The organism is Glacieibacterium arshaanense (assembly GCF_004681125.1).
GTDB lineage: Bacteria > Pseudomonadota > Alphaproteobacteria > Sphingomonadales > Sphingomonadaceae > Polymorphobacter_A > Polymorphobacter_A arshaanense.
On record NZ_SIHO01000003.1, the window covers coordinates 165,941 to 220,358 of the forward strand.

At 65.9% G+C, this 54,418-nt stretch carries 59 protein-coding genes (2 of these 59 cut by a window edge); 22 read left to right on the forward strand and 37 right to left on the reverse strand.

Annotated elements, in window-relative coordinates:
* From EUV02_RS12755 to EUV02_RS12800, 10 genes are all read right to left on the reverse strand, one after another.
* Nucleotides 1–1,470 carry the 5' portion of a tetratricopeptide repeat-containing sulfotransferase family protein gene (locus tag EUV02_RS12755; protein ID WP_243445901.1) on the reverse strand. 555 nt of this gene lie to the left of the window's left edge, so 1,470 of the gene's 2,025 nt are visible here — the first part of the coding sequence; its start codon is at nt 1,468–1,470; its stop codon lies beyond the left edge, outside the window.
* 295 nt (nt 1,471–1,765) lie between these two features.
* On the reverse strand, nt 1,766–3,649 hold the full coding sequence (locus EUV02_RS12760) for an ABC-F family ATP-binding cassette domain-containing protein (protein ID WP_135246678.1): 1,884 nt from the start codon (nt 3,647–3,649) through the stop codon (nt 1,766–1,768).
* 41 nt (nt 3,650–3,690) lie between these two features.
* Nucleotides 3,691–4,152, reverse strand: a complete 462-nt coding sequence (locus EUV02_RS12765; protein WP_135246679.1) for a YaiI/YqxD family protein — start codon at nt 4,150–4,152, stop codon at nt 3,691–3,693.
* A gap of 94 nt (nt 4,153–4,246) precedes the next feature.
* Nucleotides 4,247–5,950 carry a DEAD/DEAH box helicase gene (locus tag EUV02_RS12770; RefSeq protein ID WP_135246680.1) on the reverse strand — a complete coding sequence of 568 codons (1,704 nt, stop codon included), beginning with the start codon at nt 5,948–5,950 and terminating at the stop codon, nt 4,247–4,249.
* A 97-nt stretch (nt 5,951–6,047) separates the two neighbouring features.
* The gene (locus EUV02_RS12775; RefSeq protein WP_166430623.1) at nt 6,048–6,674 is read right to left on the reverse strand and encodes an NrsF family protein; all 627 of its coding nucleotides are present in this window, start codon (nt 6,672–6,674) and stop codon (nt 6,048–6,050) included.
* A gap of 19 nt (nt 6,675–6,693) precedes the next feature.
* Entirely contained in the window at nt 6,694–7,251 is a 558-nt protein-coding gene (locus EUV02_RS12780) for a sigma-70 family RNA polymerase sigma factor (protein WP_243445902.1), read from the reverse strand.
* Nucleotides 7,251–8,027 carry a molybdopterin-dependent oxidoreductase gene (locus EUV02_RS12785; protein ID WP_135246682.1) on the reverse strand — a complete coding sequence of 259 codons (777 nt, stop codon included), beginning with the start codon at nt 8,025–8,027 and terminating at the stop codon, nt 7,251–7,253. Before EUV02_RS12785 ends, EUV02_RS12780 begins: the two co-directional genes overlap by 1 nt.
* The gene (locus tag EUV02_RS12790) at nt 8,024–8,881 is read right to left on the reverse strand and encodes a cytochrome b/b6 domain-containing protein (RefSeq protein WP_243445903.1); all 858 of its coding nucleotides are present in this window, start codon (nt 8,879–8,881) and stop codon (nt 8,024–8,026) included. The genes EUV02_RS12785 and EUV02_RS12790 overlap by 4 nt, the downstream gene beginning before the upstream one ends.
* A 72-nt stretch (nt 8,882–8,953) precedes the next feature.
* Nucleotides 8,954–9,211, reverse strand: a complete 258-nt coding sequence (locus EUV02_RS12795; protein ID WP_135246683.1) for a hypothetical protein — start codon at nt 9,209–9,211, stop codon at nt 8,954–8,956.
* Between the two features lie 92 nt (nt 9,212–9,303).
* The gene (locus EUV02_RS12800) at nt 9,304–9,987 is read right to left on the reverse strand and encodes a DUF1223 domain-containing protein (protein WP_135246684.1); all 684 of its coding nucleotides are present in this window, start codon (nt 9,985–9,987) and stop codon (nt 9,304–9,306) included.
* A gap of 176 nt (nt 9,988–10,163) precedes the next feature.
* On the opposite strand from EUV02_RS12800, the gene corA reads away from it, so the two are divergent.
* The 10 genes from corA (at nt 10,164) to EUV02_RS12850 (ending at nt 18,534) form a co-directional block, all read left to right on the forward strand.
* Nucleotides 10,164–11,147, forward strand: coding sequence for a magnesium/cobalt transporter CorA (corA, locus tag EUV02_RS12805; RefSeq protein WP_135246685.1), 984 nt, complete (start codon nt 10,164–10,166; stop codon nt 11,145–11,147).
* 59 nt (nt 11,148–11,206) lie between these two features.
* The gene (locus tag EUV02_RS12810; RefSeq protein ID WP_135246686.1) at nt 11,207–11,689 is read left to right on the forward strand and encodes a UPF0262 family protein; all 483 of its coding nucleotides are present in this window, start codon (nt 11,207–11,209) and stop codon (nt 11,687–11,689) included.
* 2 nt (nt 11,690–11,691) lie between these two features.
* A complete protein-coding gene (locus EUV02_RS12815) occupies nt 11,692–12,135 on the forward strand; it encodes a GNAT family N-acetyltransferase (RefSeq protein WP_135246687.1) in 444 nt (147 codons plus the stop codon).
* Between the two features lie 46 nt (nt 12,136–12,181).
* Nucleotides 12,182–12,736 carry a dCTP deaminase gene (gene dcd / locus EUV02_RS12820; protein ID WP_135246688.1) on the forward strand — a complete coding sequence of 185 codons (555 nt, stop codon included), beginning with the start codon at nt 12,182–12,184 and terminating at the stop codon, nt 12,734–12,736.
* 127 nt (nt 12,737–12,863) lie between these two features.
* The gene (locus EUV02_RS12825) at nt 12,864–13,544 is read left to right on the forward strand and encodes a PEPxxWA-CTERM sorting domain-containing protein (protein ID WP_135246689.1); all 681 of its coding nucleotides are present in this window, start codon (nt 12,864–12,866) and stop codon (nt 13,542–13,544) included.
* 127 nt (nt 13,545–13,671) lie between these two features.
* Nucleotides 13,672–14,493, forward strand: coding sequence for an enoyl-CoA hydratase (locus EUV02_RS12830; RefSeq protein ID WP_135246690.1), 822 nt, complete (start codon nt 13,672–13,674; stop codon nt 14,491–14,493).
* Nucleotides 14,494–14,605: 112 nt separating this feature from the next.
* On the forward strand, nt 14,606–15,889 hold the full coding sequence (murA, locus tag EUV02_RS12835; RefSeq protein WP_135246691.1) for a UDP-N-acetylglucosamine 1-carboxyvinyltransferase: 1,284 nt from the start codon (nt 14,606–14,608) through the stop codon (nt 15,887–15,889).
* A gap of 29 nt (nt 15,890–15,918) precedes the next feature.
* Complete coding sequence (locus EUV02_RS12840; protein WP_166430624.1) at nt 15,919–16,359, forward strand: DUF2948 family protein; 441 nt, start codon at nt 15,919–15,921, stop codon at nt 16,357–16,359.
* Entirely contained in the window at nt 16,356–17,198 is an 843-nt protein-coding gene (locus EUV02_RS12845) for a PhzF family phenazine biosynthesis protein (RefSeq protein ID WP_135246693.1), read from the forward strand. Before EUV02_RS12840 ends, EUV02_RS12845 begins: the two co-directional genes overlap by 4 nt.
* 151 nt (nt 17,199–17,349) lie before the next feature.
* Nucleotides 17,350–18,534, forward strand: a complete 1,185-nt coding sequence (locus EUV02_RS12850) for an acetyl-CoA C-acyltransferase (protein WP_207790187.1) — start codon at nt 17,350–17,352, stop codon at nt 18,532–18,534.
* Between the two features lie 156 nt (nt 18,535–18,690).
* On the opposite strand, the gene EUV02_RS12855 is transcribed toward EUV02_RS12850, so the two are convergent.
* The 10 genes from EUV02_RS12855 to EUV02_RS12900 form a co-directional block, all read right to left on the reverse strand.
* Nucleotides 18,691–19,182, reverse strand: coding sequence for a demethoxyubiquinone hydroxylase family protein (locus EUV02_RS12855; protein WP_135247009.1), 492 nt, complete (start codon nt 19,180–19,182; stop codon nt 18,691–18,693).
* Between the two features lie 38 nt (nt 19,183–19,220).
* A complete protein-coding gene (locus EUV02_RS12860; protein WP_135246694.1) occupies nt 19,221–19,685 on the reverse strand; it encodes a disulfide bond formation protein B in 465 nt (154 codons plus the stop codon).
* Nucleotides 19,675–20,256, reverse strand: a complete 582-nt coding sequence (locus tag EUV02_RS12865; protein ID WP_135246695.1) for a YqaA family protein — start codon at nt 20,254–20,256, stop codon at nt 19,675–19,677. The genes EUV02_RS12860 and EUV02_RS12865 overlap by 11 nt, the downstream gene beginning before the upstream one ends.
* 73 nt (nt 20,257–20,329) lie before the next feature.
* Nucleotides 20,330–21,667: a S41 family peptidase gene (locus EUV02_RS12870; RefSeq protein WP_135246696.1), complete on the reverse strand. Its 1,338-nt coding sequence runs from the start codon at nt 21,665–21,667 to the stop codon at nt 20,330–20,332.
* A 196-nt stretch (nt 21,668–21,863) separates the two neighbouring features.
* Nucleotides 21,864–22,286: a 23S rRNA (pseudouridine(1915)-N(3))-methyltransferase RlmH gene (locus EUV02_RS12875; RefSeq protein WP_135246697.1), complete on the reverse strand. Its 423-nt coding sequence runs from the start codon at nt 22,284–22,286 to the stop codon at nt 21,864–21,866.
* Nucleotides 22,283–22,723, reverse strand: a complete 441-nt coding sequence (gene rsfS / locus EUV02_RS12880; protein WP_424022195.1) for a ribosome silencing factor — start codon at nt 22,721–22,723, stop codon at nt 22,283–22,285. Before rsfS ends, EUV02_RS12875 begins: the two co-directional genes overlap by 4 nt.
* Nucleotides 22,724–22,751: 28 nt before the next feature.
* On the reverse strand, nt 22,752–23,363 hold the full coding sequence (locus EUV02_RS12885) for a nicotinate-nucleotide adenylyltransferase (protein WP_135246698.1): 612 nt from the start codon (nt 23,361–23,363) through the stop codon (nt 22,752–22,754).
* A gap of 10 nt (nt 23,364–23,373) precedes the next feature.
* A complete protein-coding gene (locus EUV02_RS12890) occupies nt 23,374–24,648 on the reverse strand; it encodes a glutamate-5-semialdehyde dehydrogenase (protein WP_135246699.1) in 1,275 nt (424 codons plus the stop codon).
* 43 nt (nt 24,649–24,691) lie between these two features.
* Nucleotides 24,692–25,813: a beta-ketoacyl-ACP synthase III gene (locus tag EUV02_RS12895; protein WP_135246700.1), complete on the reverse strand. Its 1,122-nt coding sequence runs from the start codon at nt 25,811–25,813 to the stop codon at nt 24,692–24,694.
* A gap of 347 nt (nt 25,814–26,160) precedes the next feature.
* Entirely contained in the window at nt 26,161–27,222 is a 1,062-nt protein-coding gene (locus tag EUV02_RS12900; RefSeq protein WP_135246701.1) for a hypothetical protein, read from the reverse strand.
* Nucleotides 27,223–27,880: 658 nt separating this feature from the next.
* Between EUV02_RS12900 and EUV02_RS12905 the strand changes: the two genes are divergently transcribed.
* Nucleotides 27,881–28,960 carry an alkene reductase gene (locus tag EUV02_RS12905; RefSeq protein ID WP_135246702.1) on the forward strand — a complete coding sequence of 360 codons (1,080 nt, stop codon included), beginning with the start codon at nt 27,881–27,883 and terminating at the stop codon, nt 28,958–28,960.
* Between the two features lie 217 nt (nt 28,961–29,177).
* On the opposite strand, the gene EUV02_RS12910 is transcribed toward EUV02_RS12905, so the two are convergent.
* The 3 genes from EUV02_RS12910 to obgE form a co-directional block, all read right to left on the reverse strand.
* Nucleotides 29,178–29,426 (reverse strand): hypothetical protein, encoded by a 249-nt coding sequence (locus EUV02_RS12910; protein ID WP_135246703.1) that lies wholly within the window; start codon nt 29,424–29,426, stop codon nt 29,178–29,180.
* A 265-nt stretch (nt 29,427–29,691) separates the two neighbouring features.
* A complete protein-coding gene (proB, locus tag EUV02_RS12915; RefSeq protein WP_135246704.1) occupies nt 29,692–30,822 on the reverse strand; it encodes a glutamate 5-kinase in 1,131 nt (376 codons plus the stop codon).
* Nucleotides 30,807–31,838, reverse strand: a complete 1,032-nt coding sequence (gene obgE, locus EUV02_RS12920; protein ID WP_135246705.1) for a GTPase ObgE — start codon at nt 31,836–31,838, stop codon at nt 30,807–30,809. Before obgE ends, proB begins: the two co-directional genes overlap by 16 nt.
* 99 nt (nt 31,839–31,937) lie before the next feature.
* Between obgE and EUV02_RS12925 the strand changes: the two genes are divergently transcribed.
* The gene (locus tag EUV02_RS12925) at nt 31,938–32,876 is read left to right on the forward strand and encodes a hypothetical protein (RefSeq protein ID WP_135246706.1); all 939 of its coding nucleotides are present in this window, start codon (nt 31,938–31,940) and stop codon (nt 32,874–32,876) included.
* A 202-nt stretch (nt 32,877–33,078) separates the two neighbouring features.
* Here the strand turns inward: EUV02_RS12925 and rpmA are convergent, their stop codons facing one another.
* Both rpmA and rplU read right to left on the reverse strand, forming a co-directional pair.
* Entirely contained in the window at nt 33,079–33,348 is a 270-nt protein-coding gene (rpmA, locus tag EUV02_RS12930) for a 50S ribosomal protein L27 (RefSeq protein ID WP_135246707.1), read from the reverse strand.
* 16 nt (nt 33,349–33,364) lie between these two features.
* On the reverse strand, nt 33,365–33,658 hold the full coding sequence (rplU, locus tag EUV02_RS12935) for a 50S ribosomal protein L21 (protein WP_135246708.1): 294 nt from the start codon (nt 33,656–33,658) through the stop codon (nt 33,365–33,367).
* Nucleotides 33,659–33,989: 331 nt separating this feature from the next.
* Here rplU and EUV02_RS12940 point away from each other — a divergent pair, with 331 nt between their 5' ends.
* Entirely contained in the window at nt 33,990–36,260 is a 2,271-nt protein-coding gene (locus EUV02_RS12940; RefSeq protein WP_166430625.1) for a patatin-like phospholipase family protein, read from the forward strand.
* Nucleotides 36,261–36,779: 519 nt separating this feature from the next.
* On the opposite strand, the gene EUV02_RS12945 is transcribed toward EUV02_RS12940, so the two are convergent.
* Genes EUV02_RS12945 through rsmI form a run of 5 tightly spaced genes read right to left on the reverse strand, consistent with a single transcriptional unit; the run spans nt 36,780 to nt 40,168 of the window.
* Entirely contained in the window at nt 36,780–37,106 is a 327-nt protein-coding gene (locus tag EUV02_RS12945; protein ID WP_135246710.1) for a hypothetical protein, read from the reverse strand.
* 33 nt (nt 37,107–37,139) lie between these two features.
* Nucleotides 37,140–38,090 (reverse strand): glutathione synthase, encoded by a 951-nt coding sequence (gshB, locus tag EUV02_RS12950; RefSeq protein ID WP_135246711.1) that lies wholly within the window; start codon nt 38,088–38,090, stop codon nt 37,140–37,142.
* Between the two features lie 59 nt (nt 38,091–38,149).
* Nucleotides 38,150–38,938 (reverse strand): transglutaminase family protein, encoded by a 789-nt coding sequence (locus tag EUV02_RS12955; RefSeq protein WP_135246712.1) that lies wholly within the window; start codon nt 38,936–38,938, stop codon nt 38,150–38,152.
* Entirely contained in the window at nt 38,935–39,306 is a 372-nt protein-coding gene (locus EUV02_RS12960; protein WP_135246713.1) for a YraN family protein, read from the reverse strand. Before EUV02_RS12960 ends, EUV02_RS12955 begins: the two co-directional genes overlap by 4 nt.
* Nucleotides 39,293–40,168: a 16S rRNA (cytidine(1402)-2'-O)-methyltransferase gene (gene rsmI / locus EUV02_RS12965; RefSeq protein ID WP_135246714.1), complete on the reverse strand. Its 876-nt coding sequence runs from the start codon at nt 40,166–40,168 to the stop codon at nt 39,293–39,295. The genes EUV02_RS12960 and rsmI overlap by 14 nt, the downstream gene beginning before the upstream one ends.
* On the opposite strand from rsmI, the gene EUV02_RS12970 reads away from it, so the two are divergent.
* On the forward strand, nt 40,169–41,482 hold the full coding sequence (locus tag EUV02_RS12970) for a penicillin-binding protein activator (RefSeq protein ID WP_243445904.1): 1,314 nt from the start codon (nt 40,169–40,171) through the stop codon (nt 41,480–41,482).
* A gap of 4 nt (nt 41,483–41,486) precedes the next feature.
* Here EUV02_RS12970 and hemW read toward each other — a convergent pair whose 3' ends face one another.
* Genes hemW through rph form a run of 3 tightly spaced genes read right to left on the reverse strand, consistent with a single transcriptional unit; the run spans nt 41,487 to nt 43,926 of the window.
* Entirely contained in the window at nt 41,487–42,632 is a 1,146-nt protein-coding gene (hemW, locus tag EUV02_RS12975; protein ID WP_135246715.1) for a radical SAM family heme chaperone HemW, read from the reverse strand.
* Nucleotides 42,620–43,210 (reverse strand): RdgB/HAM1 family non-canonical purine NTP pyrophosphatase, encoded by a 591-nt coding sequence (rdgB, locus tag EUV02_RS12980; protein WP_135246716.1) that lies wholly within the window; start codon nt 43,208–43,210, stop codon nt 42,620–42,622. Before rdgB ends, hemW begins: the two co-directional genes overlap by 13 nt.
* On the reverse strand, nt 43,210–43,926 hold the full coding sequence (gene rph / locus EUV02_RS12985) for a ribonuclease PH (protein WP_135246717.1): 717 nt from the start codon (nt 43,924–43,926) through the stop codon (nt 43,210–43,212). The genes rdgB and rph overlap by 1 nt, the downstream gene beginning before the upstream one ends.
* A 124-nt stretch (nt 43,927–44,050) precedes the next feature.
* Between rph and hrcA the strand changes: the two genes are divergently transcribed.
* From hrcA to EUV02_RS13000, 3 genes are read left to right on the forward strand one after another with little or no spacing between them, the layout of a single operon-like run.
* Complete coding sequence (hrcA, locus tag EUV02_RS12990; RefSeq protein WP_243445905.1) at nt 44,051–45,100, forward strand: heat-inducible transcriptional repressor HrcA; 1,050 nt, start codon at nt 44,051–44,053, stop codon at nt 45,098–45,100.
* Entirely contained in the window at nt 45,097–45,627 is a 531-nt protein-coding gene (gene grpE, locus EUV02_RS12995) for a nucleotide exchange factor GrpE (protein ID WP_135246719.1), read from the forward strand. Before hrcA ends, grpE begins: the two co-directional genes overlap by 4 nt.
* A 5-nt stretch (nt 45,628–45,632) precedes the next feature.
* On the forward strand, nt 45,633–45,935 hold the full coding sequence (locus EUV02_RS13000) for a putative quinol monooxygenase (RefSeq protein ID WP_135246720.1): 303 nt from the start codon (nt 45,633–45,635) through the stop codon (nt 45,933–45,935).
* Nucleotides 45,936–46,089: 154 nt separating this feature from the next.
* Here EUV02_RS13000 and EUV02_RS13005 read toward each other — a convergent pair whose 3' ends face one another.
* Complete coding sequence (locus EUV02_RS13005) at nt 46,090–46,539, reverse strand: vgr related protein (RefSeq protein WP_243445906.1); 450 nt, start codon at nt 46,537–46,539, stop codon at nt 46,090–46,092.
* A gap of 8 nt (nt 46,540–46,547) precedes the next feature.
* A complete protein-coding gene (locus tag EUV02_RS13010; protein WP_135246722.1) occupies nt 46,548–47,012 on the reverse strand; it encodes a copper chaperone PCu(A)C in 465 nt (154 codons plus the stop codon).
* Nucleotides 47,013–47,216: 204 nt separating this feature from the next.
* Here EUV02_RS13010 and dnaK point away from each other — a divergent pair, with 204 nt between their 5' ends.
* The 4 genes from dnaK (at nt 47,217) to EUV02_RS13030 (ending at nt 51,986) form a co-directional block, all read left to right on the forward strand.
* On the forward strand, nt 47,217–49,112 hold the full coding sequence (gene dnaK, locus EUV02_RS13015; RefSeq protein ID WP_135246723.1) for a molecular chaperone DnaK: 1,896 nt from the start codon (nt 47,217–47,219) through the stop codon (nt 49,110–49,112).
* Nucleotides 49,113–49,216: 104 nt separating this feature from the next.
* Complete coding sequence (dnaJ, locus tag EUV02_RS13020) at nt 49,217–50,341, forward strand: molecular chaperone DnaJ (RefSeq protein WP_135246724.1); 1,125 nt, start codon at nt 49,217–49,219, stop codon at nt 50,339–50,341.
* 54 nt (nt 50,342–50,395) lie between these two features.
* On the forward strand, nt 50,396–50,767 hold the full coding sequence (locus EUV02_RS13025) for a hypothetical protein (protein ID WP_135246725.1): 372 nt from the start codon (nt 50,396–50,398) through the stop codon (nt 50,765–50,767).
* 4 nt (nt 50,768–50,771) lie between these two features.
* Nucleotides 50,772–51,986: a CaiB/BaiF CoA transferase family protein gene (locus EUV02_RS13030; protein ID WP_135246726.1), complete on the forward strand. Its 1,215-nt coding sequence runs from the start codon at nt 50,772–50,774 to the stop codon at nt 51,984–51,986.
* Between the two features lie 52 nt (nt 51,987–52,038).
* Here the strand turns inward: EUV02_RS13030 and EUV02_RS13035 are convergent, their stop codons facing one another.
* On the reverse strand, nt 52,039–52,497 hold the full coding sequence (locus EUV02_RS13035; RefSeq protein ID WP_135246727.1) for an META domain-containing protein: 459 nt from the start codon (nt 52,495–52,497) through the stop codon (nt 52,039–52,041).
* A gap of 38 nt (nt 52,498–52,535) precedes the next feature.
* Nucleotides 52,536–53,831 carry an RsmB/NOP family class I SAM-dependent RNA methyltransferase gene (locus EUV02_RS13040; RefSeq protein WP_135246728.1) on the reverse strand — a complete coding sequence of 432 codons (1,296 nt, stop codon included), beginning with the start codon at nt 53,829–53,831 and terminating at the stop codon, nt 52,536–52,538.
* Between the two features lie 171 nt (nt 53,832–54,002).
* Here EUV02_RS13040 and EUV02_RS13045 point away from each other — a divergent pair, with 171 nt between their 5' ends.
* A protein-coding gene (locus EUV02_RS13045) for a serine hydrolase domain-containing protein (RefSeq protein ID WP_135246729.1) crosses the window boundary here: on the forward strand, nt 54,003–54,418 show its 5' portion. 1,081 nt of this gene lie beyond the right edge of the window; 416 of the gene's 1,497 nt are visible here — the first part of the coding sequence; its start codon is at nt 54,003–54,005; the stop codon falls past the right edge of the window.

The following is a 54,418-nucleotide window of genomic DNA, read 5'->3' on the forward strand; positions in this document are numbered from 1 at the left end:
GCCCAGCGCGGCAATCTCGTCGGCGCTCAGCTCGGCCATCGCCTCGGGATACTGCGAACGCTCGCTGCGCAGCTTGCGCTCGCCGATGCGGTTCGCGGTCCAGATGATGTCGGGCAGCTCGGTGGTGCCTTCGACCTGGCTATGGCTCGACAATATCTGCTCGATCAGCGTCGAGCCGGCGCGCGGCAGCCCGACCACGAAGATCGGATCGCGCGCCGCGCAGCCCTGGCCGACACGGTCCGCGAAAAACGCCGGCGTGAAGAACGCCTTCGAGCGCGCGACATGCTCGGTCAGGTCGGCGGCGTCATAGCGCACGCTCTGGCGGCGCAGCGCATTGGCCTTGGCATAGTGCGCGAACGATTGCTCATAGGCCTTGGCATCCTCGAACGCCTTGCCGAGCGCGAAATCGAGGTGGAAACGGTCTTCGTCGCTGATGTCGTCGCGCGCCAGCTGGCCCTGCATCGCCGCGACATCGGCATCGGTGAAGCGAAATGTCTTGAGGTTGGCGAGGCTCCACCAGACTTCGCCGAGTTGCGGCGCCTGTTCGATCGCGGTGCGATACGCGGTGATGCTGTCAGCCAGCCGCCCGACGGTCTTGAGCGTATGGCCATAGCTCATCCACGCCTTGGGCTGGTTGGGATAGTCCGCCAGCACCGAGCTATAGAGTTCGATCGCACCCTCGAACTGGCCGATGCGCGCCAGCACGGCGGCCTTGAGGTTGCGCATCCCCGGGTTGCGCGGGTCGCGCGCCAGCAGCTGGTCGATCTGCACCAGCGCGGCTTCGGACTTGTTGGCGCGGTGCAGCACCGAGGCGTAGTTGTTGCGCGCCGCGACAAACCCCGGCGCAATTTCGAGGCAGCGTGCCAGCAGGTTTTCGGCGTCGCCGTAGCGCCCGAGCCGTGCCGCGACTTCAGCAAACATGCGGATCGCCGCCGCGTCGGCGGGCTTTTCCTTGAGATAGGCGCGCAGCAGGCCTTCGGCGACCGCCAGCTTGTTTTCACCCAGCGCCGTCGCGGCCTGCAACAGTGCCGGCTCGGTCACCGAGGCGCGGATCTGCAATGCATAGGCGGCGTCGGCGGCTTCACTATCGCCCGCCAGTGCATGTTGGTCACCCAGCGCCCGCCACGCCTCGGCATGGCCCGGCCGCAACCGCGTCGCCTCGCTCAGCGCCGCGCGGGCCTGGTCGCCGCGCCCGGCCTCGGCGAGCGTGATGCCATATTCGAAAACCACATCGACGTTACCCGGCGCCACGCGCGCCAGCGCCGCCAACGTCGCCAGCGCTGCCGCCACATCACCGCTGCGGCGTTGCGCAATGCCCAGGAACAGCCGCGCCTGCGCATGCCCCGGCGCCGCTTCCAGAATCGCTCGCGCCTGCTCGGCGGCCATCTGCGGCTGCGGCCCGAGCAGCCGCGCGGTATGCGCGAGCGCGGTCGCGATGCTGCCGGTCGGTTCAGGGGCAGGTGTGGCCAATACGTCCTCGGGTGAAATTAATTGTTCACAATGGGACAGAGGCCATGCGTCGAGTCAATCGCGCTATGCTGCAACTGCGAAATGAGCCGGCGGGCGTTGCACGGGGGTCACAGGTGGCAGGGCCTCCGGCGGGCAGGGCTGGGCCCTGCACCCATTTGTAAAAAGACGGCGTCATTCCCGCGAAGGCGGGAATCCATGTAGAACGGCGTCTGATGGATTCCCGCCTTCGCGGGAATGACAACCACTCTAAACAATCGGGTGCAGGCGTCACGCCTGCCCGCCGGAGGCCCTTTCGTCAGGCCGCCGCACTCTCCAACGCCGCACCCGCTTCGATCCAACGCTCTTCGGCCTTAGCCAGCGACCGTTCGATGTCAGCGCGGGCCTTCATCAGTTCGGTCGCGGTCAGGCGCGCATCGGCGGGCACCGCGTCGGCGGGATTGAACAGCGCCGCGTCGATTTGCGAGCGCCGCGTGGTCAGCCGCTTGATTTCTGCCTCGGCTTCGTTGACCGCCTTGCGCAGCCCGGCACTGGCTTCGCGTGCGGCGGCGGCGGCCTTGCGGGCTTCCTTCTTGTCGACCTTTGACACGCGCGCGCCGCCTTCGGGGCGAGCGTCGTTCCGGCCGAGCACCTGTTCGGTATAGTCGTCGAGGCTGCCGTCATAGTCGACGGCGCGGCCGCCATCGACGAGCACCAGCCGGTCGGCCGACGCCTCGAGCATGTGGCGGTCATGGCTGACGACGACGACGGCGCCGCCGAATTCGTTGAGCGCCTGGACGAGCGCCTCGCGCGCATCGACATCAAGGTGGTTGGTCGGTTCGTCGAGGATGAGCAGGTGCGGCGCGTCGCGGGTGATCAGTGCGAGTGCCAGTCGCGCGCGCTCGCCGCCCGACATCTTGCCGACCTTTTGCTCCGCCATCGCGCCCGAAAAGCCGAAACGCCCGAGCTGGCCGCGCACCGCGGCGGGCTTTTCGCCCTGCATCAGCCGGCTCATATGCTCGAGCGGTGTATCGTCGGCGTCGAGTTCCTCGACCTGGTACTGGGTGAAATAGCCGACGCGCAGCTTGCCCGGGGCCGCGATGTTGCCGGCCAGCGGCGCGAGTTGCCCGGCGAGCAGCCGCGCCAGCGTCGTCTTGCCGTTGCCGTTGCGGCCGAGCAGCGCCAGTCGCTCCTCGGGGTCGAGCCGCAGGTCGAGATTCTCGAGAATCGGCTTGCCGTTATAGCCGACCGCGGCATGGTCGAGCTGGATCAGCGGCGGCCGCAGCTGCGGCGGCGACGGGAAGTCGAAGCGCAGTGTCGGATCGTTGACGGCTTCGGCGATCGGCTGCATCCGCGCCAATGCCTTCTGGCGCGACTGTGCCTGTTTGGCGGTCGAGGCGCGGGCGCTGTTGCGCGCGATATAGTCCTGCAGCTTGGCGCGCTGCGCCTGCTGCGCTTCGCGCGCTGCTGCCAGTTGCGCGGCGCGTTCGTTGCGCAGCCGCTCGAAATCGTCGTAGCCGCCGGTGTACAGCGTGATCTGCCCGCCTTCGAGATGCAGGATGTAATCGACGACATTGTTGAGCAGGTCGCGTTCGTGGCTGATGATCAGGATCGTGCCGCGATAAGATTTCAGGAACGATTCGAGCCACATCGTCGCTTCGAGATCGAGATGGTTCGACGGTTCATCGAGCAGCAGCAGGTCGGGCGCCGAAAACAGCAGCGCCGCCAATGCCACGCGCATCCGCCAGCCGCCCGAATAGCTGTCGAGCGGCCGGTGCTGCGCTTCTTCGTCGAACCCGAGGCCGACGAGGATGCGCGAGGCGCGCGCCGGTGCGGTGTGCGCGTCGATGGCGTTCAAACGCTCATGGATTTCGGCGATATGGTGCGCGTCGGTGCCGTGCAGCGCTTCTTCCTCGGCGAGCAGCGCCGCGCGCTCGGTATCGGCGGCCAGCACGGTTTCGAACGGCGTCGCCGCGCCGGCGGGCGCTTCCTGCGCGACATAGCCGATGCGCGCGCCCTTGGGCATCTCGATACCGCCGTCATCGGCCTCGATGTCGCCGGTGACGACCTTCATCAACGTCGACTTGCCGGCGCCGTTGCGGCCAATCAAGCCGACACGCGCGCGCAGCGGCAGCGCCGCGGTTGCACGGTCGAGGATGGTGCGCCCGCCGAGGCGCACGGTAACAGCGTTGAAAGTCAGCATCCCGCGCCACTAGCACGCAGTTGCAGCATTGTCACCGTGCGCTATCGTCCCTGGCGCTTGAGCGCCACGATTGCACTATCGAGTGCCGACAGGAATGCCGAGCGGTCGCGTGGGCTAAACGGCGGCGGGCCGCCGGTGCTGCCGAGTTCGATTGCAAATGCCCGGCGCTCTTCGGCAAACGCGCGTCCCGCGACCGCTGCGCCGATGCTCGCGGCGGTGAACGGCTTGCCGGTCGGGCCGATGACCACCGCGCCGGCCTTGACGCAGCGTTCGGCGAGCAGGATGTCGGCGGTGATGACGATGCTGTCGGCGCCGGCGCGTTCGGCGATCCAGTCGTCGGCCGCATCGAAGCTGTCGCTGACCACCACCTGCTCGATCAACGGCTCGCGCGGCACGCGGAACCAGTTGTTCGCGACCACCGTGACGGGCACCTGCGTGCGGCGCGCGACGCGGTAGATTTCTTCCTTCACCGGGCAGGCGTCGGCATCGACAAGGATTTTCATAGACGTTTCAGAGCCTCCGGCGGGCAGGGACTCGTCCCTGCACCTAACAATCGGGTGCAGGGCTCAGCCCTGCCCGCCGGAGGCTCTTAATTCCTCAGCGCCGCGGCGGATAGCGGCGCGCGCCACCGGGCGGCGGGCCACGGCGGGCCGGCGGTGCGCGGCTGGGTTCGGGGGCATTGGCCGGCACGGTTTCGATCTGGACATCGGGGTCGCCGTCGTCGGTCTTGCGCAGCATCTGCGCGAAGCGGCCGGCGGTGGCGCGCGGGATTTCGAAGCGGGTTTCGCGGTCGAATATGCGGATGGCGCCGATGTCATTCTTGGTGACATGGCCGCGGCGGCACAGGTACGGCAGCAGCCAGCGCGGGTCGGCGTTGTTGACGCGACCGGTGTTGATGCGGAACCATACGGTGTCTTCGAAGCCGGCGCGGGGTGCAGTGTTCGGGGCGCCGTAGCCGCGCTCGCCCGCGCCCTGGCCGCCGATGCTGCCCTGTGCGGGGCCGGCGTCGGTGAGGTCTTCGGGCGACGGCAGGCGCGAACGATAGGCGCGCAGCAGTGCGGCGGCGATGTCTTCGGCGCTGCGTTCGGCCAGCAGCGCGGCGACGGCGGCGGTTTCTTCCTCGGTCGCCGGCGCGATCGATTCGAGCAGGCGTTCGGCGTCCTTGGCTTCGATCGCTTCGGCGGTCGGCGGGTTCATCCATTGCGCAGTGACATTGGCGGCGCGCAGCAGGATTTCGGCGCGGCGGCGCTTGGGGTAGGGGACCAGCAACACGCAGATGCCCTTGCGCCCGGCGCGGCCGGTGCGGCCCGACCGGTGCTGGAGCACTTCGGGGTCGTTGGGCAGCTCGGCGTGGATGACGAGGCCGAGGTCGGGCAAATCGATGCCGCGCGCCGCGACGTCGGTGGCGACGCAGACACTGGCACGACGGTCGCGCAAGGCCTGCAGCGCGTGGGTGCGCTCGGACTGGCTCAGCTCACCCGACAGCGCGACCGCGGAGAAACCGCGTTCGACGAGGTTGGCGTGGAGGCGGCGGACGCTTTCGCGCGTCGCGCAGAACACGATCGCCGCGCCGCTTTCGAAATAGCGCAGCACGTTGACGACGCCCGATTCGAGGTCGTTGGGCGCGAGCCGGATGGCGCGGTAGTCGATATCGACATGCTGGGCGTTGCCGGCACCGGCGGCAATGCGGTGTGCGTCCTTCTGATAGCGCTTCGCCATCGTCTGGATCGGCTTGGGCAGCGTTGCCGAAAACAGCAGCGTGCGGCGCGTCGGCGGCGTCGAATCGAGGATTTCCTCGAGATCTTCGCGGAAGCCCAGGTCGAGCATTTCATCGGCTTCGTCGAGCACGACGGCGGCGAGATTCTGCATGTTGAGGTTGCCGCGTTCGATATGGTCGCGCAGACGCCCCGGCGTGCCGACGACGATGTGCGCGCCGTTCTGCAGAGCGCGCGCCTCGCGGCGGATTTCCATGCCGCCGACGCAGGTGGCGACGCGCGCACCGGCCTCGGCGAACAGCCATTCGAGCTCGCGGCTAACCTGTAGCGCCAGTTCGCGTGTCGGCGCGACGACCAGTGCCAGCGGCTCCTCCGCACGACCAAAGCGTTCGGCGTCACCGAGCAGCGTGGGGGCAAGCGCGAGGCCGTAGGCGACGGTCTTGCCCGAGCCGGTCTGCGCCGACACCATCAGGTCGCGGCCCTGTGCTTCGGGCTCAAGCACGGCGGCCTGGACGGGGGTGAAAACGCTATAGCCGCGGGCGCTCAGCGCCTTGGCAAGCGCCGGATGGGTCGTCGAAAAAGGCATGAACAAAAGGCTTTCAGTACTTCGGGGCGCAGCTGCGCCACATGTGTAAGCGTCGCCCTATAGCACGGATGTGGCCCCAATGGGGCAAATTGCGCCTTTACCAGCGCAGCACTGGCGTCAACAGCACCCGCGCGGCAATTGCACCGAGCAGAATCGCGCCGCCGAACCACACCAGCACATACAGCGGATCGGCGTGCGGGCAGCTCCAAGCGAACACGAACGCGCCCCAGCCGCTCGCCGCGACACCGGCAGCCGTGGCGGTGGCGCGCGGCCGCGTCGGCGCGGCGCGGCGCGCGAGGAACAGGATGGCGGCAAGCACCGGCAGCGACATCAGCAGCGACCACATCAGGCACAACATGCCTTCGTGCATGTCGAGGCGCAGCATCACCGGCGCCGGCACCGCCGCGACGCCCGCCAGCACTGCGCCGACGAGCAGCGCCACTGCAGTGGCTGCCGCCAACCCGCGCCATAGCGGCCGTGCGCGTGTTTCGGGGTCGAGCGCCGCCAGCACCGCGATACCGCCCGCCAGCGCCAGCCCGAGGCAGGTCAGCATCTTCCACCAGAACATCGGCCCGCGCATCGCTTCGTGCAGGTCGGCGCGCTGATGACCCAGCCACAGCGCCAGCCCGAGTTCGGTCAGCGCCACACCGCCGAGGATCGCGGCATCGCGCCAGACCCGGCGCGGCACCACCGGCTGCAGATCATCGACCAGCCGGCCGATCATGACCTCGCTCGAATTCCCCCTAGGCGACATCATCATATCCTTCGACCAGCGCGGCGAGCTTGCTCAAACCACGGTGGATGTTGACCTTGACCAGCGCCGGACTTTGCCCGGTCAGCAGCGCTGCCTCGTCGATACTGTGACCGCCGAGCTTGACCAGCCGGATGACATCGGCCTGCCCGGGCTTGAGCGTACCGAGCAGTTCGCTGAGCACGGCGGCGCTGATGACGGTGTCACCGTGGTCGCCGATTTGCAGATAGTCGGGGATGTCATCATCGAGCGGCTCGGTCCGGTGGACGGTCATCGTGCGCAGGCGGTCGATCCATTTGTAGCGCGCGATCGCCGCCAGCCACGGCGCAAAGGCGCGCACCGGATCATAGGTGTGGCGCTTGTTGTGGATCGCCAGCAGCGCGTCCTGCACTGCGTCGTCGACGTGTGCCTCGGGCAGCCGGCGCCGGTAATAGCGCGCCAGCCAGCTGCGCAGTTCGTCGAGCAACAACCGGTATGCCGCTTTGTCGCCGCGCTGCGCCGCCGCCATCAGGCGGCCATGGACGTCATCGCTGCGCGGCGCAGTGGCCATCAGATACCCGCGAACCATTCATAGCCGCGGTCGGGCCAATAGCCGCCCTTGCCGGCGCCAAAGCCCTTGAAGCTGTCGACCAGCCGGATGCCCATCACATATTTGGCGTGCTTGTAGCCCAACTGGCGTTCGACGCGCAGCCGCAGCGGCGCGCCGTGCGGCACGCTCAGCGTCTCGCCGTTCATCGTGTGCGCCAGAATGGTCTGCGGGTGGAAGGCGTCGACCATATCGATGCTCTCGTAATACAGCCCCGCCGACTGGTCGCCGCCCTTCGACGCTTCGCCGCCGTAATTGTCGGCGCACAGGAACATCGCGTAGCGCGCCGTCGGCAAGACCCCCGCCGCCTTGAGGATGTGCCCCAACTGCGGCCCGGTCCATTTGCCGATCGCGCTCCAGCCCTCGACACAGTCGTGGCGGGTAATCTGCGTGCGCTGAGGTGCGGCGCGGAGCTGCGCCAGCGACAGCGACAGCGGCCGCGCCACCAGCCCGTCGACCTTCAGGCGCCAATCGACGAAATCGCTTTCGCTGTGTGCCAGATAGTCATCGGTATCGACGCTGCGCGAGCCATTGGCCTTGAACACCGGCGACATATCGGCCTCGCTGAACTCGCGCGCCAGCGCGTTGCGGCCGATCAGCCGCTGCCAGCGCTCGGTGGCACCTTCGGCGCTTTCGAGCACCGACACCATCTTGGGGTTGTAGCTCAGCTTGTCGCAGCCGCTGAGCAGCAGCCCGCCGGCACCGACGGTGACAAGGCTGCGGCGTGTCAAAATCGTCATGCCGCATCTCCCAGGTCGAACCGGCCGGTAATCATCGAGCGGATCTGGTTGATCGGCCCGGCCAGCAGCACCATCAGCACATGGACGACGACGAACGCGACGATGCTCCATGCCGCGATGAAGTGGATCGAGCGCGCCGACTGGCGGCCGCCGAACATCTCGCTCAGCCAGTGCCACGCCGCGTCGTTCGACGGCGACATTGTCAGCCCGGTGAGCACCATCAGGATCAGCAGCACGATGACGCCCGAATAGGCGAGCTTTTGCAGGATGTGATAGCGTTTGGCGTCCTCGCCCTTGGGGAATTGCAGCTTGGCGTGGCTGACAATGTCATGCGCGATGTTCGACGGGCGCAGCTCGGCGAGGTCAGGGACGATGTCCTTGCGCAAATGGCCGCTGACGATGCCGCCGACCAGATAGGTCAGGCCGTTGAGGATCAGCACCCAGGCGAAAAAGAAGTGCCAGCGCCGGCCGGTCGCAAGGTCGCGCGCCGACGGCAGGGTAATCCAGTGCGGAAAGCCGATCGCGGTACTGACGCCGTCGCCATTGTTCGACACGCCGAGCACGCCGGTGGTGTCGAACATCAGCGGGCCGATGCGGGTCTTGCCCGCCATCGCGCCGTCTGGGCCGGGGATGGCGCCGATTTCGAGCCAGCGTTTACCGACATCGGCATCGGCACCATATTGCCCCCAATACAGCCCCGGATGCGCGTTGAAGATCTGCAGCCCGCTCATCAGCAGCACCGCCACCGCGAGAACATTGGTCCAGTGCGTCAGCCGCGTCAGCAGCGCATGGCGATAAAACAGTGGCCGCTGCGGCGGCGCCATCGTCTCGCTCATCGGTATCGCGGTGGTCATGCGGCTTCCCCCCTCGGGCTGGTCACTCTAGCAGCATTTGGCCGGCAGCCAAGCTGGCTGCCGGCAGTGTGCTTACGGCTTGGGCGCGGCCATGGCGTCGGACGCCATCGCGTCGGGCTTTGCGGCAGGCTTTGCGGCAGGCTTGGCTTTGGGCTTCGCCATCGCGTCGGCTTTCATCGGTGCGGCCATGGCATCGGTCTTTTTCGGTGCCGTCATCGCGTCGGCTTTCATCGGCGCGGCCATCGCGTCGGTCGTGGCGGGCGCGGCCGATACGGCGCCGGCAAAGGCCAGCATCAGCGCGGCAGTGGTGAGCGTCATCATGGTCTTCATCTTGGGTCTTCCTTGGGGTTCGCCGGCAGCGGGCCGGGGGGATCGGGCGGGGATGCGCACGATGGGGTGGGGCGCGCCATGCGCGCGAAACGTCAGCTACGGGTAGCCGCCAGGATCGGGCCGCCATTGGCAGACTGGAGCAATATCGCGGTGGCAAGTCCGGGCGTTGCTGCCGGCACGCCGAAATTGACCGGCGTGCCGGTCCAGCCACCCAGTCGCGTCAGGCTGCGGACGATATTGCGGTGGGGCAGCGTCTTGCCGCCGTTCTCGCCAGCCTTGACCGCGACGTTCAGCGTGCGCGGGTCATAGCGCACCAGCCAGACATCGGCACCGCCGCGCGGCGCGGTGCCGCGGCCGATGGCGAGCGTGCCGTCGTTCAGTGCCAGCGCCGGCGCACCTGTCGGCAGCGGCTTCAGCGCGTCCGCGAGCGCACTGGCGTTGGCGCCGACGAGGTCGCTGCGGCCGTTGACGACGACCTGCGGTGTCCAGACATTGTCGTGATGCAGGCCCTTGGCATAGTCCCACTGGCGCTGCGTATTCGCGCGCGTGGCAAAGCCGTCCTTCCAGCCGAGCTGGTCCCAATAGGTCACCGCAAAACTCAGCGCGAGCACATCGGGACGCGCCGCGATCAGCGCGTTGACGTTGGCATTGGCCGGCGGGCACGAAGAACAGCCCTGGCTCTGGAACAGCTCGACCACGGTCACCGGTGGCGGTGCAGCGAGCACGGGTGCGGCAAGTGCGGCAAGCAAGGTGGCAATGACGAAACGGGCGGGCATATCCGGTCTCCGTGGTCGCGGCGCGCAACCTGGTACCGGCTTGTTCGCCGCTGCCGCGGCTGCGGTTACAGCGCGATCGAAAAAATTGCGCGCATTCGGGCTTGTCAGCGTGGCGCTTAAGCGCGAAGCCAAGCGCGGATGACACGACCGCGCTGGCGGACGAAGGGGAATAAGCGATGTTGCGGGCATATGCACCGGGGCCGGATGGTGCGAGCTGCGTGCTGGTCGACGGTGATGCGCAGGCGCTGGCCAATGCCGTGTGGATCGACATGGTGTCGCCGACCGCCGAGGAGGAGAAGCTCGTCGAATCGGTGATCGGCGTCGAAGTGCCGACGCGCGACGAGATGGTCGAAATCGAACCTTCGAGTCGCCTTTATCAGGAGCCCGGCGGGCTGTTCCTGACCGCCAACCTCGTCGCCGGTGTCGATTCGGGCAATCCGGTGTCGACGGCGGTCAGTTTCGTGCTGACGCCCGGACGGCTGGTCACAGTGCGCTATGCCCAGCCCAAGGTGTTCGAACTGTTCGCGGCGCACGTCGACCGCAACCCGGCGCTGTGCGGCGACGCGACGGCGACGCTGATCAACCTGCTCGATGCGGTGGTCGACCGGCTCGCCGACGTGCTCGAAGGCGTCGGCGACGATCTCGACAATATCTCGCGCTCGACCTTCAGGCGCAGCAAGGGCGACAAGCAGCAGCGCATGACGACGGTGGCGCTGCAGGTGCTGCTGGCGCGCATCGGCGCGGCGCAGGACATTGTGTCGAAATCGCGCGACTCCGCGGTCAGCCTGACGCGCGCCATCGGCTTCCTGACCTATGCGCTCAAGAAAAAGGACAGCGGCGACACCAAGGAACGGCTGCGCACGCTGGCGCGCGACCTTGCCTCGCTGACCGACCAGACGAGCTACCTCGGCAACAACGTCACCTTCCTGCTCGATGCGGCGCTCGGGCTGATCAACATCGAACAGAACGCCATCATCAAGATTTTCTCGGTCGCCGCAGTGATCTTCATGCCACCGACGCTGGTCGCGAGCGTCTACGGCATGAACTTTGAAGCCATGCCCGAACTGGTCTGGCACTATGGCTATCCGATGGCGCTCGGGCTGATGGTGATATCGGCGATCCTGCCCTACACCTTCTTCAAGTCGCGCGGCTGGCTGTAAGGCTTGCCGATGCTTACGGGTTGGCCGACGCCGGATTTAGCTGCTAACGCCTCCAGACCGTGACCGACCACCGCATCATCGACGTCAAGCTCGACGAACATTCGATCATCTGGCGCAATGCCGATGTCGAGCAGGAACGCCGCGTGGCGATTTTCGACCTGCTCGAAGGCAACAGCTTCAAGCCGCTCACCGATTATGAAGGCGGTTACGCCGGGCCGTACAAGCTGGTGCTGCGCGTCGAGGAAGGCCGGCTGGCGATGGAGCTGGCTGCGAAGGACGACACGCTGCTCGAAACCGTCGTGCTGCCGCTGTCGCCGTTCCGCCGCATCGTCCGCGACTATTTCGCCATCTGCGACAGCTACTACAAAGCCATCCGCGCTGCGACGCCGAGCCAGATCGAAACCATCGACATGGCGCGCCGCGGCATCCACAACGACGCCGCCGACCTGCTGATCGAACGGCTCGCCGCCAAGGTCGAAGTCGATTTCGACACCGCGCGCCGGCTGTTCACGCTGATCTGCGTGCTGCACATTCGCGGCTGAATATGACGCAGGAATTCACCGTCCGCCTGCTCGGGCCCACCGACGCGGCGCTGCTGCGCGCTGCGGGGGACGCTGTATTCGATGCGGCGCCGGTGCCGGCGCTGGTTGACGAGTTTCTCGGCGACCCGCGTCATCATCTGGTGGCGGCGATTGCCGATGGCACCATCATCGGCTTTGCCTCGGGCGTCCACTATGTCCACCCCGACAAGCCGGCGCAGATGTTCATCAACGAGGCCGGCACCGATGAAGCGTGGCAAAGGCGTGGCGTTGGTCGTGCCGTCATGGCTGCATTGGTCGACCACGCCCGCAACATTGGCTGCACCGAAGCCTGGGTGCTGACCGCTGCCGACAATGATGCGGCGCGCGGGTTGTATGCCGCCGCCGGCGGTGACGAGTTCGACGCCGGCCGCATCTTTGTCATCGACTTGAATCGCGGGCAGGCGTGATGCACCTGCACGCCGAACCCATCCAATTTGCAACGGGAAGCACCGCATGTCCGTAATGTCCGACCGCTGGATCCGCCAACAGGCGCACGAAAACGGCATGATCGAGCCGTTCGTCGACCGCCAGGCGCGCGACGGCGTCATCAGCTACGGGCTGTCGAGCTATGGCTATGACGCGCGCGTGTCCGACGAGTTCAAGATCTTCACCAACATCGACAGCGTGACGGTCGACCCCAAGGACTTCCACCCTGCCAGCTTCGTCGACCGCAAGACCGATTGCTGCATTATCCCGCCCAACAGCTTCGCTTTGGCGCGCACCGTCGAATATTTCCGCATCCCGCGCGACGTACTGGTCATCTGCCTGGGCAAATCGACCTATGCGCGCTGCGGCATCATCGTCAACGTCACGCCCTTGGAGCCCGGCTGGGAGGGCCATGTGACGCTGGAGTTTTCCAACACCACGCCGCTGCCCGCCAAGGTTTACGCCAACGAAGGCGCCTGCCAGTTCCTGTTCCTGCAGGGCAATGAACCGTGCGAAGTCAGCTACGCCGACCGCGCCGGCAAATACATGGGCCAGCGCGGGGTGACGCTGCCCAAGCTCTAAGTCTTTCAATGGATCCGGTGATTTTGGCCACGCGACGGCTACGGCGATATTGCTTGCCTCATGCCAATTGCTGCTTACCATAAGCTTAATCGACTCGGCGTTGTCGCCGATCGCGGGGGAGGGCATCATGATGCGCATGGTTACCAGAATGGTGGCTGCGGGCCTGCTTGCAGCGGTAGCGGTTCCGGCTTCGGCCAATCTTCTCGTCAACGGTGATTTCGAGGCCGATGACGCCTCGGCAAGCCCCTATTATCTGCGCCAGATTCCGACGGGCTGGAGCGCCATTCCCGGCCTCGATATCGTCGACATCATCGACACCAACTATTCCCAGCCCAATCCGATCCCCATCCTGCTCGATCCGCAAAGCGGGTCGCAGTTCATCGATCTCAACGGTGCCGCGGCCATCGGCGGCATCCGCCAGACCGTCAGCGGGCTGACACCGGGCGCGCTGCTGACGCTCAGCCTCTATGCCGGGCAATGGGCGACCAACAGCACGATTTCCGGCAGCCCGGCATCGCTGACCTACAGCCTGCGCGATGTCACCACCAATGCCGCGCTGGCATCGGGCAGCTTCACCACCGATCGGCCGGTGTGGACGTTGCTGACGCTGACCGCCGCCGCGCCGACATCGGGCAGCGTGCGCGTCCAGATCGAAACCGCGTTCACGCTGCAGGCCGGCCCCGGCCTCGATAATGTCAGCCTGACCGCCGCCGGCGGCGTCCCCGAACCGGCGAGCTGGGCGCTGATGGTCGGCGGCTTCGGCCTGCTCGGCGGTGCATTGCGCCAGCGCCGCCGCGCCTGCGCCTAATCCGAAAGCTCCGACACACCGCGCCCGACGCCAATTTGTCGCTGCGTCGCCGCAGTTCGCCGTGGACATGGCGGCGAACCGCCTTATGCAATCATCCGCAACCATAAAACCGGGTGAGGATGAAGCCATGACCTACGAAGACATTCTGTACCGCGTCGAAGACGGCGTCGCAGTCATCACTTTGAACCGCCCCGACCGGCTCAACGCCTGGCGCGGCGAGATGGGCCGCGACGTCAAGTCCGCGATGCGCGCTGCCAGCGACGACGCCGCCGTGCGCGTCATCGTGTTCACCGGCGCCGGCCGCGGCTTCTGCGCCGGTGCCGACATGAACACGCTGCAGGTCATCCAGGGCGGCAACGCTGCCGCCCGCTCCGGCGCCGGCGGGGCCAGCGATTTCGACCCCAACGCGCGTGCCGACTTCCGCATGGCGAACAGCTGGTTCCCGGCAGTGCCCAAGCCGATCATCGGTGCCATCAACGGGGCGTGTGCCGGGCTCGGCATGGTCTATGCCCTGTACACCGACATCCGTTTCGCGTCGGACGCCGCGGTGTTCACCACGGCGTTCTCCAAGCGCGGGCTGATCGCCGAACACGGCATTTCGTGGCTGCTGCCGCGCCTGATCGGCTTTGCCGCCGCCGCCGACCTGCTGTTTTCGTCGCGCAAGGTCGATGCGCAAGAAGCTCTGGCGCTCGGGCTGGTGACGCGGGTTTTCCCCGCTGCCGAATTCGAAGCCGGCGTCATGGCCTACGCCAAGATGCTCGCCAATGACGTGTCGCCGCGGTCGTTGCGTGAAATGAAACGCGAGCTGTGGAACGCGCAGCTCGAATCACTCGGCGAATCGATTGCCGCCGCCGACGCCGACATGGCCGGCAGCTTCGCGTCGGAAGACTTCAAGGAAGGCGTCGCGCACTTCCTCGAAAAGCGCCCGGCGAAGTTCACAGGCAAGTAAAAGAGCCTCCGGCGGGCAGGGGCTAGCCCCTGCACCTAACAGTCACCCCTGCCCGCCGGAGGCCCTTCAATCCCGCTATCGCGCGGCGAAATGACGCGCTAAACCAGCCGTCATGGACCAGATCATCATTCGCGGCGGCCGGCCGCTTTCAGGCAGCATCCACATCTCGGGGGCCAAAAACGCCGCGCTGACGCTGATGCCGTGCGCGTTGCTCAGCGAAGAGCCGCTGACGCTGCGCAACCTGCCGCGTTTGGCCGACATCGATACCTTCGGGCATCTGCTCAACAACCACGGCGTTTCGACGACGATCGAAGGCTCGCACCCCGGCGAATACGGCCGCGTGATGACGCTGCGCGCCAACCGCATCACCAGCACCGTCGCGCCGTATGACATCGTCCGCAAGATGCGCGCCTCGATCCTCGTGCTCGGGCCGTTGCTGGCGCGTTGCGGCGAGGCGACCGTGTCGCTGCCCGGCGGCTGCGCCATCGGCAACCGGCCGATCGACCTGCATTTGAAGGCGCTCGAACACCTCGGCGCCGAAATCGAAGTCACTGCCGGCTATGTCAAAGCGGTCGCCCCCAAGGGCGGGCTGCGCGGCGGGCGTTATGTGTTCCCCACCGTGTCGGTCGGTGCCACCGAGAACGTCGTGATGGCCGCCGTGCTCGCGGTCGGCGAATCGATCATCGAAAACGCCGCACGCGAGCCCGAAATCGTCGATCTATGCCGCTGCCTGATTGCCATGGGCGCGAAGATCGACGGCGTCGGCACCGAACGGCTGGTCATCACCGGCGTCCCCAAACTCCACGGCGCGACCTATGCGGTGATGCCCGACCGCATCGAAACCGGCAGCTACGCCTGTGCCGTCGCCATCACCGGCGGCGAGATCGAGCTCATTGGTGCCGAGGACGAAACGCTCGGCGCGACGTTCGATGCGCTGCGCGAAGCCGGCATCGAAACCAAGGCGACGCCGCGTGGCCTGATGGTGCGCCGCGCCAACGGCCTGCACGGCATCACCGTGTCGACCGCGCCCTATCCGGGCTTCCCGACCGACATGCAGGCGCAGTTCATGGCGATGCTGGCGCTCGCCGATGGTGCATCGCTGCTGACCGAAACCATCTTCGAAAATCGCTACATGCACGTCCCCGAACTGGCGCGCATGGGTGCCGACATCACCGTGCGCGGCCGCTCCGCCGTAGTGCGCGGTGTCGACAAACTCGTCGGCGCGCAGGTCATGGCGACCGATTTGCGCGCCTCGATGAGCCTCGTGCTGGCGGGACTCGCGGCGCAGGGCGAAACCATCGTCAGCCGCGTCTATCACCTCGACCGCGGCTATGAACGGCTCGAAGAAAAGCTCTCGGCCGTCGGCGCCGACATCGAACGGATTTCCGACGGGTGAGCACGCCTACCGTTGCGCCCACCACTACATTGGCCGACACCCGCCTGCTGCTGCTCGCACAGGAGGCGTCTGAACTGCCGCTGCTGTCTTCGCTGCTGCAGGACGCCACCGTGCGCCCGATCGACGTCGCCTGGGATGCGCGCGGTCACCGGCTGGTGCTGCTCGTCGGGCGCTACCGCTGGGAACAGCACGACCAATCGCGCATCCGCACGGCGTTGCGCATCGACCATGTGCTGCGCGTCGAGCGCCGCGGCTGGCCGGTGCCGCCGCCCGCCAGTTCGGCCGGCGCGCATGACCCGACGCACACGGTGCTGGCGCTGCTGGCGATGACGCTGGACGGCGACTTTCTGACGCTCGATTTTTCGGGCGGCGCGTCGCTGCGACTGACGCTCGAAGTCGTCGATGTGACGCTCGAGGACCTGTCGTCGCCCTGGGTCGCGCGCAGCCGGCCGAGCCACGACGCCGCATGACGCGTCGCTTCGATTTCCAGCAAGTCGATGTCTTCGCCAGCGCGCCGCTCAAGGGCAACGCGCTCGCCGTCGTCATCGGCGCCGACGCGCTGAGCGATTCCGAAATGGCGGCATTCGCCAACTGGACCAACCTCGCCGAAACGACGTTCCTGCTGGCGCCCACCGACGGGCAAGCCGACTACCGTGTCCGCATCTTCACCACCGAACGCGAATTGCCGTTCGCCGGCCACCCGACCATCGGCAGCGCCTATGTATGGCTTGCGGCCGGCGGCGTGCCCAAGGGTGCCGAAATCGTCCAGCAATGCGGAATCGGGCTGGTGCGCCTGCGCCGCGACGGTGACCGCCTCGCCTTCGCCGCGCCGCCGCTGATCCGCTCGGACGCGGTCGAACCGCAACTGCTGGCGCGCGTCGCCAAGGGCCTTGGCGTTGCGCAAAGCGCCATCGTCGCCTCAAGCTGGCTGGTAAACGGCCCCGAATGGCTCGGCGTCGAGCTGGCAAGCCGCGCCGAAGTGCTGGCGCTGCGCCCCGACAAAAGCCTGCTCGCCGGGCTCGATATCGGCGTCGTCGCGCGCTGCGCGCCCACCGACGGCATCGACGCGCAGTTCGAAGTCCGCGCCTTCCCCGCCGACATCGCCTCGCCCGAAGATCCCGTCACCGGCAGCCTCAATGCCGGCCTGGCGCAGTGGCTGCTCGGCTCCGGCCGCGCCACCTCGCCCTATGTCGCGTCGCAAGGCACCGCCATCGGCCGCGCCGGCCTCGTCCATGTCGAACAGATTGGCACCGATATCTGGATCGGTGGGGACAGCATTACCGTCATTTCGGGCAGTGTGACGATCTAAGAGCCTCCGGCGGGCAGGGGTGACCCGTGCACCCCAATAATCGGGTGCAGGGGTCACCCCTGCCCGCCGGAGGCCCTTGCTTCCGAACTGTTGTGCCGCGCCGCACAACTGCGCTAGGGCAAACCCCGAAAATTCAGCGAAGGAACCCATCATGGCCACCGATTCCGTTGTCATCCTGTCGTATGCACGCACGCCGATGGGCGGCTTCCAGGGCGCGCTTGGCGGCGTCAGCGCGACGGCGCTCGGCGCGACGGCGGTGCGTGCGGCGGTCGAACGCGCCGGCGTGGCGCCCGACAGCATCGAGCGCATTGTGATGGGCTGCGTGCTGCCGGCCGGGCTCGGCCAGGCGCCGGCGCGTCAGGCCGCATTGGGCGCAGGGCTGCCGCAATCGGTCGAGGCCGCGACGGTCAACAAGATGTGCGGCTCGGGCATGGAAGCCGCGATCGTCGCGCATGACGCGCTGGCAGCGGGTACTGCCGACCTCATCGTCGCGGGCGGCATGGAGAGCATGTCGAACGCGCCGTACCTTCTGATGAAGCATCGCGGCGGCGCGCGCATCGGCCATGACGCGGTCAAGGATTCGATGTACCTCGACGGCCTCGAAGACGCCTATGACCCCGGCAAGCTGATGGGCGCCTTCGCCGAAGAAGCCGCGCAAAGCTACCAGTTCACCCGCGGCGCGCAGGACGCCTATGCGCTCGAAAGTCTGGCCCGCGCCAAGGCGGCCATCGCCTCGGGCGCCTTCGAACGCGAAATCACCCCGGTCACCGTGACCACGCGCAAGGGCAGCGAAGACATCGCCGAGGACGAACAGCCCGGCAAGGCGCTGCCCGACAAGATCCCGACATTGAAGCCGGCGTTCGCCAAGGACGGCACCATCACCGCCGCCAACGCCTCGTCGATTTCGGACGGCGCCGCCGCGATGGTCATGTCGCGCGCCAGTGTCGCCGACCGCCTCGGCCTGACGCCGGTCGCCCGCATCGTCGCGCACGCCGGCCACGCGCATGCCCCCGGCCTGTTCACCACCGCGCCGGTGCCCGCCATCCGCAAAGTGCTCGCCAAGGCCGGCTGGACCGTCGATGATGTCGACCTGTTCGAAGTCAACGAAGCCTTCGCCGTCGTCGCCATGATCGCCATGCGCGACCTCGGCATCGATCACGCCAAGATCAACGTCAACGGCGGCGCTACCGCACTCGGCCACCCGATCGGCGCCAGCGGCGCGCGCATCATGGCCACGCTGATTTCCGCTCTGCAAACGCGCGGCCTGAAACGCGGCGTGGCGAGCCTGTGTATCGGTGGCGGCGAAGCGACGGCAGTCGCGGTCGAGTTGGTTTAAGGCCGACGAAAGAGCCTCCGGCGGGCAGGCCGCAGGCCTGCACCAGTAGTTTGTGACCGCGCAACATCGACCGACGTACGTCCCCGATGCACCGACCCAAACCTATGGTGCAGGCCTGAGGCCTGCCCGCCGGAGGCTCTTCTCTAGCCTTGGCTCTTAAACCCGTCGCGCCGCGGCAATCGCCGTCCGGCACCCCGCACGAATAATCGCGCTCAGCAGCGGGTAGCCCGGCGTCGATTCGGCGCCGTGGGCGAGTGCGGTATCGCGGTGCTCGACTTCTTCGGCCTGGAACTCGGCGATGGTGGCCTCGAGTTCGGGCTCGCTGCCGGCGAGTGCGTCGCGTTGTTCCTGGTAGTGGCGGTCGATTTCGGTTTCGACGGCGACGGTGCAGGCCATGGCGGCGCGCGGGCCAAGCAACGCCGTCGCGGCACCGAGCGCAAAGCCGGCGACATTCCAGAACGGCTGGAGCGCGGTCGGGCGGACGCGGCGCTTGACGAGCTCGGCATCGAACCAGTCGAGGTGGCGCTGTTCCTGCTGCTGCATCCGGGCGATTTCGGCGGCGGCAGGGTGGCGGTTGCCGAGCACGGCGAGCTGGCCTGCGTAGATGCGCGACGCGCCGAATTCGCCGGCAAGGTCGACGCGCAGCATTGATGCCACGCTATCGCGCCGGTCGCCCGGCAGGTGGTTCAACGCGGTTTCCGTAGCAGCCACAATGCGCCTCCGCCGATAAGTCCCGAGAGGATTGCGTTGTACCCGGCGAGCGAGATGCCGAACAGCGTCCATTGTGCCGCATCGCAGCGGATCAGCGGCGTCGCCATGATGCTGCCGAGCACTTCCGAAGTGGTGCCGGTGACGGGTGCGGCGGTGCAGGTCGTCAGGCCTTCCCACCAATGATATTCGACGCCGGCGTGGAAGACGCCGATGGCGCCGCTGACCAGCACCGCAATCGCGGCGAGCGCGGTCAGCGCGCGGTTCGAGCCGAGCGCCCAGGCGAGCAGGCCGAGCGCGATGGCGGCGAGGTGAGGCCAGCGCTGCCAATAGCACATTTCACACGGGAACAGCCCGCCGACGAATTGCGACAGCAGCGCGCCGCCGATCAGCCCCGCCGCGCCGACCAGCACCAGCGCATTGGCCGCTTGTTCACGACGCATAGTGCACGACCACAAAGCCGCCGACGAACAGCCCGCTGAAGATCAGCGCCAGCTTGTTGAAATGATTGTCGATGAGGTGGCGCGCGGTGTCGCCGTAGCGCCGCATCAGGAAAGCGACGAGGAAGAAGCGCCCGCCGCGCCCGGCAATCGACGCCAGAATCAGCACCGGAATCGACATGCCGGTGGTGCCCGCGGCGATCGTCGCGACCTTGTACGGAATCGGCAGGAACGCGAACGCCAGCATCAGCCAGCCGCCATATTCGTTCACCTGCGCCGTGAAGCGCGCGAACGTCGCTTCATAGCCATAGAAGTGCAGCAGCGGGATGCCGATGGTGTGATACAGCGCCGCGCCGATGGCATAGCCGAGCAGCGCGCCAAGCACCGAGGTGATGGTGGCAATTGTCGCGTAGCGGATCGATTTCTCCGGCCGCGCCAGATACATCGGGATCAGCATCACATCGGGCGGGATCGGGAAGAAGCTCGAGTCGGCGAACGAAATGAACGCCAGCCAACGCTCGGCGGTCGGCCGGCCGGCGCGTTCGAGGGTCCAGTCATAGAGTTTGCGCAGCACTGGCTTCACCCGGTTCGAGGATCGATTGCGCCACTAACACAGGTGGGCAGCACGTCAAACAGCCGCGCCGCGCCTACTTCGCCGCCGAAGCGATCACCGGTGCCGGTGGCACATAGTTCGGGTTGAGCCGTTCGAGCAGGTTGATGGCATAGTAAAGTTGGAAATCCGTGACACCGCGCTTTTTCAACGTCTCGGCGGTTTCGGCAAAGCGCGGATCGGCCTTCATGTCGGCCTCGATATACTTGTCGTCGGTCTTGATCTCGTTGATCAGGTGACGCTGCAAATCGGCCTCGCGCAGGCGCGGGCGCTCCTTGTAATTGGCATCGGTCAGCTGCGGCACGACGATGTCGGGCTCGATCCCGGCTTCCTGGACCGAACGCCCCGACGGCGTGAAATAGCGCGCCGTGGTCAGCCGCAACGCGGTTTCATCCGACAGCGGGATCAGCGTCTGCACCGAGCCCTTGCCGAAGCTGCGCATGCCGATGACCAGCGCACGACGATGGTCCTGCAGCGCGCCGGCAACGATTTCGGCCGCCGATGCCGAGCCTTCATCGACCAGGATGATGACCGGCTTGCCTTCGGTCAGGTCGCCGTTTTTGGCATAATAGCGCTGGATGTCGGCCTTGGTGCGGCCGCGCTGCGAGACGATCTCGCCGCGGTCGAGGAACGCGTCGGAGACTTCGATAGCCTGGTCGAGCAAACCGCCGGGGTTCGAGCGCAGATCGACAATGAAGCCGACGAGCTTGGGGCCCAGTGTCTTTTCAATCGATTCGATCGCGTCGCGCGTCGCCGGACCGGTCTGCTTGTTGAACGCCGAGATGCGGATGACGCCGACGTCGCCCTTGATCTCGTACTTCACCGGTTTGATCTGGATGACTTCGCGCGTCAGCGTATAGTCGATCGGCTTGGGCGCACCCTCGCGCACCACGGTAATCTTGATTTTCGTGCCCGGCGTGCCGCGCATCTTGTCGACCGCTTCGTTGAGCGTCAGCCCGTACAGCAGCTCGCCGTCGATGTGGGTGATATAGTCGCCCGACTTGATGCCGGCACGCGCCGCCGGCGTATCGTCGGTCGGCGCAATGACCTTGACCGCACCTTCTTCGGTGCTGACCGTCAGCCCCAACCCGCCGTACTCACCGTCGGTGGTCTGCTTCATGTTGGCGAAGTCGCGCGAGTCGAGATAGCTCGAATGCGGATCGAGACTGGCAAGCATGCCGTTGATCGCACCCTCGATGAGCTTCTTGTCGTCGGTCTTGTCGACATAATCGACGCGCACGCGCTCGAACACGTCCATCAGCGCATCAAGCTGCTTGTAGGTGTCGCTCTCAGCCGCCGCACGCACCGCCGCCGACGCCGGAATCAGCGCCAGAACAGCGAGGGGAAGGGCAAAGCTCCACGGATTGCGCGACATTGTAACCGAACCTTACGACGGACTAGCTGAACGTCAGTATAACATGCTTGCACGGCTGACTATGCATTAAGAGCCTCCGGCGGGCAGGCGTGACGCCTGCACCCGACACTTGCGCCGGTGCATCAAACGCGACGCTGCGTATTTGGCACCGTCGCAACAATTGGGTGCAGGCGTCACGCCTGCCCGCCGTAGGCCCTTAATCCCTGTGATACGGATGCCCGGCAATAATCGCCGTCGCCCGGTACAATTGCTCGGCGAGCATGGCGCGCACCAGCATGTGCGGCCAGGTTGCCAGCCCGAAGCCGAGCAGCAGGTCGGCCTGCGCGCGCATGTCGTCGTCATGGCCGTCGGCGGCGCCGATCAGGAAGCGGGCCTCGCGCATGCCGGCGTCGCGCCAGCGCGACAGCTGGTCGGCGAGCGCGCGTGACGCCAACGGCTTGCCGCGCTCGTCGAGCACGATGGTGACGCACGGCGTGACCGGCCCCGGCAGCTTGACCGGGCCGCGGTCATCGAGCTCGGTGATCGCCATCGGCCAGGTCATGCGCTTGCGGTAGCGTTCGACGAGGTCGGCCTCCGGGCAGCGCCCGATGCGGCCGCGCGCGATGACGTGGAGCTTCAATCGTCGGTTGTTTCGGCGGCTGCGACCTTGGGCGGCGCGCGGCGTTCGCTGGTCGAACCCGACGGGCCGTCGAACGCCCACATCTTTTCAAGGTTGTAGAACGTCCGCACTTCGGGCCGGAACAAATGGACGATGACGTCTTGCGCGTCGATCAGCACCCAGTCGGCGGTCGGCAGGCCTTCGACGCGCGATTCGCGCTTCAATTCGGTCTTGATCAGCTGCTGGATCTTCGTCGCCATCGAAGCGACCTGACGCGTCGACTTGCCGCTGGCGATGACCATATGGTCGGCGATGCTGGTCTTGCCGCGCAGCGGAATGGACACGACATCGACCGCCTGGTCGTCATCGAGCACCTTCATGATCAGCGCATGCAGGGCGGCGACCGCAGGGTCGTCAGCGGCCACGGCGCGCGGCGCGGTGGCGGGGTTCAAAGCCAATTCAACGTCCTTATTGTCGGGGCGGGGGTCATAGTTTCGGGGCACTTGCCCAGTCGGGATTGCGCGCACGCAGGCGGCTCGCGGATTGCGGGCTGAGCCTGATGTTGAGCATCACAATCGCCGGTAACTCCCAGTCATTCCAGTGACCCGGTGCCGCGGTGATGCGGCGCCGGCGCCTGAGCCAAGCCATTGCCGGCGCGGTCAGAGCGCTGCGACCATAGCCCGAACGCGGAAAAACAGCAATCGCGACGGAACGCGCCAGCTTGCGCCAGTCGCGCCAGCGGTGGAATTGCCCCAGATTGTCGGCGCCCATCAGCCAGATGAAGTCGGTTTTGGGGTGACGGTGCTGCAGCGCCCGCACCGTATCGACGGTGTAGCGGGTGCCAAGTTCGGCCTCGATCGCCAGCGGCCGGATCCGCGGATGCCGCCGCGCGCGCTGCGCCGATGCCAGCCGCGTGGCGAGCGGCGCCATGCCGGCCTCGGGCTTCAACGGGTTCTGCGGGCTGACCAGCCACCACACTTCATCGAGGTCGAGCAGCCGCAGCGCCTCGATGCTGATGTGCCGGTGGCCGTCATGCGCGGGGTTGAATGAGCCGCCGAGCAGCCCGATCCGCCGCGCGCCGTGCGAGCGCCCCGTCACAAAGTGGCCATCAAACCGGCCGCACCTGGCCACGCCCGCGTACCAGCGTCTTGTAGCTCGTCAGGCCTTCGAGCGCGACGGGTCCGCGCGCGTGCAGCCGACCGGTCGAGATACCGATTTCGCCGCCGAAGCCGAACTCGCCGCCATCGGCATATTGCGTCGAGGCGTTGTGCAGCACGATGGCGCTGTCGACGCGCGACAGGAAGGTCGCGGCGGCGGCGGCGTCATCGGTGACAATCGCGTCGGTGTGGTGCGAGCCGTGCGCGGCGATGTGCGTGATGGCACCTTCGACACCGTCGACCAGTGTCGCGGCGGCAATCGCGTCGAGATATTCGGTATCCCAGTCGGCGGCGTCGGCAGCGGTCAGTCGTGCGTCCAGCCCCGCCAGTTCGGGTGTCACCCGCACCTCGCAACCGGCATCGAGCAGCGCCTTGAGCACCGACGCCGCCAGTTCGGGGGCGGCGCGGTCGATCAGCAATGTCTCCATCGCGCCGCAGACGCCGGTGCGCCGCAGCTTCGAATTGACCGTGATCTCGACCGCCATCGCCGCATCGGCGGCCTTGTCGACATAGACATGGTTGATGCCGTCCAGATGCGCGAGCACCGGCACCCGCGCCTCGGCCTGGACGCGCGCCACCAGCCCCTTGCCGCCGCGCGGGATGATGATGTCGATCAGCCCGTGCGCCGCCAGCATCGCGCCCACCGCGGCACGGTCGGTGGTCGGCACCAGCTGGATCGCGGTTTCGGGCAGCCCCGCCGCCTTCAGTCCGGCGACCAATGCGGCATGGATGGCGCGGTTCGACCGCGCGGCTTCCGAACCGCCGCGCAGGATGCAGGCATTGCCCGACATCAGGCACAGCGCGCCGGCGTCGGCGGTGACATTGGGGCGGCTTTCGAAAATGATGCCGATGACGCCGAGCGGCACGCGCACGCGCTCGAACGCCAGCCCGTTGGGCCGCTGCCAGCGCGTGATGACCTCCCCCACCGGATCGGGCAGCGCCGCAATCGCTGCCACACCCTCGGCCATCGCGGCAATCCGCGCCGGCGTCAGCAGCAAGCGGTCGAGCATCGCGTTCGACAGCCCGGCCGCGCCTGCCGCTTCCATGTCCTGTGCGTTGGCGGCTTCGATTTCGGCGCTGCCGGCCTGCAACGCCGCCGCTGCCGCAAGCAGCGCTGCCGCCTTGGTCGCCGTCGGCGTGGTGGCGAGCACCGCCGCCGCGTCGCGCGCAGCCGCGCCCATCGTCGCAATCAGCGTGGCAGCATCAGTAGAGGCCGAAGTCGTCATCGGCGCCTTTTGTCACAACGCCGGCCAAACGCAAAACCGCGTGTCAGGCCGCCTTGCGCACGAACACCGTGCCGGCGGAATAGCCGGCGCCGAATGAACAGATCACGCCGGTGTCGCCGTGCTGCAGATCGTCGCTGTTGAGATGGAACGCGATGATCGACCCGGCGGACGAGGTGTTGGCATAGGTATCGAGCACCGTCGGGCTTTCATCCTCGGTCGCTTCATGGCCGAGCACGCGGCCGGCGATCAGCCGGTTCATCCCGGCATTGGCCTGGTGCAGCCACAGCCGCCGGATATCCGCCGGCGCCAGCGCAAAGCGCTCCATCTGCTCGGCGATCATCGTTGCCACCATCGGCACGACTTCCTTGAAGACCTTGCGGCCTTCCTGCACGAACAGCTTGTCGCGGGCGCCCGCAGTTTCGGGCGTGGCGCGGTTGAGAAAGCCGAAATTGTTGCGGATATTGTTCGAAAACACGGTCTTGAGCTTGGTGCCGAGCAGTTCCCAATGCTGCGCCGGCGCGATGTCCTGCGCCTCGACCAGGATGGCGGTCGCGACATCGCCGAAGATGAAATGGCTGTCGCGGTCGCGCCAGTTGAGATGCCCCGAACAGATTTCGGGGTTGACCACCAGCACCGACTTGGCGTTGCCGGCGCGGATGAAATCGGCCGCGGTCTGGATGCCGAACGTCGCCGACGAGCAGGCGACATTCATGTCGAAGCCAAAGCCGTCGATGCCCAGTGCGTCCTGAATCTCGATGGCAATCGCCGGATAGGCGCGCTGCAGGTTCGAACACGCGCAGATGACGGCATCGACATCTTTGGCGTCGCGGCCGGCACGCGCCAGCGCATCCCGCGCCGCTGCCACGCCGATTTCGGCGAGCACCGAAATTTGCTCGTTGGGCCGTTCATCCCAGCGCGGCGCCATGACCGCGGGGTCCAGGATCGGCGCCTTGGCCAGCACATAGCGCGCGCGGATGCCGCTCGCCTTCTCGATAAACTCCACCGAACTCGGCTCGAGCGCTAAAACCTCGCCCGCCGCAATCGCCGCCGCATGTTCGGCATTGTGCTGCGCCACATAGGTATTGAAGCTGTCGACCAGTTCGGTGTTCGAAATGCTGTCGGCAGGGGTGAAAAGGCCGGTGGCCGAAATAACAGGAATAGGCATGGGCGGGTTCTAAACCGAAGCCGGGGAGGCGGCAATGCGATATCATGCGGTGTGGCCGGTGCGGGGCTGCGCGGCGGTCATTGGGTCGCAGTGCTGCGTCGCGCCAGCTTTCGCGGGGGACGCGCGGAACGTCCGGAATGGGGTGGGTTGCAGTACGTCCGCTATCAGGTAGGATCAACTGACATGCGGACATTCGAATTGATGCACACGAGAGATTCTGCGGTGTGAATATGGCATGTTCGCCATCGGCCGAGAAAGGTTCTCCGTGCCCCAATTTGCCATCGGCGATCGTATGGACGGGAAGGCTTCAACCGAATTTCCATTGCGCTTTGGCGGCCCAATGAGTCTTAACTACTCTCAGTACATTTCTGCAAAATGTGTTGATCGGGTGTGCCGCTAAATCTAACAGTGTATGCGGAGGCGAGGACTGCGTTGTTCTGTAAGGCGGCTAGGCGTGCGATGTACGCACCTCCATCTGGAGAATTCTTGTCACGCAGACTGTCAAGCCAACCATCATGAATTGTCGTCCCGAAGTAGATTGCGATTGAATCTATACGAAGCTCGCTTGACTCAGAAGAATTAGAGCTAAATGCTCGATCCTGCAGGCCAAAAAGTGGGTGCAATGGTTCATTCTCTGGGCGAGTGCCAAAGTCTAAGCCATCGAGATGTCGGCCTTCACGCACATTATCTATAACGGTGCTACGATCTATTTCAGACATGTTTTCACTATTTTCTGTAGGCATTCCATATACATATCCTAAATTGCCGTACGAGAAAGTTATTTCACCTTTTCCTAATCGCTCAAATAGCACTCTGTTGTCGGGGATATGAGGCCCGAGATTTCCCCATTCATCGAGCCAGATTGCCGTACCATTTGGCAGTTTGTGGAGGAACCTGTCGTAATCCGTGCCAGCGACTAAGCGACAGAGTCTGGTCCTGATCTCATCACGAGTCATGCCATCGAAAGGGTTGGCGTCGATTTTGATCAGTTCAAGGTTCAGGAGTGCGCCGAAGGCTTTTGAGACATCGCCATCAAAGACATAAGTTGGATCGAGTGGCTCCTCAAATTTCCAAAGTACGTTTGACCCGTTACGCAAGACGAACTCAGCGCTGCTCCCTGCATGGCCCTTGGGGCTTGGAGTTACCCCTATATCCAGACGGCAATCGTTCCCTTGGTCAGCTCCGGCGAGCGTGAATAGAATGGTTTCAACCAAAAAGGTGATGTGACGCGTAGGGCCAATCGGCGCCCCGTGCGCCGCATCTGGCCGGATCTCAACTGTCTGGCATAGTGGCGATTTCTGTTGGTTGGAGTGACAAGACGAAAGCAGTCCAACAATAGAAAACAAAAAGACATTATGCAATTTATTAGAACCAAATAGGCATGTTTTATGAGGTGCGGGTCGCACCATATTCCGTAATTTGCAATGCCAAGAACCTCCTTTTCGACTCAAGATCTTCGGGATCCAACTTTGCCGTCGCGACAATCGCCGATGGTTGGCCGCCTGAAGATGCGAAGAGTCCATTGTCACGCGCCCTGTTGAGGGATGCCGCGCACCACTTGCTGGGCGCCAATCTCGGCACTAGCAATTGTTGGGTACGGTTCGACCAGGATAGTCCCCGCCATAGGCCCCACCTCAGCATCACGACCACAGCGATAGAGCCAAGGTCGGTAGGCAGTGGGCGACAAGGCCACCCGTTTCACTTGGCGAGACCTAACATGGTTAAGTCATACCGGACGAAATGCTCTCTAACCATGGCAAGTTTTACGGCCAATGGATTTTGATTGGAATGGCAACAATGGGGTCGTTTGCTGACCGGCAGCTAAACCCCACCCCCGACCCCTCCCTTGCAGGGGGGGGGAGCAGGAAGCATGGGGCGCAAAACAATCGGGTGCAGGCCTCAGGCCTGCCCGCCGGAGGCTCTTTACTGCCGCACGCCCTGCAGCGTCCGATAAACGTGACCTTGCACACAACCTAAATATGGAAGGTGGCGCGCGGCTTCATTCTGCGGCAACTGCTGTCATCGGCGAGTCGCTCGCGCTGTCGCAACAAACGCAAAGAGAATTTTATGCCCAGTCTTTTCGACCCGATCACGATTGGCGCCATTCAGGCACCGAACCGCATCTTCATGGCGCCGCTGACGCGCATGCGGGCGAGCGATGACCATGTGCCTACCGCGTTGATGGGCGACTATTACAGCCAGCGCGCCAGTGCCGGGCTGATCATTGCCGAAGCCATCGGCATCAGCCGGATCGGGCTCGGCTGGCCACGGACGCCGGGGATCTGGACGGCGGAGCAGACCGAGGCGTGGAAGCCGGTCACTGCGGCCGTCCACGCCGCCGGCGGGCGCATCATGGCGCAGCTGTGGCACATGGGCCGGCTGGCGCGCCCCGACACCATCGGATCGGACTCGATCTCCTCGTCGCCGGTGCGGGCGCCGTATGCGGTGCCGGACAAGAACCCCTATGGCACCCCGCGCGCCGCGACGCTCGATGACATCAAGCGGACGCTCGACGAGTATGCCAGTGCGGCGCGCAATGCGATCGCCGCCGGGTTCGACGGCGTCCAGGTTCACAGCGCCAACGGCTATCTGATCGACCAGTTCCTGCGCAACGGCGTCAACGCGCGCGACGATGACTATGGCGGGTCGCCGGAAAACCGCATCCGCCTGATGCGTGAGGTCATGGAGCGCGTTGTCGCCGAAGTCGGCGGCGACCGCGCGGCCATTCGCCTGTCGCCCAACGGCGAATCGCAGGGCACCGATGACAGCGACCCCGAAAGCGTTTTCCTGCCGGCCGCGCGCGCGCTCGACAAGCTCGGCCTCGCGTTCCTCGAACTGCGTGAGCTGACGCCGAACGGCACCTACGGCGCCACCAACGTGCCGAAGTTGAGCCCCAAGATCCGGCAGGTGTTCAGCGGCCCGCTGGTGCTCAACCAGGACTATACGGCGGAGAGCGCGCAGGCCGACCTCGACTCCGGCCTCGCCGATGCGATTTCTTGGGGGCGGAAGTATATCGGCAACCCCGACCTCGTCGAGCGCTTCCGCACCGGCGCGCCGCTCAACGAAGACAACCCGAAGACCTGGTATATCCGCGGGCCGGAAGGCTACACCGACTATCCCAAGCTGGCGGTGACGGCCGCGGCGTAGCGGCTTCGGCCTCGGGCATCCTCCCCCACCCCGACCCTCCCCACTCTCTGTTCGCTGTGCTCACAGGGGAGGAGGGAGTGGTTGGTTTGAAGTGGGAAGTGGAGTATTAGGTGTCTGCTTGGCAGTATACAGGTTAAGGCTGCAAGTAGTATGGTCGTCCCGGCTTTTGGGCCTGCGTCCATGCGTTAAACTCGGGGCGATCCGTTATGTTGAATCATCATAATTTCATGATTTTCATCATAACATCCATACTTACTTGTAGCTGCGCTCCCAACAATGACACTGCTCTTGGATGCTTTCCGGAATGGATCAATGGAGCGGGTATTCTCCCAGATGTTGGAGATTTCGCAGAAGTCAAAATAATAAACAATAGGACTTTGATCGTTAACAACGGCAACCCGATTGCCTCGGTAGCATTTGAAAAAACGCTGGCTAGGGAAAAAGCCAAAAATAGCGTGTTGGTCATTCGGTTTTCAGCAAATTCGTGTGATGAGGCCAAGAAATATTTCTATGGTACGTCTGTTAGTAGTTTGTGCAAATTTCATAATTGTAAATTTTCAAAACAGTGGAATCCGTAAGTTCATTTGATATCGCAGGCAATTGGTGAACTGCCACGGAATCTTCATCCAACGGGGAGTAGAGGCGCTGCTGTAGTGACTGCGCACTCCCGGTCACAATCGAGCGTGACAACAATCGGGTGCAGGCCTCAGGCCTGCCCGCCGGAGGCTCTTCTAAAGCGTCACCAGATGATCACGGTGCACCAGCGCAGCGCGCGGCGCATAGCCGAGGATCCCCGCCTGCGCTTCGTTGCGTGCGCCGGCAATCGCGGCGGCGTCGGCGGCGTCATAGCCCGCCAGCCCGCGCGCCACGGCGGTGCCGCTTGGCCCGAGGATTTCGACCGGGTCGCCGCGTTCGAAGCGGCCTTCGACGCGGGTGACGCCAGCGGCGAGCAGGCTTTTGCCGGTGGCGAGCGCGCGGACGGCGCCGGCGTCGATGTGGAGTTTGCCCTTGAGCGTCAGGCGGCCGGCGAGCCAGGCTTTCTTGCCGCGGGCGCCTTCGCCGGCGACGAACACCGTGCCGTGGCCGGTGGCGGCGAACGCCTGCAGCGGTGCGGGGCGGCGGCCGTCGATGATGGCCAGATGGACGCCGGCGCTGTTGGCGATGCGCGCGGCCTGGACCTTGGCGGTCATGCCGCCCGAGCCAAGGCCTGAGCCGCTGGTGCCGTCGGCCATGGCGTCGATCGCGGCATCGAGTTTCTCGACGGTGGGGATGAGCTTTGCGCTCGGGTCGGTCGCCGGGTTGGCGGTGTAGAGCCCGTCGATATCGCTGAGCAGGATGACGCCTGCCGCGCCCGCGGCCTGGCCGGCGCGTGCGGCCAGCCGGTCATTGTCGCCGAAGCGGATTTCCTGCGTGGCGACGCTGTCGTTCTCGTTGAGTACCGGCACGACGCCGAGGCTGAGCAGCCGGTCGAGCGTGGCTGCGACATTGAGGAAGCGCCGCCGGTCTTCGAGGTCGCCGAGCGTCAGCAGGATTTGCGCCGCGACGATGCCGCGCGCGCTGAGCATTTCGGCGTAGATCTGGCTGAGCGCGATTTGGCCGGTCGCAGCGGCCGCCTGTGCGTCCTCGAGGCTGGCGCGGCCACCCTTGGGCAGCCCGAGCCGCTTGGCGCCGAGTGCAATCGCGCCTGACGAGACGATGACGACCTGCTGGCCGGCCGCGCGCCGCGCCGCGACATCGTCGATGACGGTTTCGAGCCACTCGCGGCGCACGCTGCCGTCGGCCGCGACGAGCAGCGACGAGCCGATCTTGATCACCAGCCGCGGGCAGGCGGCGGGCGCAAACCGCGCTACACGGGCGTCCATGCTTTGTCCTGCGCGCCGTCGGTCTTCTTGGCGCGGCCGACGGCTTCGACGAGGCGGTCAAGCACGGCATCCATGCCTTCACGCGTTGCGCCCGACAGCAGATAGACCGGCTTGCCGCTGAACTTTTCGAGCGCCTTCTTGCGCTTGGCGAGCAGCTTGGGCTCGATCAGGTCGGCCTTGTTGAGCGCGATGATCTCGTCCTTGTCCTCGAGTCCGGCGCCATAGGCTTCGAGCTCGGCACGGACGATTTCGTACGATTCGCGCGGGTCTTCGCAATCGGCGTCGATCAGGTGCAGCAGGATGCGGCAGCGTTCGATATGGCCGAGGAAGCGGTCGCCGATGCCGACACCGTCCGCGGCGCCCTCGATGAGGCCGGGGATGTCGGCGAGTACGAACTCCTGACCCTTGTGGCGCACGACGCCGAGCTGCGGCTTCAGGGTCGTGAACGGATAGGCGCCGATCTTGGCGTGCGCGTTGGTGACGGCGTTGAGGAAGGTCGACTTGCCGGCGTTGGGCATGCCGAGCAGGCCGGCGTCGGCAATCAGCTTGAGCCGCAGCCACACCCACATCTCGGCGCCTTCGAAGCCCGGCTGGAACTGGCGCGGGGCGCGGTTGGTCGGGCTTTTGTAGAAGTCGTTGCCCTTGCCGCCGTCGCCGCCGCGTAGCACCATCAGCTTTTGGCCGGGCGCGGTGAAGTCGGCGATCAGCATTTCCTGATCGTCGGTGAAGATCTGCGTGCCGACCGGGACCTTGATGACCAGGTCGTCGGCGCCGGCGCCGGTGCGGTTGCGCCCCATGCCGTGGCCGCCCCGTCCGGCGCGGAAGTGCTGCGCGTAGCGGAAGTCGATCAGCGTGTTGAGGCCGTCGACGCATTCGAAATAGACATGGCCGCCGCGACCGCCATCGCCGCCGTCGGGGCCGCCGAATTCTTCATACTTCTCGCGCCGGAACGACACGGCGCCGTCGCCGCCGGTGCCCGAGCGCAGATAGATTTTGGCCTGGTCAAGAAACTTCATGCGCGCGGCTATGGCGCAAACCGCGTTTTTTAGCCAGAGCGTCGCGCGCATTTGCGCTATGCAGGGCGCGAGGGGACTTTTTCGAGGTCAAGGAATCGCATGAATCCACGTCGAGTCATTGTGCCCCTGCTCGCCGCGCTGGTGTTGCCCGCGGCCGCCAAGCCGCCGACGGTGCTGACGCTGACCGCCGCGCCGCAGCCCGGGGTGATGATCCGCATCAAGGACGCCAATCTGCCGGTGCGCGTGTCGCTGGGGTTTGAAAAGGCGCTGGTGCTCAATCTGGCGCCCGCCGATCACGCCAAGCTCAAGCCCTTCCCGCTGCTCGGCAAGCAGACCGTCAAGGACCCGCTGATTCCCGGCGGCGAGGCAGTGTTTCGCGGCAATTTCTACGATGTCGCGGTCGCCGGGCTCGGAAAGCTGACGGTGCCGACGGTGTGGGTCAACAAGGCGGTCGATAACGGCATCGACGGGATATTGTCGGTGATGGCGATCGACGCCGACCGTGTCATTTTCGAACAGCCCGCCGCACCCGCCGGCGGCAGCGTCTATACGATACCGACAACCGGCCGCGGCGATGTCGGCGGCGAGATCAAGCTCGAAGGCGTCAAGATATCGGTGCGATTCGCGCTCGACGCGCCGCACACGGTGATGAACGCCAATGCCGGGCAGGCACTCGCCGATGCCGGGCTGGTGCACCGCAGCGGCAAGGTCGGGCTGTGGACGCCATTTCCGCAGGTCGCGCTGCCGGTCGAGGGGCTGACGCCGGTGGCAGGCGCGCGTGTGCTCGGGCTGCCGCTGATCGACCCGACGGTGCGAATCACCGAGGCGCAGGCCAAGCTGCTTGATGCGCGGGCCAAGGCGGGCACCAGCACCGAGGCCGACCAGGAAGATGCGATTGTCGTCAGCGGCTCGAAGCGCCGGGGCAATCGCAACAGGCCGTGGATTTTGATCGGCCGCGACGTGCTGACCAAATGTTCGCGAATCGAAATGGACAAGCCCGGCCGGCAGTGGGTGCTGACCTGCAACTTTGCCTCCTAAGGCTCCAGCCCACCTAAGCCCCACGCCGCTCATCCCGAGCGAAGTCGAGGGACACGCCGAGGGCGTCGCGCGTCCCTCGACTTCGCTCGGGATGAGCGGCGTGGGGTGTTGTGTTCAAGCTTGGCTACGACTGCCTAAGCCCTAAACGAAAGGGGCGGGCCCGTAGCCGGACCCGCCCCTTGAAATTCGTTAGCGCTTGGGCTTATTCAGCCGCAGCAGCCCGGACGTCGACGCTGACGTACTTGCGGCCGAGCTTGCCATCGTGGAACACGACGACGCCTTCACCGAGCGCGAACAGCGTGTGATCCTTGCCGATGCCGACATTGCGGCCCGGATAGACCTTGGTGCCGCGCTGGCGGATGATGATCGCGCCGCCCTTGGCGTTCTGACCGCCGAACAGCTTGACGCCGAGACGGCGGCCTGCCGAATCGCGACCGTTGCGCGAGGAGCCGCCTGCTTTCTTATGTGCCATTTCTAAATCCTCTCGCTCAACCGACGCTGACGATCTTGAGCACCGTCAGCTGCTGGCGGTGACCGTTCTTGCGGCGGTAGTTGTGGCGGCGCTTCTTCTTGAAGATGATGACCTTGTCGCCCTTGGTCTGCGCGACGATTTCCGCGGTGACCGACGCGCCCTTGGCATCCTTGATGACGCCGCCGTCGCTGAGCATCAGCACGTCGAGCGCGATGGTCTGGCCGGCTTCGCCGTCGAGGCGTTCCACGATAATCTTGTCATCGGTAGCAACGCGATACTGCTTGCCACCCGTGCGCACCACTGCGAACATCGTACTTCAACCTTGAATTGGAATTCAGTGTTAGCGCGCCACCCTTTCGGGGAGCGTGCGAGAGGCGGGTTGCTAGGCCAAGGGCGCGCACTTGTCAACTTGTCTTGGCGGCGGGGCTGCGACCCTGTCGCCGATGCACTGCCGGCGTTTGCCCGAAATCGCGCTGCAAACACAGCGTTTGCCTTCGCGGTGTCCGACGCTATGGTCGGCATATTCGTATGACTGCACGCCAAATGCAGGGTTCGGGCTCAGGCGTTACATTGTTGGGGGAACCACGTCGATGATTGGGCAACGGGCATTTGCCGCTGCGTTTGGCGTCTTGGGGCGCGTCTTGACGATTCTTGGCGCGACAGTCGCCTTGCATGCGGCGCCGGCACTGGCCGATGCTGCGGCGACCGTTACACCGGGCACCAAGGCAGCAGTCACCCCGGCGGCAACAAGCCCGGCTGTACCGGCGAACATCCTCGCGCGCCCCGGCCGGCCGCGAATCGGTCTGGTACTTGGCGGCGGCGGCGCCAAGGGTTTCGCGCACATCGGCGTCATTTCGGAACTCGAACGCCTGCGAATCCCTGTCGACGTGGTGGCGGGCACCAGCATGGGTGCTGTGGTCGGCAGTCTCTATGCCGGCGGCCGCAATGCCAATGAACTCATCGATGTCGCGCACAGCATCAACTGGGTGACGCTGTTCGACGACTCGATTCCGCGTGACGAACTGTCGCTGCGCCGCAAGAACGACGAGCGCAACATCCTGCTGCCCTATCGGCTCGGCTTCAAGGACGGCAAACCGATCTTGCCGAAGGGCGTACTCGGCGGTCAGAAGCTCTATGCGACGTTGCAGTCGCTGCTGCTGCCTAACCGCGCCATCGACAATTTCGATCAGATGGCGATCCCCTACCGCGCTGTCGCGACCAATATCGTCGATGGCCATTCGGTGGTGCTCGGCAGCGGTGACATCTCGAGCGCGGTGTTCGCCAGCATGGCGGTGCCGGCGGGCTTTCCGCCTGTCGAACGCGATGGGTTGTTGCTGGTCGACGGCGGCATTTCGGACAATGTGCCTGTCGATGTTGCACGCGCCATGGGCGTCGATGTTGTCATCGTCGTCAACGTCGGCTCGCCGCCGATGCGCAAGGACCAGATTACCAACGCCATCAACGTCTTCGCGCAGATGCAGCTGCTGCTCGGCAACGACGCCGTGGCGCGCCAGCTTGCCTCGCTCAAGGGTCAGGACGTGCTCATCACCCCCGATATCGAAGGACTGTCGACAACGTCGTTCGACAAGGTCGATCTGGGCATTACCCGCGGTCAGGTGGCAGCACAGGCCATGGAGGCCAAACTTTCACAGCTGTCGCTGAGCGAAGCCGATTGGGCGGCGTATCAGGCGGCAAAAGCGCGCCGCGTCCAGAACAGCCCGATCACGGCGCGGACGGTCACCGTTGAAAACACTTCGGTGGTCCCGACCAAGCAGATCGAAACCATGATCACCACCAAGCCCGGCACGGTGATTGACGCTCAAATCATGAAGCAGGATGTCAATGACGTCTACAAACTCGCTGCGTTTGACCGGGTCTATTACACCCTGGGCGGCGGGCCGGGCACCGACCGCGACCTAATTGTCCGCGCCAAGGGCGACCCGACGCAGGACCGCTTCTTCCAGTTCGGTTTCCTGATGGGCTCGAGCCTCGGCAAAAGCTCGACTTTCCAGATTGCCGCAGCGTACACCGACCGCGACTTCATGGGCACTGGCGCCGAATGGCGCGGCTATGCCAATATCGGCACCAACGTTTCGGCAACTGTCGAACTCTACAAGCAGTTCGGCCAGTGGTTCGTCGAGCCGGCGGCCTATGCCTATCGGTTCAACTCGCAGCTCTACAATGCCGATGGCAGCGGCTCGCTCGGCGTGTTGCGCTACAAGCAAATGGGTGCGGTCATCAATGCGGGTTATATCTTCGGCAATTGGGGGCAAATCCGCGTCGGCGCGCAGCTCGGCGGCATCCAGCAGCTCAAGGGCAGCGTGCCTACCGGCCTGCCATCGGGCTGGAACGAGGATGTCCGGCTGACGCTCGGTTTCGAAGTCGATACGCTCGATTCGCTGATTTTCCCGAAATACGGCACGCAGTTCAATATTGACTTCACCGACTATGTTGACGCGCTCGGCGGGGATATTACCGGCCAGACGTACCAATTCTATGGCAACCAGCCGTTTACATTCGGCCGCACGACGGTGGTGCTGGGCGCGCGCTTTGGGGCGACGGACAACCTCAACTATGATTTCATGGGCCCGTTCAAACTCGGCGGGCTGTTCAACCTGTCGGGCTATCCCGTCAACTCGCTGGTCGGCCAGAACCAGGTACTGGGCCGTGCGGTGGTTTTCCACCGGATGGGCTATGACGCACCGATCATCAACCTGCCGATCTATGTCGGCGGCTCGCTCGAATTCGGCAACATCTACTCGACGCTTGACGATTTCTCGATCGGTTCGCTGCACACGGCGTTCAGCGGCTTCGTGGCGATCGATACGCCCATCGGCCCGGCGTATTTCGCCTATGGCCATGCCGGCGGCAACAACAACGCCATCTACCTGATCATCGGCCGGGTCTTCTAGGAATCGCCGTTAGCGCGATTTCTCTTGACATTGTGAACCGAATCGGTTAGTAGATTGGTCAAGGCGGCGAGGAATGGGAGTTCCTCGTCCAACCTGTCCGGGCTCACGATCGCCACTTGCGTTCCCGGGCGTGCCGTCTCACCGCCGCGCTTTTTAGCCCCGCGCTCTGTTGGATCGGGAACTTCAGCTCCAAGTGTTTCCAGAAGGACACTTTCTACCCTGTACGAAGCCTAGTGCTGACATACAGTACTGAAACAGTACTAGCGGCGTAAGAAACCGCCCGTCCTCCGCAACCCGGCTATCCCGATCAGCGTCACAAAGCCTGCCTCTTCCCGATGACCCAGCAACCCTCCCAAGGACGCCGTCATCGGGAAGAGGATTATCTCCACCGTGGCAGTGGGGGTCAGTACCAGAACGATGGACCGGGGCGGGAATATCCGCTGGCCGGAAATTCGTCGTGGCTGCACCCCAAAAAACCGGGTGCAGGGCCAAGACCCTGCCCGCCGGAGGCCCCTTCCACTAAGCCCCGCGCGCCGCCTTTTCTTCACGGCGCACGACTTCGCCGTTGATGCGGCGCATGGCGCCGGCCAGCACATCGGCTTTGCGCAGCGTGCCCGAATTGTCAAAGGCGGCCTGGGCACCGCGCGGCTCGGCCTTGCGGCGGGCTTCGCGGCGTTGCTGGTTGGCCATGGTCTGCGCGCGGTCGCGGCGGTCGCGGACCAGCTTGCGCAGTTCGGCGAGCTCGGCGTCGCTGAGCTTGCCGAGTGCGGGGTGGTGCGACTTGTCGAGCAGTTCGACCTCGTCGGCGCTGACCCGCTTGCGCTCGGTTTTGTGGCTGTAACCCATGACAAATCTCCCAAGTTTTAAGCTAGTTGATGGTTATTTCCGCAGCCGCGCCTCGATGGCGTCCCAGATCAGCGCTGGCGTGTCGGTGCCGTTGAAGCGGTCGATAGCGACGATGCCGGTCGGCGAGGTGACGTTGATTTCGGTGAGGTAGCCGCCGATGACATCGATGCCGACGAACACCAGCCCGCGCTTGCTGAGTTCGGGGCCGAGGCGGTCGCAGATGTGGCGTTCGCGCGGCGTCAGCTCGGTGGCGTGCGCCGAGCCGCCGGCGGCGAGGTTCGAGCGGATCTCGCCGGTCTTGGGCAGGCGGTTGATGGCGCCGGTGGCGACGCCGTCGATCAGCACGATGCGTTTGTCGCCGAGGCTGACGTCGGGGAGGAACTTCTGCACCATGAACGGCTCGCGCCAGACTTCGCCGAACAGTTCGACCAGCGCCGGCAGGTTGGCGTCGGCCTTGCTGATGTGGAACACCGCGCTACCGGCGTTGCCATAGAGCGGCTTGACGACGATTTCGCCGTGCGTGGCACGGAACGCCATCGCCTCGTCGAGCGTGCGGGTAATCAGCGTCGGCGGCATCAGGTCGCCGAAACCGAGCACGAACAGCTTTTCGGGGGCGTTGCGCACCGATGCCGGGTCGTTGACCACCAGTGTCTCGCCCTGCACGAGCTCAAGCAGGTGCGTCGCGGTGATATAGGCCATGTCGAACGGCGGGTCCTGGCGCATCAGCACGACATCGGTGTCGGCGCCGAGGTCGAGCGTCACTGCATCGCCGGTGAAGCGGTAATGGTCGCCCGCCACCGCCTGCACCGTCAGCGGCCGGGCGCGCGCCAGTACGCGGCCTTCGCGGTAGCTCAGGTCGGTCGACAGATAGTGCCACAGCTGATGGCCGCGCGCCTGCGCCTTGAGCATCATCGCGAACGACGAGTCGCCGCCGATCTTGACGGTCTCGATGGGGTCCATCTGGACCGCGACTCTCAGGCTCATGCAATCTTCTCCGCGATCAATGGCGCAGCGCTACACCAGCGCGCTGCTGCCGTCAGCCTTCATCTCGCGAGCCCGGCCAGCGTCGCGTCGATGCGGGTCTGGAGGTTCGCGTCGCGCGTGGTTTCGCGCATCGCCACCAGCGACTCGCGTGCAGCCGCATGGTCGCCCAGCCGCTGTTCAAGCTGCGCGCGCTCCCACCAGACGCTCGAGAAGTCGGGGGCGATCATCGTCATCCGCCGCGCCAGCACCAGCGCGCGGTCAAGGTCACCGGCGTTGTGCGCGCGCGCCGCCTGGTTGGTCAACAGCCGCACCAGCGCCGCGCGGTTGCTCAGCTGCACGCCCTCGCGCACCGGATCGCGCAGCTCCGACGCCGGGCGATTGATGATGCCGCCGTCCGAAAACGGATCGATGACCACGGTGTCGCCGCCGTCGCCGATGCGCACCACGACATGCCCGGGCAGCCCGACAATGTCGGCGGCACCGCCCAGTCGCCGCGCCAGCGCGACATACAGAATCGACAGCGTCACCGGCAGCCCGCGGCGGCGCTCGAACATCGCCAGGAAGTCGGCGTTGGCGGGATTGTCATAGTCCTCGCGGTCGCCGCGCAGCCCGCAGCGATAGGCTATGGTGTGCGCCAGCCGCTCGGCCTGCAGCCGCGACGAGCCGCCGAGGCCACCGAGCGCTTCGATACGTGCCGTCATCGCGTCGATTTCGGCGCGGGCGTCATCGATGTCGGCATCGGGGTGATCGGCCAGCCCGAGCAGCAGCGCTGCCTCGTCGAGCAGTATCTCGTCATCCTCGAGCAACCCGAGTTCGGCGATGTCAGCTTCGATGTCGTCGATCATCATGTTTCTCGCCACACCGCCTTGATATGGCGCGGCCAGCGCCCCGGCACAACCAGTACCGCATCGATACGGACATGGGCGGGGCGGGCGTGCAGCGCATATTGGCCGGCCAGCAGCTGTGCGGCACGGCCGACGCGCGCCAGCGCCTGCGGGTTCAGCGCCAGCAGTGCCGCATCGAAACCGGCACGCGCCTTGACCTCGACGAACACCAAGGTCCCGCCGCGCGCCGCGACAAGGTCGATTTCACCGACCGGTGTCGCAACGCGGCGATCGAGGATCGAATAGCCCTTGAGCCGCAACCACCACGCGGCCAGCGTTTCGGCGCGGCGGCCGCGCGTTTCGGCGCTGCGGCGGGCGCTAGTTGCCGGCATCGCGCAGCGCCAGCGCGCGGGCATAGACGCGGTTGCGCGGCAGTCCGAGCAGCTCGACGACCTCGGCGACCGCCGGCTTCATCGGCTGCACCGCCATCGCGCGAAGGAGCGCCGCATCGAGCGTCGCATCATCGACGGCGGCGGCCTCGCCCGGCGGGCCGACGACGATGACGACTTCGCCGCGCGGCGGGGTCTCGGCGTAGCGCGCCGCCAGGTTTTCTAGAGTGCCGTCAACGGTTTCCTCGAAGCGCTTGCTGATCTCGCGCGCCACCGCCGCCGGCCGGTTGCCGAGCAGCTTCGCCATTTCGGCGAGCGTCGCGCCGGTGCGCCCACCCGATTCGTAGAACACCAATGTCGCGCGCACCGCGCCGAGTTCGATGATGGCGGCGGCGCGCGCCCCGGCTTTGGCGGGCAGGAATCCTGCGAACAGGAAGCGGTCGGTCGGCAGTCCCGCCAGCGTCAGCGCCGCGACCGCCGCGCAAGGACCGGGGATGGTGACAATGGTGACGCCGGCAGCGCGGGCATCGCGCACCAGCTTGTAGCCCGGGTCCGAAATCAACGGCGTGCCGGCGTCGCTGACCAGCACGACGATCTCGTTCGCCATGCGTGCGATCAGCCGTGGCCGCACCGTATCGGCGTTATGGTCATGGTACGGCAGCATCGGCACCTTGGCGCCAATATGCGCGAGCAGCCGCGCGGTGACGCGGGTGTCTTCGGCGGCGATGACGTCGGCGCCGGCCAGCATCGCGGCGGCGCGCGGGCTCAAATCGCCGAGATTGCCGATAGGGGTGGCGACAATGTAGAGACCTGGGCCATATGCCACAGGCTCGGCATCTTCGTTGGTTGATTCGGGGAGATTCATATGGCCATCATGGCCCTGCGCGAGCGGTTCGGGCAAATGCCAAATGGCAAGCCGAATGCTAAGGCCGCGCTGCGCGTCGGCTCGATCCTGTTGATGACGGTGATCGCCGCCTGCACCACGCCCAAGGCCACCGTTGCGCCGCCGGCACCGCCGCCGGTCGTCGTCGCGCCGCCCAAGCCCGAAGTCGCGCCGCAGATCGAACAGAACAAGGTTGCCGTGTTGCTGCCGCTGACCGGCGCAAATGCCGCGGTCGGCCAGTCGATCGCCAACGCCGCGAACATGGCGCTGCTCGACGCCGGCGACAAGCGCATCAACCTGCGCGTCTATGACACCGCAAGCGGCGGTGCCGCGGCTGCCGCGACGCGCGCCGTCGCCGATGGCGCGCGGCTTTTCCTCGGGCCGCTGCTCGCCGCCGATGTGCGCGCCGTGCAAGGTATTGCGAGCGCGAACAACATCCCGATCATCAGCTATTCGAACGACGCCGCGCTCGCCGGCGACGGCGTCTATGTGATGGGCCTGCAACCGGCGCAGTCAGTATCGCGCGTCGTCGGCTATGCCGCAACGCACGGCGTGTCGCGCTTTGCCGCGCTGGTGCCCGACGGCACCTACGGCCAGCGCGCCACCACCGCCTTCCTGCGCGCCGTCGAGGCCAATGGCGGTCGCGTCGTGTCGATCAAGACCTTCACCCGCGACCCCGCCAAGATGATCGCCGCCGCGCGCGCCGTCACCGATTATGACGCCCGCGTCGCCAAGGCCGCAACGACCAGCGCGGTACGCCCCGACGGTACCATCGCGCCGGTCACCGACCGCATCGGGCCGGTGGCGTTCCAGGCGCTGCTGATCGCCGACTCGGGTTCGCTGGCGGCATCATTCGGCAAGCCGCTGGCGCAGTTCGGTGCCCCGGCCGGCACGATCACCATCCTCGGCACCGAGCTGTGGAACAACGAACCCGGCCTGAAGAACAGCCCGGCGCTGGCGGGTGCGCTGTTCGCTGCAGTGCCCGACGGCCGCTTCGACCAGCTGGCGACACGCTACCGCGCCAAGTTCGGCGGCACGCCGTCGCGACTGGCGAGTTTCGGCTACGATTCGGTGCTGCTGGTCAACACGCTCGCCGACAAATGGCCGCTGAACACGCCGTTCCCGCGCGCCGCGCTGACGACACCCGACGGCTTCACGGGCATCGACGGCATCTTCCGCTTCGGCCCGTCGGGCGTTGCCGAGCGCAGCTTCGAAGTCCAGCAGATCGGGCCGGGACGCATCACCACGGTGTCATCGGCGCCCAAGACGCTGCGCGCCGCACCGCCGACAAACTGAGTGCCTAGCGGTGCAGCGCCGCCAGCACGGCGTTGACGACAGGCCTGCCCTGCGGCGTCAGTTGCAGCCGGTCGGTGCGTGCCTCGATCATGCCCTGCGCCACCAGCCGGTCGCGCGCCGCGGTATCTATCGTCGCCTCCAGCGTCCGTCCGGTGCGCGCGGCGAAGTGCGCCGCATCGATACCGTGGGCCAGTCGTAGCCCCATCAGTAACGCCTCGGTGGCGCGCGTCTCGGCATCAAGCGGTGCTTCGACATTCAATCCCGACCCCGTCGCGGCGAGCGCTGAAATCCAGTTTTCGGGCTTCTTGTGGCGCTCGGTCGCGGTGGCCAATCGGCGGCCGTGCGCGCCAGGACCGACGCCGATATAATCGTCGTAGCGCCAATAGGCGAGGTTGTGGCGGCTCGCCGCGCCCGGGCGCGCGTGGTTCGACACTTCATAGGCGGGGAGCCCGGCAGCCGCAGTCATCGCCTGCGTCAGCTCGAACAGGTCGGCGCTGGTGTCGGCATCGGGCAGCACGAGCTTGCCGTCGGCATGCAGCCGCGCGAACGCCGTCGAAGGCTCGATGGTCAGTTGATACAGCGACAGATGCTCGGTGCCGAAGCCCAGCGCGCGGGCGAGTTCGGCCTCCCATGCTGCGCGCGTCTGCCCGGGACGGTCATAGATCAGGTCGAAGCTGACGCGGCCGAAGTGCGCCTGCGCGATGTCGAGCGCCGCCAGCCCCTCGCGCACCGAATGGGCGCGGCCCAGCTGTTTCAACGCCGCATCATCGAGCGCCTGCAGCCCCAGCGACACGCGCCCGAAGCCGGCCCTGGCATAGCCGGCAAAGCGCGCGGCCTCGACGCTATTGGGGTTGGCCTCGAGCGTGATCTCGCAATCCGCGTCGAGCGACCAGTGCCGCGCCACCGCGTCGATCACCGCACCCGTCGTCGCCGGGTCCATCAGCGACGGGGTGCCGCCGCCGAAGAAGATGCTGGTGACGCGCCGCCCCGGCAACAGCGCCGCCTCGAACGCCAGATCGGCGAGCAGCGCATCGCGCCAGCCGGCCTCGTCAATCGTTGCGCGGACGTGGCTGTTGAAGTCGCAATAGGGGCATTTCGAAACGCAGAACGGCCAATGGATATAGACCGCCAGCGGCTCTAGGTCAGGCATGCGGCGACCAGTTGGGCAAACGCCCGGGCGCGGTGGTTGTCGGCTTCCTTGTCGGCGCGCGGCATCTCGCCGTAGGTGCGCGATTGGCCGTCCATCAGGAACATCGGGTCATAGCCGAAGCCGTTCGTCCCGCGTGGTGGCCACACCAGCCGGCCATCGACGCGACCTTCGAAGCTCTGCGTATGGCCGTCGGGCCAGGCGATGCACAACGCGCAGATGAAGTGCGCGGTATCGACGCCCGCGCCCATTTCGTCATGGACGCGCTGCATCGCGACACTGAAGTCCTTGCCCGGTCCCGCCCAGCGCGCCGAATAGATCCCCGGCGCGCCGCCCAGTGCATCAACGCACAGACCCGAATCGTCGGCGAGCGCCGGCAGGCCGCTGGCGCTTGCCGCCGCGAGTGCCTTTAGCTCGGCGTTGGCGATGAACGTCAGCCCGGTCTCGTCGGGCTCGGGCAAGCCGAGCTCGCCCGCCGACACCATCTCCATGCCGTACGGCCCGAGCAGCTCGGCGATTTCGACGACCTTGCCGGGATTGTGCGTCGCCAGCACGAGGCGGCCGGGCGGCAGCGTGCGCATCAGCGGCCTGTTGCGACCCGCTGCGCGGCAAAGATGTCGTTGCAGCCGATACGCGCCAGCCGCAGCAGGCGCAGCAGCGCTTCCTCGTCATACGGCGCACCTTCGGCAGTCGCCTGGACTTCGACGAGGCCGCCGGTCGAGGTCATGACGAAATTGGCGTCGGTGCCGGCGTCCGAGTCCTCGACATAGTCGAGGTCGAGCACGGCATTGCCGTTGTGGATGCCGCAGCTGACCGCGGCGACCTGCGCCAGCAACGGATCAACGCTAAGGTTGTTCTTTGCCATGATGCCGTCGATCGCCATGCGCAGCGCCACCCAGGCGCCCGAAATCGACGCGGTGCGGGTGCCGCCATCGGCCTGGATGACATCGCAATCGAGCGTGATCTGGCGTTCACCGAGCAGCTTCATGTCGGTGACGGCGCGCAGGCTACGGCCGATCAGCCGCTGGATTTCCTGCGTGCGGCCCGACTGCTTGCCCTTGGCTGCTTCGCGGCTACCCCGGGTATGAGTCGCGCGCGGCAGCATGCCGTATTCAGCCGTCACCCAGCCCGACCCCTTGCCGCGCAACCACGGGGGCAGCCGTTCTTCAACGCTGGCAGTGACCAGCACATGCGTGTTGCCGAACTTGACGAGGCACGACCCTTCGGCGTGCAGCGCAAAGCCGGGGATCATCTCGATGCTGCGCATCGCATCGGGGGCGCGGCCGGAGGGGCGCATGGGCGGGTTCCTTGGGATATCGGGCATCGGAAAACGGGTTGCTGGGCTGCCAGTAGCGCGTTGGCAGCGCGCTGTCATCTGCGCGGGCGATGACAACACGCATCCGCCGCCCTACATTGGCGCCGTGAACCAGTCACCGTCCATCCCCGAACTCACCGAGCGCGCGCGCGAAGTGTTTCGCCAGATTGTCGATTCGTATCTTGCCAGCGGTGCGCCGGTGGGGTCGCGTACGCTGTCGAAGCTCGGCGCGCTCGGGCTGTCGCCGGCATCGATTCGCAATGTCATGCAGGACCTCGAGGAGCTCGGGCTGCTCGCTGCGCCGCATGTGTCGGCGGGGCGCCAGCCGACCGAGCTCGGGCTGCGACTGTTTGTTGACGGCATGATGCAGGCGGCCGCGCCGTCGGAGGCCGAACGCGCCGCGATCGAGCAACCCATCCAGGCCGGCACGCCGATGACCGATTTGCTGACTCGCACGACTGCGGTGCTGTCGGGGCTGAGCGCCTGCGCCGGGCTGGTGCTGGTGCCCAAGGCCGAACCGGTGCTGCGGCAGATCAACTTCGTCGCCTTGGCGCCGCGCAAGGCGCTCGCGATTCTGGTCGGCGCTGATGGCTCGGTCGAAAACCGCGTGCTCGACTTGCCCGCCGATTTGCCGGCGACGGTGCTGATCGAGGCGGCGAACTACATCAACGCCCGGCTTTCGGGGCTGACGCTGAGCGCGGCAGCGGCACAACTGGCGCGCGAGATTGCCGACGACCGCGCCGCGATCGATGCGCTGACAGCGACTTTGGTCGAGGCCGGGCTGGCGTCATGGTCGGCCGACGGCGCAGCGCGGCCGGTGCTGATCGTGCGCGGCCAGGCGCATCTGCTCGATGACCGTGCCACCGACCTCGAGCGCGTGCGTTTGCTGCTCGATGATATCGAGGGCAAACAGGATCTCGTGCAGGTGCTCGAACTCGCGCAGAACGCCGCGGCGATGAAAATCTTCATTGGCGCCGAGAACAAGCTGTTCGCGCTTTCGGGTTCGAGCGTTATAGCCGCGCCGTATCGTGTCGGCGGCAGCGACTCGCAAGTGGTCGGCGTCATCGGCGTCATCGGCCCGACGCGGTTGAACTATGCCCGCATCGTTCCCATGGTGGATTACACCGCGAAAACATTGAGTAGGTTGATTGCATGAGTGACGAGATTTTGCCCGACAACGAGACCGGCGCGAGCGAGGCCGAGACCGGGCCGCCGAGCTTTGAAGATGCGTTGATTGCCGCGACCGAAGAGATCGCATCACTCAAGGACCGCCTGCTGCGCGCTGCTGCGGAAACCGAAAACGTCCGCCGCCGGCTCGAGCGCGAAAAGACCGACGCCTCGACCTATGCGGTGACGGGGTTTGCGCGCGACCTGCTCGGCGTCGCCGACAATCTGCGCCGGGCCGTCGCGGCGCTGCCCGCCGACGGCTTCGACAATGTCCGCACCGGTATCGAAGCGACCGAGCGCGAGCTGCTCGCCGTGCTGGCGCGCAACGGCATCAGCAAGATCGAAACCGCCGGGCAGCCGCTCGATCCGCACAAGCACCAGGCGATGATCGAAGTTGAAAGCGACGAACACACGCCGGGCCACATCGTCAGCGAGTTGCAGACCGGCTATCTGATCAAGGACCGCCTGCTGCGCCCGTCGCTGGTCAGCGTCGCCAAGGCCAAGGCGGAGAGCTAGACGCCATGATCATCATCATCGCCCGCGCCGAAGTCGATCCGGAAGCGCTCGAAATCGTCGAGGCGGCGATGGCGAAGATGATGCGCGCGACGTGGGAAGAACCCGGCTGCATTTCATACTCGATGGCCGTAGAGGACCGCGAACGCGGCATCATCAGCGTGGTCGAGCGCTGGGAAGACGAGGCGGCGATCAAACGTCATTTCGCGATGCCGCACATGGCGATCTTTAACGCCGCAGTGGCAGGGCACGGTCGCAGTATGGATGCGAAGATGTACGACGCCGCGAACGAGCGTGCGCTGCCGGCCTGAAGTCAAGCGCCTCCGGCAGGGCAGGCCGCAGGCCTGCACCAATAGTTTGGTGGTGCTGCTCGCTCTGGCGCTGGCTGGCATAGCCCCGACAAAAAACTAATGGTGCAGGCCTGCGGCCTGCCCGCCGGAGGCCCTGTCCTTTAGTCCTCTTGAGCTATGCCCAGTTGCCAAACGGAATCAGCCCCGCGACCGCCGAATTGGGGTCGCCGGATTCGCGCCGGCGGTAGGCGTCCTCAACAATGCATGCCTGCTGCTCGATGCCGTAGCGTCCGAACGGCTTGCCGGGCACGAGGCGGTAGCTGTAGCGCGCCAGCGGATAGCGACGCAGCCACAGCCGGATGCCGCACTGGCGCTGCCAGACATGCACCATTTCATGGACGAATAGCGCGCGGGCGTGCAGCGGCGCGGCGCTGAAGTCGTCGCTCCAGGCATGGCCGTCGGGGTGAAACCAGATGTGGCCGTCGGGCGCCATCACCACCCACACCGGCTGCAGCAGCCAGAACTTGGCGCGGCGCAAGGTCACCGCGCGCGTATCGAGCGCGTCGCCGAACACCGAAGCGGCCAGCGCCACTTCGCCGGGCGTCAGCGGCCGCGCGTCAGTCACGGCTGTGCTCAGTGTGCGTGGCCCGTCGTGTCGCCGGTCGGCGCCGGATCACCTGCGGCGATGGTCGTGGCGTTGACGAGGATGGTGCCGGCCTTTTCGAAGCGCAGCGCCAGCGGCAGCGGGCTGCCCAGCTTGGCGGCGGGCATCAGCGTATAGAGCATCGCGTGGTTGCCGCCGGGTGTGAAGCTGACATTGCCGCGCGCCGGAATGTCGATGCCCGCCAGCGGGGTCATCTTCATCACGCCGCCCGCCATGGTCATGCTGTGCATTTCGGTGCGCGTCGCCAGTGGCGAGCTGACTTCGACCAGCCGGTCGGCGGTGCCCATGCCCATGACGGTGAAATACGCAGCCGCCGGGCGGCCGGCGACGGCGGGCAGGCGTACCCAGGCGTCGTGGACCATCGGCGCCGCGGCTTGCACGGGCGCGGCGAAAACGGCGGCGGCGATAGCGAGGCAAGCGAACGGATGGCGCATGGTCGGCTCCTGAATTGCTGTTTTGCCGCGCTTAGCGTTGCGGGCGCGACGTGTCCATCTGGCGGTGTTGCGCGATTCTCGCGGGCTGGTGCTTGTAGCGCATTTTGACGCTTCCTATATGCCCTCGCGTAACCGGGCATGGCGCTGCTTTTTGAAGGGCGCGATGTGGGTTTTCATATTGATATCGCTTGAATGAGGATGAACATGGCTAAAGTTATCGGGATTGATTTGGGCACCACCAACAGCTGCGTTTCCGTGATGGAAGGCAGCCAGCCGAAGGTGATCGAGAACGCCGAAGGCGCGCGCACGACGCCGTCGCAGGTGGCATTTACCAAGGACGGCGAGCGTCTGGTCGGCCAGCCGGCCAAGCGCCAGGCGGTGACCAACCCCGAGAACACGATTTTCGCGGTCAAGCGCCTGATCGGCCGCAGCTTCACCGATCCGATGACGCAGAAGGACAAGGACCTTGTCCCCTACAAGATCGTCAAGGGTCCGAATGGTGACGCCTGGGTCCAGGCTGGTGGCGAAGACTATTCGCCGTCGCAGATTTCGGCGTTCATCCTGCAGAAGATGAAGGAAACCGCCGAAGCCTATCTCGGCGAAACCGTGACGCAGGCGGTCATCACCGTCCCCGCATACTTCAACGACGCGCAGCGTCAGGCGACGAAGGACGCCGGCAAGATTGCCGGTCTCGAAGTCCTGCGCATCATCAACGAGCCGACCGCAGCCGCGCTCGCCTATGGTCTCGACAAGGTCGGCGCCAAGACCATCGCGGTTTATGACCTTGGTGGCGGCACCTTCGACGTTTCGGTGCTCGAACTGGGTGACGGGGTGTTCGAAGTGAAGTCGACTTCGGGCGACACTTTCCTCGGCGGTGAAGACTTTGACGCCAAGGTCGTCGAATTCCTCGCGGAAGATTTCAAGAAGACCGAAGGCATCGACCTGCGCAAGGACAAGCTCGCGCTGCAGCGCCTGAAGGAAGCGGCCGAAAAGGCCAAGATCGAACTGTCGTCGTCGGCCTCGACTGAAGTCAATCTGCCGTTCATCACGGCGGACGCCAACGGCCCGAAGCACCTCGTCAAGACGGTCACCCGCACCGATCTCGAGAAGCTGGTGCTCGACCTCATCGAACGCACTCGCAAGCCGTGCCTCGATGCGATCAGCGAAGCCGGCGTCAAGAAGGAAGAGATCGACGAAGTCATTCTCGTCGGCGGCATGACGCGCATGCCGCGCGTCCGCGAGTTCGTGAAGTCGCTGTTCGGCAAGGAACCCAACACGTCGGTCAACCCCGATGAAGTCGTGGCGATGGGCGCTGCCATTCAGGCCGGCGTGCTGCAGGGTGACGTCAAGGACGTGCTGCTGCTCGACGTGACGCCGTTGTCACTTGGCATCGAAACGCTGGGCGGCGTGTTCACCCGGATGATCGACCGCAACACGACGATCCCGACCAAGAAGTCGCAGACCTACTCGACCGCCGACGACAACCAGTCGGCCGTGACGATCCGCGTCTTCCAGGGCGAGCGCGAAATGGCCGCCGACAACAAGCTGCTCGGCCAGTTCGACCTCGTCGGCATTCCGCCGGCGCCGCGCGGCATGCCGCAGATCGAAGTGACGTTCGACATCGATGCCAACGGTCTCGTCGCGGTCAACGCCAAGGACAAGGGCACCGGCAAGGAACAGCAGATCCGCATCCAGCCTTCGGGTGGTCTCAGCCAGGCTGACATCGACCAGATGGTCAAGGATGCCGAAAAGTTTGCCGAAGACGACAAGAAGCGTCGTGCGGTGGCCGAAGCGCGCAACCAGGCCGACAGCCTTGTCCACTCGACCGAGCGCCAGCTCAGCGAGCACGGCGACAAGGTGACCCCCGAGGTCAAGGCCGAGATCGAAGCAGCGATTGCTGACCTGAAGGGTGTGCTCGACGGCGGTGACGCCGATGCGCTGACCGCCAAGACGACGGCACTGGGCACCGTGGCGATGAAGCTGGGTGAAGCGGTCTATGCCGCCGAACAGGCCGCCGCCGCATCGCCCGAGCCGGAAGCGCCCAAGGACGATAACGTCGTTGACGCGGAATTCTCCGAAGTCGAAGACGAAAAGAAGTAAGGCCAAAGAATGCCTCCGGTGGGCAGGGAATGGACCCTGCACCCAATTGACGGGTGCAGGGCTCAGCTCTGCCGGTCGGAGGCGCTTCTTTCAGGGGCGGCTGTATGAGTATCGATATCGACTATTACGACTTGCTCGAAGCGACGCGCGACGCCGACGGCACTGTGCTCAAGGCGAACTATCGCCGGCTGGCGATGCAGTTCCATCCCGACAAGAATCCCGGCGATGCGGCCGCTGAAGCGCGCTTCAAGGCGATCAGCGAAGCCTATGACGTGCTCAAGGACCCGCAGAAGCGCGCCGCCTATGACCAGTACGGCAAGGCGGCGTTCCAGCAGGGTGGCGGTGGCGGCGGCCAGGGCTTCGAGGGCTTCTCCGACATTTTCGAGAATATCTTCGGCGAGTTCATGGGCCGTGGTCGTAACCGCGGCCCGCAGCGCGGCGCCGACCTGCGCTACGATCTTGAAATGACATTGGAAGAGGCGTTCGAGGGCAAGGATGCCGCGCTGACCATCGACGTCTCGGTGACCTGCGAGCCGTGCACCGGCAGCGGCGCCAAGCCCGGCACCAGCGCCAAGCCGTGCGGCACCTGCAACGGCCAGGGCCGCGTCCACATGCGGCAAGGGCTGTTCATGGTCGAACGCGCCTGCCCGACCTGCCGCGGTGCCGGCCGCATCATCAGCGACCCGTGCGACGACTGCCACGGTGCCGGCCGCGTCGAGCGCGAAAAGTCGCTGTCGGTGAAGATTCCCGCCGGCGTCGACGAAGGCACGCGCATCCGGCTGGCCAATGAGGGCGAGGCCGGCGAGCGCGGTGCGCCCCCGGGCGACCTGTATATTTTCGTGCACCTGAAATCACACCGGCTGTTCAAGCGCGAGGGCACGACGCTGTTCGCGCAGGCGCCGGTGTCGATTACCACAGTGGCATTGGGCGGTGAGATCGAAGTGCCGTGCCTCGACAAGGCCGGCGCGACGATCAAGGTCCCCGCCGGCACGCAGACCGGCAAGCAGTTCCGCGTCCGCGGGCGCGGCATGCCGGTGCTCAACGGCCACGGCTTCGGTGATCTGGTCATCCAGGTCGATGTCGAAACGCCGGTCAAGCTGACGGCGCGGCAGCGCGAGTTGCTCGAGGAGTTCCAGGCGCTCGAAGGCAAGGAGGGTGGCAAGAACACCCCCAACTCGACGGGCTTCTTCTCCAAGCTCAAGGATGCCTGGAACGAACTGACCGATTGACGCAGCGCGTCGCGGCACTGGCCGCGCGTGGCCTCGCGCACTAGGATGGCCGACATGGCGACCACTGCCCCTTCGCGCCGTCGTTCGACGTTGCGCCGTTTGCTCGCGGCAGCCGCCGTGCTGGCACTGGCGTGGTGGGTGTGGCAGGCGCGCAAGCCCGTGCAACTTGACCAGCCGCAGGCGCAGGCCCGTGCCGAGCAGATGCTCGGGGCGTATATGGCGCGCAGCGGCGAGCCGCCGGCGCATTTCGCCGCGATGGCGGGCATCGAATACCCCGAAGGCTGGGAATTCAGCTGGTCCTATACGCCGTGCCCCGAAGTCGCGCGGCTGAGCATCTTCATCCGGCGCAGCGGCAGCGGCCATTACGGCGAACTGCCCGATTGCCACCCGACGCGCGGCTTCGGTGCCGCGCCGCAAGCGGTTTGAGGGCATGACCGCACCCCGGGCGCTGCCGCTCGCCGGCATCCGCATCATCAGCGCCGAAGCCTATGGCGCCGGGCCGTACGGCACGCTGTTCCTCGCGCAGCTCGGCGCCGACGTCATCAAGATCGAACCACCGCAGCGCCACGGCAAAGGCGGCGGCGACACCGCACGCGCCGTCGGCCCGCACTGGCTGCGCGACGGCGAGAGCCTGTATTTCCAGACGTTCAACCTCAACAAGCGCTCGCTGACGCTCGACCTCGCCACCCCCGACGGCCAGGCCGTGCTGCACCGGCTGGTGCTGAAAAGCGACGCGGTGGCGAACAATCTGCGCGGCGACATCCCCGCTAAACTCGGGCTGACCTATGACGCGCTCGCCGGCGTCAATCCGGCGATAGTCTGCGCGCATATCTCGGCATACGGCCGCGATAACGCCCGTGCCGCGTGGCCGGGCTATGACTATCTGATGCAGGCCGAAGCCGGCTTTTGCGCGCTGACCGGCGAACCCGACGGCCCGCCGGTGCGCTTCGGGCTATCGATGGTCGACTATATGACCGGCACGATGATGGCGGTCGGCCTGCTCGCGGCGCTGCTCGATGCGCAGCGGACGGGCAAGGGCAGCGATGTCGATGTCGACCTGTTCTCGGCCGCCGTCCACCAGACCAGCTACCCGGCGCTGTGGTACATGAACGAAGCCGACGTCACCCCGCGCGCGCCGCGCGGCGCCCACCCGACCGCAACGCCAAGCCAGATGTTCCGCACCGCCGATGGCTGGATGTTCGTCATGGCGCAACTGCCGAAGTTCTGGGAAATCCTGGTGCAGCGCATCGGCCACCCCGAACTCGCGCACGATTCGCGTTTCCTGACACCCGCCGACCGTCGCGCTAACCGCGAAACGCTGACGCAGCTGCTCGACACGCTGTTCGAAACGCAGCCTACGGCGCATTGGTGCGCGCGCCTCGAAGGCCATGTGCCCGTCGCACCGGTCAATGAACTGCCGCAGGCGCTCGACAACCCCTGGCTCGACACCATCGCCATGAAGCAGACCGTCGCACACCCCGACCGCGCCGACCTGCAAGTCCTCGCCAGCCCGATCAGGATCGACGGTGATCGGCTGCCGGGACGCGCCGCGCCATTGCTCGGCGCCGACAGCGACGCCATCCTCGGCGAGCTGGGCTATGATGCCGACGAGATTGCGCGGTTGCGCGCCGACGGCACAGTTTAGGAAGGGCCTCCGGCGGGCAGGCCTGAGGCCTGCCCGCCGGAGGCTCTTCAAATCATGATGCCGCGCGGCGCAGCTTAACCCATTTGCCGTCGGCGGTCGAAATCTTGGCGGTACCGTCGGCATCCCAACTTAGCTTCGACGCGGCGTTGAGCACAGCGTGGAACTTCGATTCGAACGCCGAACTGTCGGGCTCGCACGCCATCATCGTGCTCGCCAGCGGGCCGATTTTGATGGTGCTGCCCTTCTGTGACCAGCCGCCGCTAAAGCGGTTGCAGCCGCCGTTGCCGAAGACCTTGCTGGTGCCATGATCGCCGGGTTCGAAGGTGATTTCGGCGGTGACATTGGCAGGCACAGTGCTGCCGTCATCGAAGCTGACGACCTTCCACGGTCCGCCTTCGAGCGAATGGTGGACGGCGGGTGCAGCGGCGGCGGTCTTGTGGTCGGTTGCGCAGCCCGAAAGCGAGGTCAGCGCGATGCCGGCAATAAGCAGCAGCTTCAAATTGGTCTTCATCTAAGGTCTCCCAACCTTGGCAATGGAACGCGCTGAATCTAGGCCGCTTTGACCAGCCGCGCCACGAAAAACCCGTCGATGCCGCCGGCGTCTTCAAGGTCGCCGGGCAGCGTGCGCAGCCAGCCGCCGGGGTTTGGCGTCAGCCCGGCGGGCAGTTCGGCGGCGGTGATCGTATCGATGGTCATGTCGCTGCGCCGCGCCAGCAGCGCCGCGAGCTGTTTTTCGCCCTCTTCTGGTTCGAGGCTGCAGGTGCTGAACACCAGCGAGCCGCCCGGCGCCAGCCAGTCGCAGGCGCGGTCGAGCAACTGCGCCTGGATGGCGAGCAGCGGCTTCAAATCGCGGCTGCCCTTAAGGTGCAGCACATCGGGATGGCGGCGGAATACGCCCGACGCCGAACACGGCGCGTCGAGCAGGATGGCGCCGAACGGGTGTTCAGGGCGCCACGCCAGCGCATCTGCGCCGACGATTTCGGCGGTCAGCCCCATGCGTTCGAGGTTCTCGCTGACGCGTTCAAGCCGTGAATCCGACGTGTCGAGCGCCATGACCTTTGCGCCGCTCGCCGCCAGTTGCAGCGTCTTGCCGCCCGGTGCGGCGCAGAGGTCGAGCACCCGGTCACCGGCGCTGTAGCGCAACAGCCGCGCCGGTAGGCTGGCGCCGAGGTCCTGCACCCACCAGGCGCCTTCCTCGAATCCCGGCAGCTCGGCGAGCGCGCCCTTGCGCACCAGCCGGACATGACCGGGCGCGAGGCTTTTGCCGCCGAGCGTTTCGGCCCAGTGCGCGGTCTGCGCAGCGTCTTTCAGTGTCAGATCGGTCGCCGGCTCGGTGCCGAGTGCGCGCGCGGCGGCGGCGACCACTGTGTCGCCCCAGGCCTTTTGCCAGCGCAGGCCGTAGCCCGCGGGCAGGGTCGGTGCGTCGGGCAGCCGCGCATCCTCGCGCAGCAGCCGCGACAGCACCGCGTGTGTCAACCGGCGCGGCCCGCCTTCGGTGAGTTCGAGCGTCGTCGCCACCACCGCATGCGGCGGCGTGCCGAGCAGCAGATGCCCGGCCAGCCCGATGCGCAGCGCCATCCTTGCGCGCGCATCGTCGGGAAGCGCGCGCTCGGTCGCCGAATCGATCAGCACGTCGAGATCAACGAGCCAGCGCAGCACGCCCGACGCAAGGTTGCGTGCCAGCGCCCGGTCGTCGGGCCGGTCGATGCCGTTGAGCGCGCCCGCCAGCGCGACGTCGAGCGGGCGGCCTTGTTGCAAGACGCTGGTCAGCAACCGCAGGGCGCCGCGCCGCGCGGCAAGGCCGGGCACTTCGGCGTTCCAGTCGCGTTTGGGTGCGCGGCTCATGCGGTGGCCGCGTGGGTCAGGAAATGGGGTGTCAGTGTCATGGCTGCCAGCCTTTGGCACAAAGCGGCGGCGTTGCAACCCCTGTGCCGGCGGCGCTGCGGCGGATATTCATGCTTGCCGCCCGCGCCAAACGCGCGAACAATACCGCAAGGTGGCGGACAGGGGGCGCAGATGTTCAAACGACTCAAGGTGGTTGCGCTGTTGTGTGCGTGGGTTGGGCTCGCGCCGCCGGTGCTTGCCGCGCCCGATGCCGCCACACTCAAAAGCGTCGATACGATGATCGAGCAATGGCGGCTCGATTCGCATGTGCCAGGGCTGGTCTATGGCATTGTCGTCGATGGCAAGCTTGTCGCGGTCAAGGGCCTGGGCGTGCAGGACGTGGTGGCGGCCCGCCCTGTCACCGCCGACAGCCGCTTCCGCATCGCCTCGATGAGCAAGGCGTTTACCGCGCTCGCCATCCTCAAACTACGCGATGCCGGCAAGCTGTCGCTCGATGCGCCCGCCGAAGCATATGTGCCCGAAATGCGCGGCTGGACCTATCCGACAGCCGACAGCCGCAAGATCCGCGTCCGCGACCTGCTCAACCA

What these genes read in the sequence shown, in the direction of transcription:
- EUV02_RS13040 (WP_135246728.1), bottom strand. Translation starts at nt 53,831, where the DNA reads ATGAGCCGCGCACCCAAACGCGACTGGAACGCCGAAGTGCCCGGCCTT.
- EUV02_RS12790 (WP_243445903.1), bottom strand. Translation starts at nt 8,881, where the DNA reads ATGACCACCGCGATACCGATGAGCGAGACGATGGCGCCGCCGCAGCGG.
- dcd (WP_135246688.1), top strand. Translation starts at nt 12,182, where the DNA reads ATGTCCGTAATGTCCGACCGCTGGATCCGCCAACAGGCGCACGAAAAC.
- murA (WP_135246691.1), top strand. Translation starts at nt 14,606, where the DNA reads ATGGACCAGATCATCATTCGCGGCGGCCGGCCGCTTTCAGGCAGCATC.
- EUV02_RS12870 (WP_135246696.1), bottom strand. Translation starts at nt 21,667, where the DNA reads ATGTCGCGCAATCCGTGGAGCTTTGCCCTTCCCCTCGCTGTTCTGGCG.
- EUV02_RS12760 (WP_135246678.1), bottom strand. Translation starts at nt 3,649, where the DNA reads ATGCTGACTTTCAACGCTGTTACCGTGCGCCTCGGCGGGCGCACCATC.
- obgE (WP_135246705.1), bottom strand. Translation starts at nt 31,838, where the DNA reads ATGAAGTTTCTTGACCAGGCCAAAATCTATCTGCGCTCGGGCACCGGC.
- EUV02_RS12795 (WP_135246683.1), bottom strand. Translation starts at nt 9,211, where the DNA reads ATGAAGACCATGATGACGCTCACCACTGCCGCGCTGATGCTGGCCTTT.
- gshB (WP_135246711.1), bottom strand. Translation starts at nt 38,090, where the DNA reads ATGAGCCTGAGAGTCGCGGTCCAGATGGACCCCATCGAGACCGTCAAG.
- EUV02_RS12945 (WP_135246710.1), bottom strand. Translation starts at nt 37,106, where the DNA reads ATGGGTTACAGCCACAAAACCGAGCGCAAGCGGGTCAGCGCCGACGAG.
- EUV02_RS12910 (WP_135246703.1), bottom strand. Translation starts at nt 29,426, where the DNA reads ATGACCAACACGCTATTTTTGGCTTTTTCCCTAGCCAGCGTTTTTTCA.
- EUV02_RS12890 (WP_135246699.1), bottom strand. Translation starts at nt 24,648, where the DNA reads ATGACGACTTCGGCCTCTACTGATGCTGCCACGCTGATTGCGACGATG.
- rpmA (WP_135246707.1), bottom strand. Translation starts at nt 33,348, where the DNA reads ATGGCACATAAGAAAGCAGGCGGCTCCTCGCGCAACGGTCGCGATTCG.
- EUV02_RS13030 (WP_135246726.1), top strand. Translation starts at nt 50,772, where the DNA reads ATGACCGCACCCCGGGCGCTGCCGCTCGCCGGCATCCGCATCATCAGC.
- EUV02_RS12815 (WP_135246687.1), top strand. Translation starts at nt 11,692, where the DNA reads ATGACGCAGGAATTCACCGTCCGCCTGCTCGGGCCCACCGACGCGGCG.
- EUV02_RS13035 (WP_135246727.1), bottom strand. Translation starts at nt 52,497, where the DNA reads ATGAAGACCAATTTGAAGCTGCTGCTTATTGCCGGCATCGCGCTGACC.
- EUV02_RS12785 (WP_135246682.1), bottom strand. Translation starts at nt 8,027, where the DNA reads ATGACGATTTTGACACGCCGCAGCCTTGTCACCGTCGGTGCCGGCGGG.
- EUV02_RS12830 (WP_135246690.1), top strand. Translation starts at nt 13,672, where the DNA reads ATGACCTACGAAGACATTCTGTACCGCGTCGAAGACGGCGTCGCAGTC.
- dnaK (WP_135246723.1), top strand. Translation starts at nt 47,217, where the DNA reads ATGGCTAAAGTTATCGGGATTGATTTGGGCACCACCAACAGCTGCGTT.
- grpE (WP_135246719.1), top strand. Translation starts at nt 45,097, where the DNA reads ATGAGTGACGAGATTTTGCCCGACAACGAGACCGGCGCGAGCGAGGCC.
- EUV02_RS12845 (WP_135246693.1), top strand. Translation starts at nt 16,356, where the DNA reads ATGACGCGTCGCTTCGATTTCCAGCAAGTCGATGTCTTCGCCAGCGCG.
- proB (WP_135246704.1), bottom strand. Translation starts at nt 30,822, where the DNA reads ATGGACGCCCGTGTAGCGCGGTTTGCGCCCGCCGCCTGCCCGCGGCTG.
- rsmI (WP_135246714.1), bottom strand. Translation starts at nt 40,168, where the DNA reads ATGAATCTCCCCGAATCAACCAACGAAGATGCCGAGCCTGTGGCATAT.
- EUV02_RS12860 (WP_135246694.1), bottom strand. Translation starts at nt 19,685, where the DNA reads ATGCGTCGTGAACAAGCGGCCAATGCGCTGGTGCTGGTCGGCGCGGCG.
- EUV02_RS12850 (WP_207790187.1), top strand. Translation starts at nt 17,350, where the DNA reads ATGGCCACCGATTCCGTTGTCATCCTGTCGTATGCACGCACGCCGATG.
- EUV02_RS12780 (WP_243445902.1), bottom strand. Translation starts at nt 7,251, where the DNA reads ATGGCCACTGCGCCGCGCAGCGATGACGTCCATGGCCGCCTGATGGCG.
- EUV02_RS12970 (WP_243445904.1), top strand. Translation starts at nt 40,169, where the DNA reads ATGGCCATCATGGCCCTGCGCGAGCGGTTCGGGCAAATGCCAAATGGC.
- EUV02_RS12855 (WP_135247009.1), bottom strand. Translation starts at nt 19,182, where the DNA reads ATGCTGCGCGTCGACCTTGCCGGCGAATTCGGCGCGTCGCGCATCTAC.
- EUV02_RS12800 (WP_135246684.1), bottom strand. Translation starts at nt 9,987, where the DNA reads ATGCCCGCCCGTTTCGTCATTGCCACCTTGCTTGCCGCACTTGCCGCA.
- EUV02_RS12955 (WP_135246712.1), bottom strand. Translation starts at nt 38,938, where the DNA reads ATGATGATCGACGACATCGAAGCTGACATCGCCGAACTCGGGTTGCTC.
- EUV02_RS12905 (WP_135246702.1), top strand. Translation starts at nt 27,881, where the DNA reads ATGCCCAGTCTTTTCGACCCGATCACGATTGGCGCCATTCAGGCACCG.
- dnaJ (WP_135246724.1), top strand. Translation starts at nt 49,217, where the DNA reads ATGAGTATCGATATCGACTATTACGACTTGCTCGAAGCGACGCGCGAC.
- EUV02_RS13010 (WP_135246722.1), bottom strand. Translation starts at nt 47,012, where the DNA reads ATGCGCCATCCGTTCGCTTGCCTCGCTATCGCCGCCGCCGTTTTCGCC.
- EUV02_RS12895 (WP_135246700.1), bottom strand. Translation starts at nt 25,813, where the DNA reads ATGCCTATTCCTGTTATTTCGGCCACCGGCCTTTTCACCCCTGCCGAC.
- rph (WP_135246717.1), bottom strand. Translation starts at nt 43,926, where the DNA reads ATGCGCCCCTCCGGCCGCGCCCCCGATGCGATGCGCAGCATCGAGATG.
- EUV02_RS12925 (WP_135246706.1), top strand. Translation starts at nt 31,938, where the DNA reads ATGAATCCACGTCGAGTCATTGTGCCCCTGCTCGCCGCGCTGGTGTTG.
- EUV02_RS12825 (WP_135246689.1), top strand. Translation starts at nt 12,864, where the DNA reads ATGATGCGCATGGTTACCAGAATGGTGGCTGCGGGCCTGCTTGCAGCG.
- rplU (WP_135246708.1), bottom strand. Translation starts at nt 33,658, where the DNA reads ATGTTCGCAGTGGTGCGCACGGGTGGCAAGCAGTATCGCGTTGCTACC.
- EUV02_RS12900 (WP_135246701.1), bottom strand. Translation starts at nt 27,222, where the DNA reads ATGGTGCGACCCGCACCTCATAAAACATGCCTATTTGGTTCTAATAAA.
- EUV02_RS12765 (WP_135246679.1), bottom strand. Translation starts at nt 4,152, where the DNA reads ATGAAAATCCTTGTCGATGCCGACGCCTGCCCGGTGAAGGAAGAAATC.
- corA (WP_135246685.1), top strand. Translation starts at nt 10,164, where the DNA reads ATGTTGCGGGCATATGCACCGGGGCCGGATGGTGCGAGCTGCGTGCTG.
- hemW (WP_135246715.1), bottom strand. Translation starts at nt 42,632, where the DNA reads ATGCCTGACCTAGAGCCGCTGGCGGTCTATATCCATTGGCCGTTCTGC.
- EUV02_RS12775 (WP_166430623.1), bottom strand. Translation starts at nt 6,674, where the DNA reads ATGATCGGCCGGCTGGTCGATGATCTGCAGCCGGTGGTGCCGCGCCGG.
- EUV02_RS13000 (WP_135246720.1), top strand. Translation starts at nt 45,633, where the DNA reads ATGATCATCATCATCGCCCGCGCCGAAGTCGATCCGGAAGCGCTCGAA.
- EUV02_RS12960 (WP_135246713.1), bottom strand. Translation starts at nt 39,306, where the DNA reads ATGCCGGCAACTAGCGCCCGCCGCAGCGCCGAAACGCGCGGCCGCCGC.
- EUV02_RS13025 (WP_135246725.1), top strand. Translation starts at nt 50,396, where the DNA reads ATGGCGACCACTGCCCCTTCGCGCCGTCGTTCGACGTTGCGCCGTTTG.
- rdgB (WP_135246716.1), bottom strand. Translation starts at nt 43,210, where the DNA reads ATGCGCACGCTGCCGCCCGGCCGCCTCGTGCTGGCGACGCACAATCCC.
- EUV02_RS12770 (WP_135246680.1), bottom strand. Translation starts at nt 5,950, where the DNA reads ATGCCTTTTTCGACGACCCATCCGGCGCTTGCCAAGGCGCTGAGCGCC.